We start from the raw sequence: 57,671 nt of genomic DNA on the forward strand, positions 1-57,671 counted from the left end.
ATGCTTGTATTTTTTAGTTGTGTTGTTATATATTTAAAAGTATAGCACAACACCCCAAAACTAATGACACGGACTACTAGGAGGCGCCAGTCTATAAGTAAATTAAGCCAGCAGTACTACTGGTTAACCTAACCAGTAGTACCAAATTTGGTGATTTGAGGATTGGGTAATAATTCAGAAACCACTATTTTTCATTATTTTGCAGGCGCCTCTCCTCGCATCTAAAATTGGTCAAATAATATTTTTAAATTCCTATTGACATCTTGTAATACACATACTACATTAAGATTACAGAGCGAGATACAGATTTCGCTGTTTGTAATCTGTAAATTAAATTACTCATGTGGCGGGTAGCTCAGTTAGGTAGAGTTCTACATCCTTGGAAGCACCTTGTCTGAAAAGACCGAATTACGAGGGTTATCGGTGAAAATCGAGGGTCGCAGGTTCAAATCCTGCTCCGCTACACTTATTTAATTACAGTAAAAAATTATGCGGGATTAGCCAAGTGGTAAGGCAGGAGACAAACTTATGTTTGTAGTCCTTAGTTAACAACCTTGTCTGCAAAGACCGAACAACAGAGGGTTATCGTCAATCTTCCATTCGCAGGTTCAAATCCTGCATCCCGCGATAAATATATTTTCATTTAGCCTTGAATTAAACACTCAGGGCTGTATTTTGCCTGCAAAGGCTGGAGTGTAGTATATGAATTACAATTTTTTTACAAAATCCCATAATAAAGCCACACCTCAAAATCAACCTATCCCTGGACGCGAATCAGAAATGATTCAGGGGCGTAGTGGTGGATACATGTTTGATGCAGGTATTTGGCAAATGTTGCGTCGCTGCTTACTAATAGGTACAGCGCAAAGCACTTACTACGCTGGCAAACAAGAATTAACAAATGACTTTGCGACAGTATTAAATCAAGCAATAGCCGAAAATCCTCGTCGAGTTGCCGATGAAATTCTTTATGCCAGCGATGGACGCGCGATTAATAACAGCGCTTCTATCTTGGCTTTAGTATTGTTATCAATGGGTGAAACACCCGAAGCAAAAACAGCATTCATGGAAATTTTCCCACAGGTTGTTCGCACGGGAAGTCACTTTTACGAATGGTTGAACTACACAAAATCAATGCGTGGTTTTGGTAAAGTGATTCGCGAAGCTGGTAGAAACTGGTTAGGAAAAGAAGACGTTAAAGGTTTAGCGTACCAACTTTTAAAATATCAACAACGTTCAGGTTTTTCACACCGCGACGCACTGCGCTTATTCCACGTCAAACCTAAAACCGATGACCATCAATTGCTTTACAACTGGGTAGTTAAAGGTTGGCAAGAATTACCATCGCAAATTCCTAGTAGCGCATTAGCACAAATTTGGTGGTACGAATGGCTCAAACGCAACCCTAGTCAAACCCACGAAGCAATTCAAAAAGGGCGCCTAACTCATGAAATGGCGGCGCCTGTTGGCAAAATGGATAAACAAGCATGGCAACTGTTATTTTTGGAAATGCCTATTGGCGCCATGCTACGTAACTTAGGTTCATTAACAGAAATAGGTGTACTACGAAGCGATGAACTAACAAACTTAGACCGAGTAGAAGCAGTTCTTAATAACCGAGAACACCTACGCAAAGGTCGTATCCACCCAATTGACGCACTCAAAGCACTCAAAACCTATCAGTCAGGAGGTGCATTAGGACGCAGTAAAAAAACTTGGCAACCAGTCGCGCGAATTATAGACATATTAGAAAAAACAGTCGAACTATCATTCGATGTCGTCGAACCTACAAAAAAAGTCTTCATGCACGCAGTTGACATATCGGGTTCCATGTCCAGTCAAGTTGCCGACATAGGTTTAACTTGCTGCGAAGTTGCTACAACAATGGCACTAGTAACGGCAAAAGCAGAAAAAAACTATGCCATTCGAGGCTTTTCAACTCAATTCATCGATTTAAGAATTACAGCCAAAGACAGCTTTAGTTCCGCAGTTCAAAAAGCCAGCAATCTCAACTTTGGTGGAACCAACGCTTCTGTTGCTTATGATTGGATGATTAAAAACAAATTCAAAGCTGATGTAATTTGCTTTTGGACAGACAGTGAAAGCTGGGCAGGAACAAAACACCCCTCCCAAGCAGTCGCTGAATATCGCCAAAAAGTAAACCCCAACATCAAAGCAGTGTACGTTACCCTAACACCATACAGAATTACCTTAGTAGACCCAAAAGACCCAATGTCTTGGGACTTAGGTGGTTTTGACCCAAGTATGCCACGCATTATTCAAATGCTGGCTAATGGGAATTTGTAATGTAATTGTTTAAAGGCGCCATATAAACCGGGTTTTAAAAAATCCGGTTTATTTTACATTGTTGATATTGCGACAATAAATACTAAAATATTTAAGAAATGTCATTCTGAGCGCAGCGAAGAATCTAAAAGCAACTTCAAATCGTACACAAATGTTAGTAGTCAAACCTGTTTCTACCATACAACTTGAACCTGGTAGCTTTATAACTATTCCTGACGTTACCTGGAAACAATTTGAAGCTATTTTAGAAGAATTGCCAAGCAAACGCTCCTTACGAGTTTCTTACTACAAAGGTACATTTTAAATCATTGCTCCATCATGCGAACAAGAACTACGCAAAGAAATTATTTCAGATATCGTTAAAATTTTACTTAAATCTACAGGCAGAAGATACAAACCATTTGGCTCAACAACCTTTAAAAAAGAAGCTGCCGCAGGTGTAGAGCCAGACGCTTGCTTTTACATCGAAAACTATCAGTTAATGATAGGTCGGCGCCGTATTGAACCGAATGACCCGGCGCCAGATTTAGCAATTGAAGCCGATGTTACTTCTAAAACAACAATCGATGCCTATAAAGCTATAGGCGTTCCAGAAGTATGGATTTATAACGGTAAAACTCTAACTATCCATCTACTTCAAAATAATAACTATATTAAATCAGACACTAGCCCAACTTTTCCAAATATAGCGATAACCCAAATTATCCCCACAATTGTAGAACGTAGCTGGCAAGTAGGTCATTTTCAAGCCTTAGAAGAATTTGAAACAATGATAGGAATTTAAGTTTGTAATATAATTAGATAGTGTTTATATTTTATATAAAGATGGAAAGATTGCTTAATATCCGCATTGAAAAATTGCCGGAGGGTGTATACTTGGCAACATCAGATGAACTACAAGGTTTAATTGCACAAGGAAGAACAGTTACTGAGACTCTAGAAATAGCTCGTGATGTTGCGCGAAAATTATTAGAGGCACAATCTCAGGATAAAGAAGTTGATTATTTACAGCCAATTGCTGATGAGTTTAATTATTCTTTAGTGATAGGTCAGTAAATTGCTTTATGGGTAGATTAGCAGGGTTCAGCTACAGAGAAATAACTAGGATTTTAAAATCCTTCGGTTTTACTTTTTATCGTCAAGCAGCAGGAAGTCACGAAATTTGGTTTAATTCTCAAACCAATCGTTACACAACTATTCCTAACCATACTGGTGATATGCCTGAAGGGACATTACGTGCCATACTAAAGCAAGCTGGCATTGAACCAGATGAGTTTTTAGAGCGTTCTTAACTGCGTAGGTTGAGTCTAATGATGGTGCCAATATTTATTTTTAGAGTTACTATTTTTAAAATTTATCTACATCGCTAATGTTAATAGTGACATAATTTTGTATAAGTAATTCGGCGCCACATAACATCAATAGCAGCAATGATAAAAGCATTATTCACCTTGGGGATACCTTACCAAAGGGTCATCTTGTAAACAGCCAGCGGTTTGCTCAAAAAAACCGGGAGTCCAGCCTAATTCTTCTGGTGTTTTTTGTTGTATAGGGGATTCAAGTGGTTGATAAATGACTATTATTTCCACATCTCTATCTATTAATCCCACTGGAATTTCTAAATGTAGAATTCCATCTTGTCCTATATGCGACCGCAATTTGATACAGTGCATTATTTTCGTCTCCAATTTCTTATTTTGCATTTCGGCTTAAATTCTAACTAATAATTGCAATTATTACGGTTCTTTCGTACATAGCGTGCTAAATTTTAATTAAAATCTATAAATATGCTTTATTTACAAGGCTTACAGGCACTTATCGTTTCAATTTAAGCAAGGAATCATTTTTCCAAGTATGGGCCCATAAATTTATCTCCATTAAAGTGAATGATATGGTCAGGTGCATCAGCAATCCAAACTTCTGTTTCCCAAGCTATATCTGGTGAAAATTGCCGAAAAGTAGTACGGTCAAGAAAAGCAGTCACGAAAATAATATTTGCTTCGCATTGTTCTGTTAATTTTTTAAGTTCTAAAAGGCGTACTGGAGAAATTGCACCAGAAGTGTGGACTGCTTCTATGAGGTATAACCAATTTCTTTCCAGCGAATAGGCAATTATATCAGGTAATTCACCATGAGATATTTCAAAAAATTTAAGCCTTTTAAGAATTTCTGCTTCTAAATGTAAAAATTTGTTAGCTGTATCACCTACATAGAGTATCTCAGCCCCATACCCATATCGAGGTAGGAATTCTTCTATGATTAATTTTTGTAGCTCATTATGCTTGCCAGGAGAAAAATCAAATGTTTTTCCAGAAGAGAAAATAACTGGTATTAAGTTTAAATCTCTTTTATCAGACAACTGTTCTTCTAATGTCTCTCTGCTAGACAAAAATTCTTCTACTTCTTGTTCCCACTTGTCGCTTTCAAACTTTTTTATTAAAGCAGTATACTCTGGATTTAAGGCAAATTTTCTTGTGCCATCATTACGAGCAGCATTTGGGTTAGCTGAACTAGCATTAATTATTTTTGCTAAAACAATAAGTTTCAAGTCTTTTCTACGGATATCATCATAAGAGCTTTCAGAAATATTTTCATGAAAATGATTATTACAGTATCTTATAATATCTCTTGTTCTTAAAGCGTGAGAATAATCAGCTTTTGCCCAATCAGTATTTTGCTTAACATTGGCTACAGCTAAAAAAGCCATTGCCATTCTTTCCATACGTCTTTGACTAAGCCCACTCAAGGGTATGCCAAATTTATCCAGTATATACAAAGCTTCATTGATTAAGCTTTTTAGCTGAATTGGCTTATCTGATTTATAAATATATTCTGGTACTTCAGACATTAAAAACCTGATAGTGGTAGCGATAATTGTATAGGAGGTTTTTGCTTTTCGATTTCACTGTTAGACAACCTATTACTAGATTGTAAATAATCTCGAACACTTTGAGCAAGTTGAAGAGCAAAGAGTGGGGGTACTGCATTGCCGACTTGGTTAAAACAACTTGTTTCACTTCCTACAAACTCAAACCAATCAGGAAAACTTTGTAATCTTGCTGCTTCTGTTATAAACAAACGTCTTCTTCTACCGTCTGGAAGTTTAATGCGGTGCATATCACCTGTGGCGCCTGCTAAGTTTCGACAGGTTAAAGTTCTTGCGGGTTTATTTAAATGTAAATCACGAGGATTTTTACAAAAAGAGGCTTTTTCATACTTTGCCACATATTCATCCATACTGGGAGTCAAAAACTTTGATGAAGGAGGCGCCGAAACTGCCATGTTTCCTAATGCTTCACCTGCTGTTACTTTGCATTGCGTTTGTTTTGGAAATTTAAAGTTACCTCGATGTCCAACTACAATTAAACGTTCGCGGTTTTGCGGTATACCGTAATTAACAGCATTTAATAATTCCCAATTTACAATATACCCTAAGTCTTGGAGGGTTTCGACGATTTCGTCAAAGTAGGATTTATTTTTGTAAAGTAATCCACGAACGTTTTCAAATAACCAAATTTCAGGATTTAGAGTTTTAACGGCATTTATAAATATAGGAAAACCATCGCGCGAATCTTGTAAACCCTTTTGATGACCTCCGACACTGAAAGGTTGGCAGGGTGGCCCACCTATAATTACTGTAGCGGCTGGCAGTTTGGTGTCCTGTGTGAGTAAAATTTCTGTACATTTTCCCTTTAGATTTTTTCTATAGGTTGCACAGGAATCAGCATCTATTTCAAAACCATGCGTCTCGAAACCTTGGGCTTCAAAACCAAGTGATAAACCACCACATCCAGCAAATAAGTCTATGACAAGCGGATTGCCATGTGTAGAGGGTTTTAATATATCGTTTATTTTATCGACGTAATTCATTACTGAGTATTATTTTTTGCTTATCCTGAGAGGATGTTTGAATACCCATTTTGTTGTACATAGCTATGAATAAAACTCTTGTGGGATGGGCATCCTTGCCCGTCTCTTTATGCAATTTTAAATTACATTTAAGATTTTAGAATAACACTGTACTTTTCCAAAATAAAAAAACAGCAACTTCTATGTCAAGAAGTAGCTGTTTTTTATACAGAGGCGGGCAGGGATGCCCGCTCCACAAGAAGTAATATTTATCTCCCTTTTTACAGGAAAAAATAACCATTCTTTGCCCCCCCGCGATTTCGGGGGGGTTGGGGGGATCAATTAATAATCGAAATCTCCGCCACCCATGCCAGCACCAGCACCAGCAGGCGCCCCATCTTTAGGTTCTGGCTTGTCAACTACGATACATTCGGTTGTAAGTACCATGCCTGCGATAGAAGCAGCGTTTTGCAGTGCAGAACGAGTTACTTTAGCAGGGTCAACGATACCAGCTTCAAACATGTCAACGAATTCGTTGGTTGCTGCGTTGAAACCAACGTTGAATTCGCGTTCTTTAACACGTTCAGCTATAACGGCGCCGTTTTGACCTGCGTTTTCAGCAATGCGTTTTAGAGGAGCAGCTAATGCGCGCGATACAATTAAGGCGCCAATTAACTCTTCGTCTTTGAGGTTGCTGTTTGCCCAAGCTTCCAACTCAGGCGCCAAGTGTGCCAGAGTTGTACCACCACCAGGTACGATACCTTCTTCAACTGCTGCTTTGGTAGCGTTGATGGCATCTTCTAAACGTAGCTTTTTGTCTTTCATTTCGGTTTCGGTAGCAGCACCAACTTTAACAACTGCTACACCACCAGACAATTTAGCTAAACGCTCTTGGAGTTTTTCTTTGTCGTAAGAAGATTCTGTTTCTTCCATTTGACGACGAATTTGTTCGCAGCGTGTTTTTACTGCTTGGTCGTTACCTTCCGCAACAATTGTGGTGCTGTCTTTGGTAATGGTAATACGACGTGCTTTACCTAGCATATCAAGCTTGGCTGTGTCAAGCTTTAAGCCCGCATCTTCGGTAATTAATTGACCACCAGTCAATACTGCGATATCTTCGAGCATCGCTTTACGACGGTCGCCAAAACCAGGCGCCTTCACAGCAGCTACGTTTAATACACCGCGTAAACGGTTAACTACTAAGGTAGCAAGTGCTTCTTTTTCAATATCTTCTGCCAAAATTACCAAAGGACGACCAGCACGCGCTACTTGTTCAAGTACGGGTACTAAATCTTGTACTAAAGCAATCTTTTTGTCGGTTAGAAGCAAGAAAGGCTCGTCAAATACAGCTTCCATGCGCTCTGCGTCGGTTGCGAAGTAGGGCGAAATATAACCCTTGTCGAAGCGCATACCTTCGGTAATTTCTAACTCGGTGGTCATTGATTTCCCTTCTTCCAAGGAAATAACGCCTTCTTTACCCACCTTGTCCATTGCTTGAGCAATCATGGCGCCGACTTCTTCGTCGTTACCAGCAGAAATTGAACCTACTTGAGCAATTGATTTGGAATCTTCAACTGGACGTGCGTGTTCTTTGATTTTTTCAACCAAGAAATTGGTTCCTTTATCAATACCGCGCTTCAGCATTATCGCATTGGCGCCAGCAGCAACGTTACGCAAACCTTCTTTTACAACTGCGTGCGCTAAAACAGTAGCTGTGGTAGTACCGTCACCCGCTGCATCGTTAGTCTTAGAAGCTGCTTGACGAATTAAGGCAACACCAGTGTTTTCAACGTGGTCTTCCAACTCAATTTCTTTCGCAATGGTTACACCGTCGTTGATAATTTGAGGTGCGCCGAACTTCTTCTCTAATACTACGTTGCGACCTTTGGGACCAAGGGTAACAGCTACCGCTTCAGCCAAAATGTCCATACCGCGCTCTAATGCACGACGTGCGTTTTCGTTGTAAATAATTCGCTTTGCCATAATGTTTTTAGTTACTTAAAGTCGCGATTTATGAATGTAGGAGCATGAATGATAAATTGCTAATTGCTAACTTTTATTCCTTGTTAGCCAATTAGCCAAACAAAGTTTTAGCTAACAACAGCCAAAATGTCTTTCTCTGAGAGTAATATGTACTCGTCAGTGCCTAGCTTGATGTCAGTACCTGCGTACTTAGAGTAGAGAACTTTGTCCCCTACTTTCACGTCCATAGCCACGCGATTTCCGTCATCTTTATACTTACCGTCGCCAACTGCAACAACTTCGCCAACTTGGGGCTTTTCTTGTGCATTATCGGGCAAATACAGACCACCTGCGGTCTTCTCTTCTGCTGCGTTTACTTTGATGAAAACGCGGTCTCCTAAAGGTTTAACAGTGGATACACTTACTAAAGATACAGCTGCCATAGGAATTTACTTTTTAGCACTCTCGACTCATGAGTGCTAATGTAACTAAATATGGCTGCTGTTGGCAAGAAATAATCATGTACGGGTTCCCGAACTTGAATAATATAGATTTAGAATAATTGAGTATAAATACTTAGAAAAAGCCGAATTATGAGTAAATTCTCTTGGTTCACGAAAATTTTTGTGTCTTCAAATTTATTTGCAAACGGTGGAAATTGATATAGAACAGTAATCAGGATGTGTAGTTTAATCAGGAGATGATGCTAATCAAGGGCAATAAAATACCAAAATCTACCAAGCTATCCGGTCAAAAAAGCCTAAGTAATTCTGTAGATTTAACGAGAGTAAGGACACGCTGTTGTTCAGGCTGTTTTTAGAGGTTGCTCTTTCTTCCATTTAATAGTCGGTTGCCCAAACCAAGATTATTTGGAATTATGGAATTACTTGAAAAACGTCTCAAAAAACTAAACTCGATTATTTGCTTCCGGTTTACTCAGCTAATTTTCAGAACAATTAACGAACTGCTTGCTAGTTTGTTGCTCTCGAACGATAATGGTAGTTTATGTGGATGGTGCGGTCTTTTTCGCCCGCGAAGAGTAAAATGATTGAACGTCTTATTCAAGAACTAATTTAACCAGGACGCCTGCTTTATTACTCTAACAAGGTTTCTTCACCAACGCGTGAGGGATATGAACAAGCAGTAAGCTATGCGCGACGCGGGTTGTTTACCTGGGGGCATCTAGTACCAATACCGATCCGGTAAACTTGAATAATTATTATTTAATCAGTGTTTTTTCACCCGCACTCTTCAAAGCGATATATAATAGCGCATTATAAATACTACTGCTCTACGTATCCTTACTGGACTTTTGCCCCAAGTCTTGCGGTTAAAAGAAGTGTTGGTCACTTTGGAAACTAAAAAGAGTATTGGCAAGTTTTGTGGGAAAACCAACATCTCAACCACTCAATACAGAGGATAACGAATCAAGACCTCATGGACCGAAGTGCGACAAGTGCCACTGCTATGAAAGAACCCAGCATGAAAGAACATAAACGACTTTTACTTATCGATGATGACCCCAACCTCATTTTGCTGGTAAAGGATTACTTGGAATTCCGAGGATACGAAGTCATCACTGCCGAAAATGGTCGCGAAGCTCTGGAAATTTTAGAGCAGGATATTCCAGACATGATTATTTGCGACGTGATGATGCCAGAAATGGATGGATACACCTTTGTTGAACAAGTCCGGCAAACTGAGCGCACTAGTTGGATTCCCGTACTGTTTTTGTCCGCTAAAGGACAAAGTGCCGACCGTGTTAAAGGACTTAACAAAGGCGCCGATGTTTATATGGTCAAGCCTTTTGAACCAGAGGAACTCGTCGCGCAAGTTGAATCTTCCCTCAAACAAACGATTCGTTGGAAAGAACACCAAGCCAAAGGAGGAGAAAACGGTTCTCGGATCCAAGTTCCCTTCGATGTACAGTTAACTCCTACCGAACTCAAGGTTGTTCAGTTTGTTGCACGAGGTTTAGCTAACCGCGAAATTGCTGAAGAACTCAACGTTAGTCAGCGAACTGTAGAAAGCCATGTTTCCAATATGTTAGGCAAAACCAATCTCCATAACCGTACCGAGTTGGCACGGTGGGCGATTGAAAACCAAATGGCTTAAAAGTTGGCGCCATAAATTTCAGTTTCATCAGTTAATTGTTGTGATGCTTTAATGTCCGAACTTTCGGTCGCAATACAAGCTTCATACATGTCGCAAGCTCACGCTCTTAAGGTTAGAGCAGCTTAAAGGCGAGAGCGCAACATGCCGAAAACTTTCAACTGGTAAGAATGAACTAATAATATGGTGCTAGCAGAGAATAGAAGCATTTTGCTGCTTTTCATACTCAACTGTTAACTTATCAACACCCTGAGTACTTCATCATCTGGACAATGATGAGTACTAATATTCAACTCGATTGCTGTCAATAAAGTTGATTTCACAAGCGCTGGCTTCATCTACTGGTAAAGGTTGAAGTCAGCTTTTATTTTTTTGTCGTTGTCAAAATTCATTAGTTGTATTGTATCGATTGACTGCAAAAATGTAAATCCGTGCTACAGCAATAGTGTTACAGATAATACTGTTTTTCCTACGTATATAAAAATTAAACTCGCTATGAAACTAGAATTATTGCTCAAATTGAATCGAACAATCCGCGTCATTGGTTTCGATGATGCGCCATTTATTCGCGGTTCAAAAGAAAATGTAAATCTAGCGGGAATTATTTGCGCGCAAACCCGGTTTGAAGGAATGGTGTGGGGACAAATTCAACAAGATGGTTTTGATTCTACCGATACAATATGCAATTTACTTATCGGTGGTAAGTTTCTGCCACAATTACATATTGTGTTACTCGATGGAATTGGATTTGGGGGATTAAATTTTGTTAACTTACCTGAATTGTGCGCGCGTTTACAAATTCCTTGTGTTGCTGTAATGCGAAGAAAACCCGATTTAACGGCAATGTTAGAGCCAATAAATCGTTTACCTTATCCTGAAAAACGATTAGAGCTACTAAGGAGCGCAGGAACAATTTATGAATTCCCACCTTTTGTTTTTCAAGTTTGTGGTGAACATCCTTCGGTTACAGCATCTGTACTACAGCGGTTAACTGACTGCGGTAAAGTTCCTGAAGCTTTGAGATTAGCTCATTTAATTGGAGCAGCAGTAATCAAAGGTGAAAGCGGCAGTTCTGCTTAAAATATAATTACTTGTGGTTTAATTTAACGGGGATAAAAACGTGATTCAATTTCAACCACCTGGTTTTGGGCAAAAAGTTATTCCAACGTCGCAAGGGAACATAGTTTACTACACTCAAAGTGTCGCTCCCTGGTTAATAGACGAACATCAAAGACCCACGCTTTTATTTTTGCATAACTTTGGTGGTGGCGCCTCTGCTTATGAATGGTCTAAAGTCTATCCAGCTTTTGCTGCAACACATCGAATTTTGGCGCCTGATTTAATTGGTTGGGGAGATTCCGCGCATCCAGTTCGTAACTATACTATTAATGATTATCTAACCACGATTACAGAATTTATTAATCAAACTTGTGATTCTCCCGTTACAGTTATTGCATCTTCATTGACTGCTGCTTTAGCAATTCGACTTGCTATTACTCAACCAAGTTTATTTAAAAAATTATTTCTAATTTGTCCTTCCGGATTTAATGACTTTGGCGAAGGCGCCGGTAGACGACTTCCACTTGGACTTATCAGTTTACCCCTGTTAGAAGACTTGATATATACACTTGGCGCCGAAAATGAATTAGCGGTTCGTAATTTTTTACAAAGTTTTCTCTTCGCATCACCTCAACTTGTTACCCAAGAAATGGTACAAGCATATTTATATAGCGCACAACAGCCAAATGCAAAATTTTCAGCTTTAGCATTTCTACGCGGTGACTTATATTTCGATTTAAGTCTATATATTCAACAACTGATAATACCAACAACGATATTTTGGGGAGAACAAGCACAGTTTACGCGCCTCCGTCTTGGGCAAAGATTGTCATTGTTAAATACAACTGCTATTCAAAACTTTTATACAATACCTAAGACCGGAATTTTACCTCATCTTGAGGCGCCAGCCGTTCTAATTGGAATTTTACAAAGACATTTATAGAGTCACGCTTCAGCACTAAATTTTAGAAAATTCACGTATAAAAAAATACTATTTATGGCGTAGTATGTAATATAATTAATGAATATGAGAATAATACTTATTAACATAGTACTTATAAGTAATAAAAAAATAGCTGTGCTGGGAGCAATAAAAAGTTTCAACTCAAACCAATATTAGAGTAATCTACATAACTGGCAGGGAGAATTGACTTGTTACTACAAATATTGAATAGTATATCTGACCCAATATTTGTCAAAGATTCACAGCATATTTGGGTTTTTTTAAATGATGCTTTCTGTGATTTTATAGGATATAAGCGAGATGCATTAATTGGAAAAACAGACTATGATTTTTTTCCCAAGGAAGAAGCGGATGTTTTTTGGGAAAAAGACGAACAAGTTTTTTTAACAAATGAATCTTGTGAAAACGAGGAGTTTTTTACTGATTCATTTGGCTTAACTCATATTATCTCTACAAAGAAAACATTATTGATAGATGAGAATGGTAATAAATTTTTAGTTGGTACGATTCGAGATATAACAATTAATATTGATAAGTACCGTCATAGTGAAGAAGCGCTTAAGAATGCATATGCTCAAATGGAAACGCTTGTTATAGAAAGAACCAAACAATTAGCAGAAATTAATCAAGTGCTACAAGCAGAAATAGCAAAACACCAAAAAACTGAGTTAGGACAGCGTGCGTCACAACAAAGACTGTCATTACTTATTGAACAAATACCTTTAGCAATAATCGAATGGACTCCCAATCTTGAAGTGCAGTCATGGAACCCAGCAGCAGAGAAAATATTTGGATATACCGAAAACCAAATAATTGGTTGTAATATTGAAATGTTAATTCCTGAGCATGTAAAAGAGCATGTTGAAAAAATTATAGGCAATTTGTTGACATCACGAGTAGGTAACTATAGCGTGAATGAAAACTTAACGGCAGACGGTAGAATAATTATCTGCGAATGGTACAATAACCCTTTAGTGACTCGAACTGGGGAAGTTATAGGAGTTGCGTCGATTGCAATTGATATTACTGAACGTAAACAGTTAGAAGCAGAACGTCAAATTGCACTCTTAGAACTTGAAGAAGCTTTAGATAAATTGCAAAGAACCCAAATACAACTAGTTCAAAATGAAAAAATGTCGAGTTTAGGACAAATGGTTGCAGGTATTGCTCACGAAATTAATAATCCTGTAAATTTTATTTATGGCAATCTTGTCTATGCTAAAGAATATTGCCAAGACTTATTTAAAATATTAAAGCTTTACCAACATAACTATCCTCAACCAATAAAACAGATTCAAGATTGTATACAAGATATTGACTTTGAGTTTATTGAAAAAGATATACCGTTAATACTTAACTCGATGAAAATGGGAGCAGACCGAATTCAAAAAATAGTTGTTTCTCTGCGAAATTTTTCACGGTTGGATGAGGCTGAAATGAAAATTGTAAATATCCATGAAGGCATTGATAGCACCTTGATGATTTTACAAAGTCGTCTTCACCAACAAAATAGGCGCCCAGAAATTGCTGTAATTAAGAATTATTCTGATTTGCCTTTAGTGGAGTGTTTTGCAGGACAACTCAATCAAGTATTCATGAATATTTTGATAAATGCAATAGATGCATTAGAAGATTCATTTTTCAATAATCAGATTCAAGATAAAGAAGTTTTAAAAATCACTATTAACACTCAACAAATTTCACAAAATAGTATATTAATCAGCATTCGCGATAATGGTTGTGGAATTCCAGAGCAAATACAGCAAAAAATATTCGACCCATTTTTTACAACCAAACCAGTTGGTCGAGGAACTGGGTTAGGTTTATCTATTGCTTACCAAATCATTATCGAAAAGCATCAAGGTAAACTTCGCTGTATTTCTAACCCAGGAGAAGGTACAGAATTTCAAATTGAGCTTCCTGTGGGTAAGGCGCCTGTTTATCTGGAACGGGCAAGGATGCCCATTCCACAAGAGATCATTCCACAAGAGATCATTCCACAAGAGATCATTCCACAAGAGATCATTCCACAAGAGATCATTCAACAAGAGATAATTTCACAAGATATGGAAAATTAAAGTTCTTGATTCATTACGGCAGCTGTTCTATTTTTATCAAGCTTTAGAAGCAGCACACCTAGTGGAGGTAAGCATAAATCTAATGAGAACTCGCGATTGTGCATCGACCAGTTATCAGTCCACTTACCTCCTAAGTTGCCCATATTACTACCGCCGTACTTACGCGCGTCACTGTTAAATAACTCAGTGTAAAAACCTGGTTCAGGAACGCCAATGCGGTAGTGCGAATGAGGTTGTGGTGTGAAGTTACAAACCACGACAATAAAATCGTTTGTGTCTTTGTCACGACGAATAAACGCAGCAACACTATGACGGTTATCGCTACAATCAATCCACTCAAACCCCTCTTGGGCAAAATCTTGGGAATATAATGCAGGTTCACTGCGGTAAAGATGATTTAAGTCTTGGAAAAACAGCTTTAACAAATGGTGTGGTTCGTGCTGTAACAAACCCCACTCCAAATCACCCCAAACATTCCACTCACTCCATTGCCCAAATTCCATGCTCATAAACATGGTTTTCTTTCCAGGATGAGCAAACATGTATGAGAATAAACACCGGACGTTAGCAAACTTTTGCCATCTATCACCGGGCATTTTCCCAATAATATTACTCTTACCATGCACCACTTCGTCATGCGATAGCGCCAGCATGAAGTTCTCGCTGTGGTTATACCAAATACTAAAAGTAATATTGTTCTGGTGGAACTGACGGAACCAAGGATCCATGCTGAAATAATCTAGCATGTCGTGCATCCAGCCCATATTCCATTTCAAGTTAAAACCTAGTCCACCTACATATGTAGGCCAAGATACCATTGGCCAAGATGTGGACTCTTCAGCTATCGAAAGTACACCTGGAAAATAGCTAAACAATAAATGATTGACTTGGCGTAAAAAATCGGCAGCTTCAATATTTTCTCTACCACCATATTGATTTGTTACCCATTCTCCTTCTTTACGGCAGTAGTCAAGATAAAGCATTGACGCTACAGCATCGACACGAATTCCATCAATATGATATTTATCAAACCAGAACAAAGCATTCGCTACTAAAAAGTTACGAACTTCATTCCGCGAATAATTAAATACAAGCGTACCCCATTCTTTATGTTCACCTTTACGGGGATCGGCATGTTCATAAAGATGTGTACCGTCAAAGAATGCTAAACCGTGTCCATCTTTAGGAAAATGTCCTGGCACCCAGTCTACAATCACGCCAATCTCATTTTTATGACATTGGTCGATAAAGTACATAAAGTCTTCAGGAGTACCATATCTTGAAGTAGGTGCGTAATATCCAGTTACTTGATATCCCCAAGACCCATCAAATGGATGTTCAGCAATTGGCAACATTTCAATATGGGTGTATCCCAATTCTTTCACGTAAGGGATAAGACGTTCAGCAAGTTCACGGTATGTTAAAAAGCGGGCGCCTGGGTTTAGTTCAGAAACAGGAACGACAGGTGCATTTGTTCCATCTGGATTTTTGGGTATGTTTGCACTAGCACCGTGCATCCACGAACCTAAATGAAGTTCATAAACCGATATCGGTTGGTTAAGTGGTTCTGCATGGCGCCGTTTTTCCATCCAGTCTTCATCTTGCCATTGATACGAATTTAGGTCAGTGACAATCGAAGCTGTTTTAGGACGAGGTTCTTGTTGAAATCCGTAAGGGTCACTTTTTTCGTAAATGTGCCCATCATTGTTCTTTATTTCATACTTATAATGTGTGCCTACTTCAAGTTCAGGTATAAATAATTCCCAAACCCCAGTAGCACCCCTACGCATCTGGTGTTTACGTCCATCCCAGCTATTGAAATCACCGAGTACCGAAACGTTACGTGCATTAGGCGCCCATACAGCGAAATAAACACCTGTTACACCATCAACGGAAATAAAGTGCGCTCCTAATTTCTCGTAAATGCGATGATGATTTCCTTCCGAGAAAATATGTAAATCAAACTCGGTCAGACGAGGAGAGCGAAAAGCATAAGGGTCATAGGTAACACGCTCGTGTTCACCTTCTTTAATACGTAACTGATAATTATTTAATTCTTTAGCTTCAATTCGACACTCAAAAAAGTGCGGGTCATGCACACTCTCCATTTCAATTTCTTTTCTTTCTTCAGGAAGAACTACCCACACTGCACTGGCATTTGGTAAGTAGGCTCGCACAGCCCAGACGTTTGTACCATTTTGGTCAATAAGGTGAGAACCAAGAATTTCAAAAGGGTCATGATGCTGGTTCCAGATGATGCGGTTAACCTGTTCAGGAGCGATGGTGGTCATAGACATGGAGCTACCTACGTGAGCGATTTATTGGTTAAGTAAATTTGCTTTTTTATTTATTTCTATATATATTCTTTACATTTATTTTCAATTTTGTCGCTACTTAGGCGGGAAATATGGATATTTTAACCCCTGTACGGGCGGGTTCACCTAAATACTCGTTATTTAGCAGGATATAGGTAAACCCGCCCCTAAAAATTCAAAAATGGAAAAACTGACTTTAAGGCACTACGTATACGCAGCAGAAAAATGTTTTCGCGAATCTTTGGGTCTAGTTTTGGGGGTGGAACTGCACTTAGTCGTGACTGTTGTTCTAAATATTCAGCAGCAGTCAGTGGTTTGCCGTCAACCGACGAACGCGCTGCTGTAATAATCTCTGTTCGTAAAATTTCTTCGGGAATATCATCTGCTGGTGGTAACGATAAAGCTGGTAAACGTAAACCACTGGCTACGATAGTTAAAACACTGGTGATAGCAACAATCATAATAAATGAAAATAGTTTTTTAATTTTTATATCCATTTTTCAAATCTCGTTCTAGGCAACAGTAGTAACCAATTGACAAAAAACCCAAATAGAAATAAAGACCTGCCAAAGACAAAAAGCTTCGTCAGGTCAGTATTTTATTTAAAACGGACAAAGAAAATAGTTCAGGAAAATATTAGTCGGATAGCGTTTGCATCCGAACATTTTCAAGGAAATATTATTTACTCCACACTAGACTCGAAACTCTGACTAAACAGTATAGTGAGGAGCATTTAGCGACTACTGAAAACAAGCCCGACTAATCTCAACTAAGGCCTAGGGAGACTTTGTAGCTTTAGGAGTTGCGGCGCCGGTAGCTTTAGGAGTTGCAGCACCAGTAGCAGGGGTTGTAATAGTTGTAGCAGGGGTTGTAGCTGCATCAGTTGGTTCTGCTGCACCAGGTGAAGCAGTACTTGCACCACCACCAGCATCACCACCGCCACCTTCGCAGGCGCCGAGAGTTGTAGCCAAACCTAAAACGAGAGCAATACCAAGGATTCTAATTTTCATAACTCCTCTTTCACCAAATGCGGCAATAAAATTTTAGCCTGTTGAATACCATACCGTATTTGTTGCTTTTTTTTAACCTTTTTTACATGACACATTCAAATGTGCTTTTGAGCATTAAATCAGTATTTAAGGTATTAAACAGGTTTTATTCTAGCTTGCGAGTCACAATATTGTTGGATATGGTACAGATTGCGGCTTTGTTCGTTTGCAAATTAATTATCATTTTGATTATTATACCAAAAATTGTAATTTCTTGCTAATGTCAAGCAATTAGGTGCCCATACGGTGCAGAAACCCGGTTTCTCACAAGCGTCTACAATAACTTACTCGTAATTCCAAATCAAAGTTATGGCTGTTCGCAAAAAAAACGTTGATAGTTCTGCAACGGGCGGTTGGTTCCGACGCAGACGTTCTCAACGCCGTAATTCAAATTCATCTGTATTACATGATAGTACTAACGTTCAAGAAGGTAAACAAAACAACTTACCTGCATCGCAAATCACAGGTGTATCTCAAAAGGGGAATAAGCAGCAGACGTATAAAAATGGGAGTATTTCTCAGACTTCGACTCAGGGGTTAAATAAAAAACAGCGTCCACGTCCAACATCTAGTAAACCATTAGGTAACTTAACTCAATCACGTCCTTTGGCAGAACAAGAAATTCCTGTAATGTATAATGCAGCTGCGACCATGCCCTCTTGGTTGTTGCGTTTATGTTCGTTGCAGCGTTATACTTCAGTGCTATCGTTTTTACTCGTAGTCTCAACGTTGATTGCGTATGGTTATACTGTTTATTCCCAGCAACTGTGGAGTAAGTCGTACCGAAAGTTGCAAGATTTGCAGCGTAACGAGCGACAGTTGACGATAACAAATAATGCTCTCAAAACTAAAATAGCTGCCGAAGCAGAAAACAAGAGCGCTGGTTTAACTTCTCCAAGTCCCGCAAGTCAAATTTTCCTACCTGCGGCGCCAAATTCAAAGCCAGATACTCCATCTACCGTTGTAAATACACCCCAAACGCCAAATTCTATCCCTATTGGTTACTAATTAGTGCGCTCGTAGAAAGTGCTGAGTGCTGAGTAGTAACTCCTAACTCCTAACTCCTAACTCCTAACTCCTAACTCCTAACTATACTCAGCACTCAGCACTCAGCACTTTTAACTCATAATTATGCAAAAGTTACCACCAGGCAAAATTAAATTCCGAAACCTCCCCAAGGCAGAATTCAAAGGTCGGCAGCGACAAAATTCCAAAAATATATCGAAAGATATAAAAGATGATGATAATAGTACTGTTGTGGCGCCACCCATAACAGCAAATTTTAAACTGCGTTTATTTACAGTTTGGGGAGTGCTAATCGCAGCAGGTATTGGTTTAGGTATAAATCTATATAATTTACAAATTGTTCGCGGTCCGAAGTTGACGCAAAAGGCTCGAAATCAGCAAATGGTTAACTTAAGACCCTATATGCCTCGCCGACAAGTAATAGACCGTAATAAAAATTTATTGGCAGTTGACCGTCAAGTTTATACTTTACACGCTCACCCAAAGCAATTTAATAAGCCGCGTCATCAGGTGGCATCCGAACTGGCGAAAATTTTAGACCAAGATGCCAGTAAGCTAGAAAGTCGGTTTGCCGCTCAAAATAGTAATATTTTGTTAAATTCTGCTTTATCAGAGGCAGTTGCAGACCGGATAACCGGATTACGTTTTGATGGTCTTGAACTGCGGCAAAGATACGCACGCTACTACCCGACCCAAGAATTAACCTCCGAAGTCGTAGGGTATGTCAATCTTGACCGTCGAGGACAGGCTGGAGTTGAATATAGTCAAGAAAAGCTTTTAGAACGTGCCACACAAGCAGTTCGTTTGAGTCGTGCTGGTAATGGCGCCTTAATGCCAGATTATGCACCAGAAGGGTTCCCAAATTTTGATGATATGGGAATGCAACTGACAATTGATACCCGTTTACAGCGCGCGGCTCGTTCTGCATTAAAAAATCAGATGAAACGTTACAGTGCAAAGCGTGGCGCCGTAATAGTAATGGATGCTTATGACGGTTCGCTGCTCGCAATGGTAACACAACCGACTTACAACCCAAACGAATATTCCAAAGCGGATATTTCACTATTCAGAAATTGGGCAGTTGCCGACTTATATGAACCAGGTTCTACCTTCAAACCATTGAATGTAGCTATTGGTCTTGAGGCAGGAATTATTAACCCCGATGATGTATTTAGGGACTCAGGAACAATTCAAGTTGGCGACCGTACAATCAAAAACTCAGAAGACAAACGTTACGGAAGCATTAATATTGCCCAGATTCTCAAATTTTCTAGCAACATCGGGATGGTGCAGATGATGCAACGTATGCGCCCCAGCGTTTATTATGGTTGGTTAGAGAAACTAGGCTTAGGGCAAGGTATGGAGACAGACTTACCATTCTCCGTTGCCAGTCAACTTAAGAGTCAGGAAGAATTTATCACTACCCCAATTGAGCCAGCAACAACATCCTTTGGTCAAGGATTTTCGCTCACGCCATTACAACTAGTACAAATGACAGGAGCATTAGCGAATGGTGGAAAATTAGTAACTCCTCACGTCGTTAAAGGATTATTTGACAGTAAAGGTCAAATGCACTATACACCAACACGACCGGAAGCCCGACAAATTTTTTCACCAATCACAGCACAAAAAGTAGTAGAAATGATGGAAACGGTTGTTTCTACTAAAGGTACAGGTAAAGAAGCACAAATAAATGGTTATCGCATAGCAGGTAAAACAGGTACTGCTCAAAAAGCCAATGCTGGTGGTGGTGGTTATATGGCAAACGCCAGAATTACAAGTTTTATAGGAATACTACCAGTAGAATCACCTCGTTATGTTGTACTAGCAATAGTCGATGAGCCAAAAGGCAAAGATGCATACGGTGGTACTGTCGCGGCGCCTATAGCTAAAGAAGTAATGGAAGCACTAATTACAACAGAACAACTTCCACCAAGTCAACCAAGATAAAAAACATTACGCCTCCGTAGAGACGCGATTAATCGCGTCTCTACAACAAATCATTCTGGTAATTTATATTGTCCAACGATTCGCTTTGCAAACTCCGGTACATGTGCTTCTAACTTCTCTGGATGTTGTCGTTTTACGTACAAATAATTGCGGGTAAAGTGCGAGTCAATCGAAAAGCGCGCATATTCTAAACCTTTAGGCCCAATTTTTTCAATCACCACTCCCATTAATTTAGCTGCCCACATTGGCAAAGTCACGCCCTTATCGTAAGCGGGTATACTTTGTTGAACTGCGGCTTTTCTATCTCCCTGTGACATTACAGGTTGCGTGTCAATTTGGTCTTTAACCAAATCGAGCATTTCTTTCCCTGTATCATTTCGCACCAATATCCACTGCCAACCAAACGGTGCCCCCATATACCCAACAACTAAATCAGCCAAAGAATTTACATAGTCAAAGCAACTCATACACGATGGTGCAAATACATCTTTGAGTTCTTTTGTATTTAAGCCAAAAAATGGCACTAACTCCGTTGAACCATCTTCGTGCTTAAAGTGAACACGAAAATCTTGCATGAACTCGTAATAAACAACCGTATCCGGTGATTTACTTGTAGTATCCAGAAATTTTTGTAACCCAGCGCGCGTCACGTTATCAACGCAAGGTGTACCCAAAACATATAGCTTTTCTAACCCTAGTTGTTTCTCAACTGCTCGCAACGCTTGAATTTGGCAACCAACACCAATAACTAACAACCGCTTCATTCCCGACTGTTCAATTTGTTCTAGTACAGAAAGATTCGGTGATAAAGTCGGCTTATTAACGCGCGCTGCCAATACTTCTTCGGGAGTGCGGGCAATAACAGGCATTGGGCCAAATCTATCTTCCTTAGTGTTTTGTACACAAACAACACCTTCGACCATACCGCGATTCAGCATCTCGATAGCAATCGAACTTACTATACCCGTCCACTGGGCGCCTTCAATAGGCTGCTGTTTACGTGCCGCCATCATTTCTTGATGTACCCCAAAATATACCTCATCGGGATTATCAAGATTACGAGTGGCGCCGTGACTTTGTAGTTCTAAAGTCTCGAACTGCTGATTAATAAAAGCGCAAGCTTCCTTGACATAATGAACATAATATGTATCACAAAGACCACACTCACTGCATAGCTCTTTGGCAGGGCGCCGGCTACCAGGCTTTAAAGCTTTAGCCTTCTTATGCTTGGGAAAATCTACTGATGTCATCGAAAAATTCTTATATTAAACATTAAACGATATTTTTAAACATACCTTAAAACAACATAGTTATACAGCAAACGCATAAAATATTACCTCATGTCATGAGTCGCGCACGAAGGGCGCAGTTTTCCCGCAGGGTAGCATTCTACAATAATTTCAGTTTTTAAAAGACGTAAAATGTCATGCTGAGGTACGAAGCATCTTGAAAATTTGAAATCTTTTAAAAAACGTAAAATGTCATGCTGAGGTACGAAGCATCTTGAAAACTTGAAATCTTTTAAATGATGTAAAATGTCATGCTGAGGTACGAAGCATCTTGAAAACTGGAAATCTTTTAAATGATGTAAAATGTCATACTGAGGTACGAAGCATCTTGAAAATTTGAAATCTTTTAAATGACGTAAAATGTCATGCTGAGGTACGAAGCATCTTGAAAATTTGAAATCTTTTAAATGACGTAAAATGTCATGCTGAGGTACGAAGCATCTTGAAAATTTGAAATCTTTTAAATGACGTAAAATGTCATACTGAGGTACGAAGCATCTTAAAAATTTGAAATCTTTTAAATGATGTAAAATGTCATGCTGAGGTACGAAGCATCTTGAAAACTTGAAATCTTTTAAATGATGTAAAATGTCATACTGAGGTACGAAGCATCTTGAAAATTTGAAATCTTTTAAATGACGTAAAACTAAAATATAAATAATATACAAAATTATTAATCAACATACATTATAATAGCTTTTTTCCCAGACGCTGCGTGCTGATAAAACTTGACTAAACCATCATAAAACATCAGCAACCAATTTAAAGCATCCTCACCATCTCTAACCCAAATACCTATTGGATATATCAAGGCTTCATCCATAGCTTGAGACAAAAAGTTAGCCCTTAACTTTTCCACTGTAATAGAAGACAAAACCTCCGACACCCTAGCAACTTCATCAGGAAGTAAATACCTTAATCCAATCCAACTATAGCCATAAAGCAGTTGATTTTCATCCCCTCCAACAGAATGGTTGCCAAATATTACCCATGATAAAGGTTCAGAACCAATTAAATCACCAGTTAGTAAAAAATGCAAACCATGCCATGTCTTATCAAGATATAAATAATTTATATCATCGTCTTGGTTATGTTTTGAGGTGAGCAGAGACCCTATTTATTCCTCATCCGTACAGCTTAAAAACTCAGTTAATTCATCAGTAGTCACAGCTTTTAAGTGACCAATCATTCCCATAATATTTATAATTTATCAACTTCTGTACAAAAAAATAAATGACAGGCGCCGCAGCTTATGGTGCTTTTACAGCAGTAATAAACGGAGATGTTACAGCTTGGGGTGCGATGGGTGTTGGTGCCATTGGTGGAGCAACAGTTTCGAGTTTTGTAGGTGGAATAGGAATTGTTGCACCTAAAATTGGTTTGGCATTTGGTATTGGTGCGGCGCCAATGGCTTACGTTGGTGCAGTTGTTGGACTTGCTGCGTATGGTATCGCAAAAATGTTAGACGTTGAATACTTTGAAACTCCCACACAACTTTTTGACCGTAGGTCAGAAAAAGTGCTGGAGGTGGAAACGTATTCAGCCGCAGTTAATGAATTAGAAGCTTTTTTATCTGGAGAAGATTTAAACCAAAAATTTGCCACTTTAGAAGTAGAGGACGAGTTAGAAACGCCAAGTGGGAAACAAATGGCATCGCGAACAACGGCGCCATCAGATATTTGGAAATGCTTACATACTTTAAAAGGACATACCGCAGCAGTGAATGCGATAGCAGTAAGTCCTGATGGTAAAACGATTTGAACTGCTAGCGATGATGGAAGTGTTATTGAATGGGATATAAAAACGGGCAAAAAACTCTATTCTTTTACTGGACAAGCAGGCGCCGTTTTATGTGTTGCTGTTAGTCCTGATAATGAGATGTTTGCCAGTGGTTGTGTAGACCGTAAAATAAGTAGTTGGCACTTACAGACAAAAAAATATCTTGGTATATTTAATTATTCTAGTTCTGCGTATTATTCAGATTCTCCTGTCAGCCATAATGGTTTTATTACTTCAATTGCCTTTAGTCCAGATAATAGAATTATTGCCAGTGCCAGTACTGATAAAACTATTCGGCTTTGGGGACGTTATACAAAAGAGTTAAAACGTACTTTAAACGGACACTCAGAAGCTGTTTTATCTGTTACTTTCAGCCCTAACGGTAGAATTATTGCTAGTGGTGGCACTGATAAAACTATCCGAATATGGAATTTAGAAGCTTTCGGACAACCATTAGTATTAGCTGGACATTCAGCAGCAGTGCAGGCAGTTGTTATTAGTCCTGATGGTAAAATTTTGATTAGTGGTGGCGCCGACTCTACAATTAAGATATGGAGTTTAGCAACAGCTAAAGTATTACGAACTTTAACAGCACATCAAGCTAGTATCATGTCGCTTGCTTTTAGTCCTAATGGGAATATGTTAGTAAGTGGTGGTAAAAACGGTACTGTTATAATCTGGAATAATATAGATAAGAATAAGTTAGTAACTGAGCCTTTGTTATGCGGTGAATGGTGGGAAATTTTAGATGTGGAAAAAGATGCTTGCGCTACTGAGGTGAAACGGGCATATTATAAATTGGCTCGATTATATCATCCAGATGTTAATGCGACTGCGAAAGCAAGAAGTGTAATGCAGGCAATTAATAAAGCTTATGAGGAGTTCCAAAACAAATGTAATGCTTGTTATTAATAAGCCTTTTGCTTTGTGTTCTTTGTGCCTTTGTGGTTTGTTATATGAAAGATATATTTTGAGATGCTTCACTACGTTCAGCATGACATGAAAGCACAGGCAGATGCCCGTGCTATAAAGCCCCCCTTATTAAGGGGGGTTGGGGGGGATCAAACAGGAATAGCTTCGGCAAATTCAGTTAAGAACTTAAACGCTTTAACTATATGACCAGCACATTCTCTGGGCGAAGTACTGTAATAAGAACGCCAAGCAGAAGCTTTATCTTCGTCATACCTATCTCCACGTTCGGGTCGCATTTCTAACCAAGCTAACCTAACAGCGTGACCAATTAATACATCTAAAACTATGTAATCTTCAATCTGTAAGTTAGGGTTTTCTGATGCAATGGCGCCTAATTCAATGAGTGCTTCAATACACACCTGTCGATATTCAGGAGATTCGATTTTATTAAGTAAATGCTCTACTCGTAGTGCAAAGTTTTTCTCTCCTGCGGTCATTTCTGCTAACATTACTTCACTATCTAAACGGTTGCGACGTTCGAGCTTATCGCCAATTACTACACCTTTACAGTGTTGCATTAACAGCCAAACTTGTTTATAAAAGTATGAAGGTACACGTCCAGTTGAACCTTCTGCTTTACGAAAACGGCGCCAACCTCCTTCAGGGGGTTCAATTTCTTCAGTTATTGGTGATACTGCTAACCAATTAATTTCGCTTGCTTTTTGTTTAACGTGTAACGATTCTTGCTTACGCAAAACATTACTCATGCCTGAATATTCGAGCATCACCTTTCTAAGTCTACTTTTAACTTCAAATGGCGATAACCGCATTAATTGCTCGTATGCTTCGTCTTGAGTAATTACTAATTCACCCGCAATTTCACTTGTTAGTAGTAAAATCAAATACCCAACACGTACTGTTAATAAACCTTTGAATAATTCAGGTTCAGATTTAATTAAATTACTCAGGTAAATTAATATTTCCTGGGTGAGCATCCTATCACGAATATCCTCACGACAGAAGTTATTAATTTTTTCTACAATTTCGCTGTGAGATAAAGGAACTGTGATAAGTGAGTCTTCGGTGTATGCTTTTCCTACTGCTATTTGCTTACCACGCACAATTAGACTTGTTACCACATCTGATAAGCTAATATCCGCCATTTGCCGCAAACCCGCAGCACCTCGAACTACTGCCCATAATCCCAATTCAGCAGCTTTCGTATAAACTTCGTCGAGCAAATCGCTAACCGTAACGCGCGTGTTTTCACCTCCAAACCCAGTATCAAATTCAAGTCCTTTCAAACTGGCAAGTGTTTGTAATAACTCAACTTGCTCGTAAATATTTTGTGAGGACTGTAAAGACGACAGCAGTTTTTCTAAATTTGCTTCGTACTCCATTTGAAATTCTTGCGTGTTTCTCAACTGCCAATTTTTGTCAACACTAAATGTTAGGTAAGTGCAACGCGGTAGAGCATTTTGAACGGAGGAATGCAAAAAGTCAAAGTATTGTAAATAATCTATACGCTCGATGGCGCCTGTTAATGTCAATTGATTGAGTTTTCCTAGCTTAACTCTAACTCCATTACAAACACCTTCTTTAAGCTCCTGCATTAATTCGAGTAATGCCTCGCTACCCACTTCTAACATTGTGTGTGTCAGCATTAAAGTTAAAGTTGGGCGCCCTAAATCGTTCCAGTATTTTTGGATATAAGCTAGTTCGCTACGAAATTGGTCTACCAAAAAATGATAGTCCAAGGTTAAATAAAATTGCTGTGAGTCTAAGAAAGATGGTAAAAATACTACCATCTCACCATTTAAACGGAAAAAGCGTGAAGTCGTCAAACTACGAGGACGACGCGGTGGGCGCCCAGTTAATGCCAGCTTATCGTTACGCCCTATTTGTGTATAAATGGCTATCAAATCTTCGGATTCGCGAACTTGTGTTGGCGCCACTTGCTTTGGCGTTTGCGTCTCGATACCGTAAACTTTGAGTTTATCTTGCAAATCTTCATCAGAAGCTAATAAAGCAATTTGCACAAGCGCTTCCCTAGTTTTACCCATTGTTAAGTGTCTGCCCAATGGGTCAATGTCACCAACCGCTATAAACCCTTCGCTAAGAAGTTTACCCAAATAGTACAAACTTTGCGCCCAAACCAAGGGCACATTTTCATTCGGTAAACGTTGCTGTGACTGCGGTTGTGCTTTTTCAGCTTCTATATGTTCTTGAGGTACATAGTAAAGTTCAGGCAGTAACTTTATACCATCGCGCTCAACCAGCAAAGTATCTAAACTATTTAGGTAAAATTCAACTTGTTCGTTGTCACCTCTAAATAACCCATCTAATACAAGATAAGTAAAAAATAAAGGCCATTCGCACTCAATATTTTCAAATTGCTTCAACTCCCAAGGTTCGTAGTGTAAACGGTGGGTGTCTTCTAAAACCGTTTGATGTCCATCACGCAAGAAACGCTTACAGCCATACTTACCCCCTAGCTTGTTGATAATATCGTTACGAGTCCGGTCACGTAAATCTAAATTTTCTACTGCAAAAGCTGGGAAACTAATCACGCTTAGTAATGCTGCATCAATTTCTTTAGAAGCTGACTCGCGTGGTAATAAAGATTCTAATGTAATACGAGCACGTGCAATTTCATCAGGTAGGGCGTGAATTACCGATGCTTGAGAACCTTTAACACCAAATAAATCAAGTCCATTTATTGCTTCTAAGGCAGCTTTCGCCATTCCTACAGAGCTAGCATTCAATTCAGCGTTGCCGTGATTGATTTTATTACCTCGTTCCCAAATTCCATAGTCGGGTGTACGATAAGCGCGTCCGATATAATAAACCAAATTCTGGACAAAATTAACTTCATCGAGCGTATAAATTATCTGTAACCCCGATGCGGTCATTTGCGCTAACATCAACAAAAATATTGATGTTGCATCAAGCTGTAGGTGTCCCCACTCGTCGTCACCAACTACGATATCTCCGGTGGTGGTATTGTATTTTGCGTGCAGTGCATCTAATGGTGACTGCGTGTGTTTAAATTGTTCCACCTTATTCGCTTGTCGCATCATCGCAAACAACAAGCCACGCATCAATTTAACCGTGCTAAATTCGAGTTCGTAAGTACGTCCGTTATCGTCATCGAGTTTCCGATACGCTAACCCTAAACCCCAAACCGCTAAAATACTATAAACATTATCGCGCACCCATGCATCGGTATAATCACCATGAGCAGTAATTGCTGTGCTTGCTGGCAGCAAACCTGTAATTGGATTTTGACGACTGAGAATAATCGTCTTTATTTGCTGGTAATAATATTCAAGACGAGTTTGCAGTTGCGAAGCAGTCTTCATAAAGTTAATGCGGGGATAACCAGAAAGGTGTTTAATCCTGTAGCTATTACGTTCTTTATAATGTAACGTTTTGTCACAAGTTCCGCACAAAGAAGGCGCCTTCTGTGCTACAGAAATTAAGTGTTAACTTTATTATCTACCGTTGGCGCCTCTTAAGTCGATATCTTAGAAACCGGGTTTCTATGTTGAGAAACCCGGTTTCTTGAAATCTTTACAAAATAGTATAAAAGTTATCTGTATTTTTATGTGCAATCTGATATTAATCAGAATATAGCTATAACTTTTATCGGGCTGATTAATACCATTTCAAAGGCTAAACTTAAAATGCTTCTACATCTACCAATCTTAATTAATTTAGTCATTGCCAACCAATACACTACATAATATTCAGTTGGTAATCATCAAGTTTGCATGGTTATTTAATAGCCCTCTTATTTTTGATAAGTGGGTTTACTTGTATAAATTATTACCTGTTGACGAGTTTGTAAAAATAGTTTAACTTCAGGACTAAAGCTGCTATCGTGTCATTTAACAGGTCGATGCATAAAATTGCGTTAATTTCGAGCGGCGCCACAACACATTAGCTGATATAAAGGAGTTTACAGTTTTCGGTGTCAATACCTTTAGGGAATAGTAGTAAATCTACCGAATTTGAGAAGACTAAACCTACCATAATTCGATTAAATTGTCTTAAAGGCTAAAAATAGTGGTTCAGATTCGGTAGAAGTTCATACTTAATCAAACCGATTGGTGAAATGGTGCTGTAATTAAATAAATTGCAGTAGTATCACTTACATTAGTTTTGGGTTTTTGTACTGAGAACTACTTCCTAAAGTCTTATAGCTTCTGATTTACACATTTTGAACATCAATTTATCAGTTTGCTTGACACAGATAAGGATAGTAGTAAAATTTACTCAACTCCAATACATGTCAGGGTAGTATCGTTCGCACAGCACTTTGGGTTGTGGGCAAATGTTACTCTTCATAAAAAAAGGCATCTACCGGATTTTAGTATTCCGGGCTAGTATTATGACTTAGCGATGCCCAATTTTGGATATCGATGTTGATTTCTTAAGGATTTATGGACAAAAGTCCGCAAGATGGCAGTACAACCCTCCTCTAAGCTTCGGAGAACTATCTCCCAGCGCGGGGGAGATATTAGGAGGTTAATATGCTTTTAGAAGATGCTCGCAATTCAGTAGTTGACGTTGCTGACTTGAACCAGCTCAAGCATGAATTAAATCGTTTGCAACCTGTAGACGTGGGTGACTATATCACGCAATTACCCGAAAAACAGCGTGCTATAGCTTTCCGTTTGCTCAATAAAAGTCAAGCAATTGATGTCTTTGAATATTTACCTCCAGAGGTGCAAGAAGAACTTATTGATTCTTTGCATGATGCTCAGGTGGTACAACTTGTTGAAGAAATGAGTCCAGACGACCGTGCGGAATTATTTGATGAACTCCCAGCAAAGGTTGTGAAGCGGTTACTACAACAACTTAGTACCGAGCAAAGACAAGCAACTGCCACTCTTCTTGGATACCCAGAAGGAACTGCTGGACGGGTGATGACAACCGAGTATGTTTGGTTGCGTGAAGGGTTAACAATTGGTGAAGCGTTGAGCAAAATTCGGCGCCAAGACGAAGACAAAGAAACGATTTACTATGCTTACGTCACCGACGACAACCGTAAACTCGTGCGAGTTGTGTCATTGCGGCAGTTATTGTTCACTTTTCCCGATGTTCTGATACGAGAAATTGCTAGCGACAGAGTTATTAAAGTTCAAACCGAAACTCCTCAAGAAGAAGTCGCGCGAATCATGAAGCGCTATGACTTAATCGCTATACCAGTAGTTGACCGCGAAGAACGACTCGTAGGTATCATCACGATTGACGACGTGATTGATATTTTGGAAGAAGAAGCAACTGAGGATATCCAAAAGTTAGCGGGTGTTAGTGGTGGTGATGATGGAGCACTGGCGCCTCCCTTAATGACAATTCGCAAGCGCTTACCCTGGCTTTTAGCAATTATGGCTTTGTATATCGGCGCCTCAAGCGCAATTGCACCGTTTCAACCAGTAATTGCATCAGTACCTCTGTTAGCGGTAATTATGCCTTTATTCTCTAATACAGGTGGAACGGTTGGTGTTCAAGCTTTGACAGTCACAATTCGAGGACTCGGTATTGGAGAAGTTACTCCTAAAGATACTCTGAAGATTCTTAAAAAAGAATTGACGGCAGGTCTAGGAACCGCACTCGCATTGGGCACAACAATGGTATTGCTATCAATGATTTGGGCATCTCCCAGCGAAAGATGGGTTGGAGTCATCGCGGGAATGGTTATGGCTACTAATACTCTAGTCGCTGTAACGTTAGGCACCTTTTTACCAATGGGTTTAAAGCGACTAAAACTTGACCCAGCACTAATTAGTGGACCTCTCGTAACTACAATGCTTGACGCAATTGGATTTATGATTTTCTTATCGCTAATTTCGTTCGCTTTGAATGTTCTTCATTTACAGCACTAAAAGGATTTTGGATTTTGGATTTTGGATTTTGGATTAAATTAATAATCTAATAACCCAATAATCTAAAATCTAAAATCTGAAATCTAAAATGGAAAGCTTTATAGCTATTTATGCCTACTAGCACCTGGAATCGTCATCACATTCTCTCTTTAGCAGATTTTACTCCTGTAGAATATGATGCAGTTTTACAAACTGCCGCCAGCTTTCGAGAAGTTTTATCACGCAGAACTAAGAAAGTACCAACTTTGCAAGGACAAGTTGTTGCGAATTTGTTTTTTGAGCCATCTACTCGCACTCGCAGCAGTTTTGAGTTAGCAGCAAAGCGTTTATCTGCTGATACGCTAAATTTTACCAGTGCTACTTCTTCGATGACGAAAGGAGAAACTATTCTCGACACTGCAAAAACTTATTTGGCGATGGGATGCGACATTATGGTTATTCGTCATACCAGCGCAGGTGTCCCAAATGCTGTAGCTCTAGAAATGGATCGTCTTGGTGAACGTGTCAGTGTTTTAAATGCTGGTGATGGTCAACACGAACATCCATCTCAAGGATTACTCGATTTATTTACTATTTGTAGCCTTATTGACCCGCTTCAACCTCGACTCGAACTTTTAAAAGATAAAAAAATTGCCATCGTTGGTGATATTTTACACTCACGTGTTGCACGCTCGAATATTTGGAGTCTAACTGCAAGCGGCGCCGAGGTTCATCTTGCAGCACCCCCAACACTTTTACCCAAATTATTTGCTGAATATATTAACGACGGTGAAGCAAGTGGACTGGATGGGCGCCGCAAATTATTTATACATTGGCACTTAGAGCCAGCACTACGCGATGCTGACTTTGTAATGACATTGCGTCTACAAAAAGAACGCATGACCGCTCATTTATTACCGAGTTTGCGTGAATACCACCAAATGTTTGGAATCACACGCTCAAAACTCAAATGGTGTAAGCCAAATGTAAAAGTATTACATCCAGGGCCAGTCAACCGAGGTGTCGAAATTAGCTCGGATTTAATGGACGACCCAGAATTTAGCTTAATTCAAACCCAAGTAACTAGCGGTGTTGCTGTTCGCATGGCACTACTTTATTTAATCGGTAGTGGTAAAGCTGTTTGACGGAAACATCTACAATCATCAAGCGTCAATACAGCTATGAGTTTAATCAATCCAATTAAAGCAAAACTTTAATTGGAAGCGCATCAGAGAAACCTGGTTTCTGAGTTTCTGAGTAACAGGCGACAAAACTAGCTGAGATTTCGGTAAGATAGAGAAGCTATATTTTTCTGCATCGCAGGTAAAACCAGCAACTGCCGCATATCCCAAGGAATCTCTCATGGTAACTTTAAAAATCGCCGTTTATATTGTTGTTACTTTCTTTGTACTGCTTTTCGTGTTTGGATTCTTATCGAATGACCCTTCTCGCAACCCCGGACGTCGGGATTTCGAGTAATGTCCCGATAATTAATCAAAGCACCCGCATTTTATGGAACGCGCTATGTTTCGTTTAACCATAAAATGCGGGCCTACGGCACTGCCTTGTAAAACAGATGGCTTGCCAATGAGCGGCAGCACATGTAAAAGTCTTTGATGTCGGAAGATTATACGCGCTCAGTTTGAGTCGTACTTCCGGCTTATAGTTGACTCTCTATAAGCTTACGTATGCTATATGCTTCATCCCGTTCTGCCGCCTTCGCAACCTCCTGTCCAAAATTTATTAGATAATAGTAATTCTCAAAATATCAGTACTAGTAAGGCGCCAGTTAAAATCGCCCTCAATGATAATAATCATAGTACAAAAAAACAGGCTAACTCATCTTCGCTCTCTGAAAACGCTTCTAAGAGTCTAGTTGCCCAAACCCCTGCTAAACCAACTCAACCAGAAAAATTACCACCTGAACTGACACCACCATCTACATCACAAGGTGCCGAAGTGCTGGGGTCTGGATTAACAGTTGGGTATTCGATGCAGCCAGATATTAATCAAGATGTTAATCAAACTGTTGCTAAAAGTCGTAATTTATCACAGCCTCAAGCATCCGCATTAGTAAAGCAATTAACAAAACCCTCACAATCAAACAATCAGCCCAGTACAAACGTTTCAAGTAGCACATTTCCATCAAGTCAACCACCTTTAAACTTTGAGTTTTACGCCCAAAATCAGCAAAATTCGCCTTCAACAATCGAATTTAAGTCCCGTCAAAATAACCAATCTACACCAACAAGTCCTCCACAGGCGCCACAACCATCCCCAACACCAAATCAAACACCCCAAACTACACGAAGAGTTATAGAAGTAGTTGCCGACCGTCAGGAGTATGACGAACAACGTCGAGTTGTGACGGCAGAGGGTAATGTAGTTGTAAGGTTTGATGGGGCAGTAATTGATGCTGACCGCTTGCAGGTAAATTTAGATAATTTAATCGCGGTTGGGGATGGTAATGTAGCACTAACGCGCGGAGACCAAGTACTGCGGGGACAGCGATTTACGTATAATTTTGTTCAAGATGATGGCGAACTAGAACGTGGTAGTGGTGAAATTTTCATTCCAACTGCTGGAACTGACTTTGCATTTGCAGCACCAGGTACAGCAACGAGTGCATCACTGGGAGTGCAAAGCAGACCTTTGAGTGACCGCATTCGTCAAAATCAACCCTTAACAGGTGTAGGAAGTCCTGGGGGTATTGATATTGGTGTTGGTACTTCCGCTAATGCTGCTAATATTCAGGCGCCAGGTACAGGTGGACAAGTACGACGAGTTCGCTTTGAAGCAGCGCAAATTAGTTTTTATCCACGTGGTTTGCAAGCACGCGATGTCACATTGACAAATGACCCGTTTTCACCACCTGAACTAGAACTGCGTGCCGATAAACTGACTTTAACGCGAGAGGCGCCACAGCGAGACAGAATAAGAACACAAGGACAACGGTTAGTCTTTGACCAACGCACAACTATACCAATTCCTAGAAATGAGCAGGTAATTGACCGTAGAGAACGCGATGTTCCACTAATTGCATCAATTGGATATGACGGTGAACAACGTGGTGGTATATTTGTCGAGCGAAGCTTTGAAGCATTTAGTTCTGATACGTCTAGTTTCACAATAACACCACAGTTTTATGCTCAAAAGGCAATAACTGGAAGCGATAATTTTGCTTCGCTGTTTGGTCTAAAATCTCGGCTTAATGCTGTTTTGAGTCCTACAAGTCGCTTTGAAGGAAATGCCAGATTTGAGACTTTAGACTTCAGTAAAATTGAGGATACTTTTCGGGCTAATTTGCGATACCAGCAAGCACTCGGCGCCCAAAACCCGCATATTCTTAACTTAGAATACAGCTACCGCGATAGATTCTATAACGGAACGCTGGGTTTTCAACGAGTGCAAAGCAGTTTAGGAGGTGTACTTCTATCGCCTGTTATACCTTTAGGCAAAAGTGGTATAAATTTGACCTATCAAGCCAGCGCTCAATTAATTGATGCAAATACAGATAGATTAGACCTTTTGGTAGCCAGACGCGATAATGACCGCATTTCTTTAGGACGATTTCAAACTAATGCCAGACTCTTTGGTGGGTTGCCTTTATGGAGAGGACAAGCGTTACCTCCTACACCAACTGAAGGTTTGCGCTATACACCTAACCCACTTGTACCTTACATAACCGCTTACGGTGAACTTAATGGTACGACTAGCTTTTATACCAGCGGTAATAATCAAAGCACTTTACTTGCTACCGCTGGTATACAAGGACAATTTGGCAATTTTTCCAAACCCTTTTTAGATTACACAGCCTTTAATGTTAGCTATACTCAAGGTTTAAATAACGGTTTGTCGCCGTTTCTATTTGACCGTGCAGTTGATAACAAAGTACTAAACCTAGGTGTGGTTCAACAAATTTACGGACCATTCCGACTTGGGCTTCAAACCTCAATCAACCTTGACAATGGGCAAAGTCTTAGCACCGAATATTCGTTAGAATACAGTCGTCGTACTTACGGTATTACGCTACGCTACAATCCTGTTCAAGAATTAGGAGGCATTAGTTTCCGCATTAGTGACTTTAACTGGACTGGTGGTACTGACCCATTTTCTGATCCGACTGAGGTTAAACCAGTAGTTGGTGGTGTGGAGCAGCGATAAAGTGTTTTTTATATCATTCGTTTAACTCTTTTTTAAGTAAATCTGCTCGACAACATCCCCATCGCCAAGGATGTCTTTGTTCTTTGTTGGTATGGGAATAACTAGCCCAAACGCTACCATCGGCAGCTTCGTATATAAACTTAATTGCTACAACGTATTCGCCATAATTGGCAGTTGTAACTTTGACTTGTTCTCCAACAATAAATGTTTCTCCACTGCTTATGGTCACTTCCTCTAAATTCTTGTATGGAGGTGGTTGTGGCTTTTTAAGCTGCGGTTTTTGAAATGCTGGTTTTGGCGGTCTATCTTCTTGGTTTTCTGTAACTTCTTTCTGCACCGAAGCCGACTCAGAAGGCGCCTGGGATAGGGGTGTAAGCTCTTTTTCTAGAGCCGACTCAGGGCGCTTTAAGTTCGTTTGTGTAGCTTCGCGAACAGAAGTAGACTCCGACTGAGTTTCAGATGGCGGTGCAACTTCTTCAGTCTTTTTAGGTTTGATGCCTAGTAATTTTTGCGAGTCTGGTGGCGGACTTGTTTTTTCTGCGTCAGCCAACACATCCTGCTGAGGTCTTTTAGGTTTAATACTCAACAGTTGCTGCTCCGGTGCGGAAGGAGTTTCTGGTTGAGAGGAGTCTTTATTGGATTTTGATTTTGATTTAGGCATACCGAAGGATAATGCTACTTACAATTACTGCTGCTAACCGTTCTTTTTTTATTTTAAGGCTGTGGTTTTTTAAGGACAGGTGGTTGTGTTGGACCACTTGGACCATTAGAACCTGGGCCTTTTTTGGGAAAAGGTTTTTTGGAGGCGCCATCTGGTGGACGACGATAACCTCCTCCTCTATTTTTATCAAAGGGTTTGCGTCCAAAACCTCCTGGTCTTCCTGGAGGCGCCAGTGATGCAATATTTTCGGCTGACTGAATCACTAAATCGGTACCCACACGTTTGACCTTGAACTCCCAAAAGTTTTTTGCAGCTTTGGGTGGCAAATATCCCAGTAGTTTAAGCTTGAAGTATTTTGGCACATCATCAGGTTGAAGCGCAGCCCGTTGTATCTTAACTACTATTAAGCCTTTTTGGTTTTCTTGAAAAACTACTTCCCCTTGTATCGAAAATTCATCTGCTTTATATAGCAAGTCTGTTTTTTCCAATTCTGGATGAAGAGTTTCTGGTTCCCAAATACCGGCTATCTGTACGTGTAGAGGTATAGGAGATTCTTCTTTAGGGGTTTTTGGGTAAACTACCCACAAATGTTCTTTCTCCAAATCGACGATTGACGATTTTACCAAACCAAGGACTTTACCCTTAACAACCGCGTCGATAATTGTACCGTCAGGTGCAAGCAATATTCCCTTGTTGATTTCTTCAGCGCTAGGAGTGTATTTTCCCCACAATAAGCCAATAGCTCGATACTGCTGTGGCTGAGTTGGCTTTGGAATTGGTTGAGATAATGGTGGGTTGGAAGCTGGTGGCGAGGTCTCGGTAGTAGTATCACTCATGTTACAATCTCATCAAAGTATACGAAATAAGCATTGTTATTGTTACATTGAACAATGCTTTTCTCTTCAAATTGTCAAAGTTATTTATAATACTGCATTCACAATATATTACGCAAGTAGATTTACAATTATTGTAGAAAAGCATTTGAAATACATTCTACGCCTTGCATAGATAAACGTTACTTGTTAACTCATCGCTCTGTATCTCACTTGTGTTGGCATGTTTATAAAAATATAAAAACAATATTAGGTCATTTGTTGGCTACATATTTAGTTAACTTCTAATTTTACGTGAAGATTTGCTGAATTAACTTAAGTATTCTTACGAATTTATCCTCTAACCACAGCATCAAATTATCCAGCCACTCCAAAATCGTTTCCAAGATATGTTTCTCGTACCTGACGCTCGTTGCTCTAATTTCCACAAATTCAGGTTTATCATCCGAAGTAGGTATTTGATCAGCTTGTTTTATGTTAACCCTGTCTATAAGATTCAAAATTAGAGTATCTGATTCGACTTGTTGAGTTATAGCAGGTTTTTTAGGGTTATGAGTTAAATTACCCTTTATGTAACTGCTCTTAACCATTTGACTAACTTTTCGCGTCGCTGGTTGTTCATCATGACAAGATTGATTTAATAATCTTTGGCTTGCGCTAAAAGTTAGACGCTTACTAGTTGAGACTGCTTGATTTTCACTCCGTAGCTCTTCTCCAAACAAATCGTCAAATGTCAACCATAAGTCTTCAGTTTCGTCTGCTACCTGCTTTAACTTTGGTAATGTTGCGTTATATGACGGATATAATTGATTATTTGTAACTTCGCCATATTGACTATTAACTGTAGATTTGACAAAAAAATGATTAATGGCATTCATGACGAGCGTGCCAATGGATGCTACTAAGCTTTGATTTTGATTATGGCGCCTCACTGTCAACATACTCGATTCGAGGTGAGCAACAAAAGTATCTAGACCAGATATATATGATTGTGTAGATAATTGTGTAACAATTTCTTGATTTTGTTCCGAGTTGTGTTCAGTTGGAATTATATTGCCGCCTGTTAACTTATGTAGTAATTGGTCTATTTCAGGTAAGAAATTTTTGTTAGACTGTACTTGCGTGCCAGATAAATGCCATAATCGCCAATACTCCACTACCTCTGCCACTATTTTATCTTGTATCATTTGCTGCTGCTTTAAAGTGAGTATATCAAGCACTTTATTATCTTCTGTTACCAATACTATATGTTTATTTCCTAAATGAGTTGCAATTCCTTGCACTTTTGATAAATACCCTTTTACTGTATCATTTGTTTCTAATTGCTGATGATATTTTACGTAATCTAATTTTTCTGGTACAGAATTTGTACTTTTTTGAGGGCGTGATGGTATTTTTTTTACCATTTCTAGCATATGGACAATTGCTATATCAGAATCAAGAGTATTTTTGTTCTCAATAGTATTATTGTCTGAGTTTAACTGCCTCTGTTGCGGCGCCTCTGCGTGTCGAAGTTGTTTATCAGCAGAATTTACAGCTTTCTGAATTAGTGCAAATACAGGATAAAGTAATGCTTCTAACGACCAATTAGCACCAACTCGTATTGTGCGCCAAGTGCGGAGCGCCGAGTCACCGAAACGCTGCGACTGGCGGGAGAAAAAGTTAAAAAGCCTGCTTTGATAGCGACTGGAAGTCATGATAAAAATGGAAACTGTAAACGACTGGCAGAAAATAAGCGTGATTGGTCAAACTGAAACCATACTACCTGTATTAAATAGCTTTTATAACCAAAATTTAAAATACGTAAATACTTAATAGGTGTTAAAAAAGCATACATATTAGATCCAGGATGAAATCTTTATTCAAGTTAAAGACTGAAATATAGTAGCTCAAATATGACTCCTCAAAACCCTGCAATTGATACCAAATCAATTATCACCGCAATTGATAACCTCCGCGCCCTATGCCAAACCGAGGTTCAAGCTGCTTGGCGATATTCACTTTTAGATTTGACGGCAAATCAGGTATTTCAAGAAGATATATCAAAATGGGATGGCGCTAGTACTAACGATAAAGGACATATTGCTTGGGAATCTGGACGCAGGATTTTATGGTTAGCGCAGAAAATTACTGTTCCCGAATGTTTGGTGCCAAGCTATTCACTACAAGGAAAGTCGTTACGTTTAGCTTTGGTATGGTGGGCAGAAGATGTGCAAGTTTATGTTAATGGTAAACTTGTTGCCGCCGGAGATTTATTTGACTTTTCACCACGTATACTGTTATCGGAAGCAGTTACAGGTGGCGATGATTTTATTGTAGCGCTGCGCTTAGTTAGTCCGTTGCATGACTCCGGCGCCTTGATGCGTTCTCATCTCGTTTTTGAGTCTGGTACTGCTGATGACCCCGGTTTCGTCGCTTCGGAGATTGCTGTTGTTAAACAATATTTAGAAACTTTTGCACCTGATAGGTTATCTGTTTTGGCTGAAGCTGTTAATGAGTTTTACCACGGAGACACTCTTGACACAGAGAGAGGGTATCTTAAAGTATCGGGGGATTTTAAATCTAAAACAATATATCTCCTCGGTCACGCGCATTTGGACATGGCCTGGTTATGGCAAGTTGAAGAAACTTGGCGCGCTGCACAAAATACTTTTGAGTCAGTATTAAAGTTACAGCAAGATTTTGCTGATTTGGTTTTTTGTCACTCAACTCCCGCTTTGTATGCTTGGGTAGAAGAAAATCGTCCTGATTTATTTGCTCAGATTCAATCTCAAGTTAAAGCTGGTAAATGGGAAGTTTTAGGTGGCTTTTGGGTCGAACCTGATTTAAATTTGATTTCTGGAGAGTCAATAGTTCGACAGCTTCTTTATGGGCAGCGTTACACCCAAGAAAAGTTTGGCAAAATTTCTCCTATTGTCTGGGTACCCGATACTTTTGGTTTTTGCTGGACATTACCACAGTTTATGGTTTCTGCTGGTATTGAATATTTTGTGACTCAGAAATTACGGTGGAATGACACTACCAAATTTCAGAAAGGCGCCTTTTTATGGCGTTCTCCTGATGGTAGTGAGATATTTAGTTATATGTCAGGACTTATTGGGGAAGGTATTGACCCAGAAAAAATGGCTGCGTATAGCTGTGAGTGGGAAACTCAAACGGGTATAAAAGACGCACTTTGGCTTCCTGGTGTTGGCGACCACGGTGGTGGACCTACTCGTGATATGTTGGAAATCGCTCAACGCTGGCAAAAATCTCAGGTTTTCCCAAATTTAGAATTTACTACTGCCGAAAATTATTTACGTCACATTAACTCAGCACTCAGTACTCAGCACTCAGCACTTTCAACTTGGAACGATGAATTATATTTGGAATTTCATCGTGGTTGTTATACTACACATGCCGACCAAAAACGCTTCAACCGAAAGTGTGAGATTTTATTATATGAGGCAGAAATTTTTGCTGCATGGGCAAATATTCACTGTGGAGTGAAATATCCAAAAGCTGAACTGGAAACTGCTTGGAAAAAGTTATTATTCAACCAGTTCCACGATATATTACCTGGTTCATCAATTACCGAAGTTTATACTGACGCACTACCCGAATGGCAAGAAGTTGAAAGAGTCGGAACTGAGATTTTACATAAATCTTTACACGAAATTGCACTTCAGGCGCCTTTACCTACACCACCACACAAAGACGCTAAACCGATTTTTGTTTTTAATTCCCTAAACTGGTCACGTACTGAAGTTGTTTGTGTAGACTTACCCGAATCTTTTTCTTTTGCTTGTGTTTATTCTTCAGACGGTATAATACCTTCGCAAAGCAACTCATCTAAACTATTATTCCTTGCTGAAAATATACCCTCTCTTGGTTACAGTATTTTTTGGCTTTGCCCAAGTACATCTAAAAATACTATTACATCAGAGCCTCAAACATTTTCTCTAGAAAATGAATATCTGCGGGTAGTTGTCAATGAAAACAGTGGAGATTTAGATAGTATATACGACCTAGTTAATCAAAAAGAAATTCTTAATGGTGCCGGAAATCAACTCCAAAGCTGGAAAGATAGTGGTCAATATTGGGATGGTTGGAATATAGACCCAAATTATGCACAGCATCCTTTACCAGCTACCCAGTTAAAATTTGTAGAATGGCTTGATAAAGGTATAATTCAATCTCGTCTACGTGTAGTTCGCACCCTTGGAAATTCTGAATTTTGCCAAGATTATATTTTAGATAAAGGTTCTAGGTATCTCAAAATAGCAACGCAGGTCAATTGGCAAGAACGTCACGTTTTAGTTAAAGCTGCTTTTTCTATAAGCATTGAATCAGATTTTGCCACTTACGAAATACCTTGTGGCGCCATTCAGCGTACAACAAAACCCCAAACACCTGAAGAAAAAGCGAAATGGGAAGTACCAGCATTAAAATGGGCTGATTTAACTACCTCGAATTCATACGGAGTTAGTTTATTGAACGATTGTAAATATGGCTACGATGCAACACCAAATCAACTTCGATTAACTTTACTGCGAGGTTCCGAATGGCCAGACTCTGAAGCTGATAAAGGAATGCATGAATTTACGTATGCTGTGTATCCTCATGCAGGTAGTTGGGAAGAAGCGCAAACAGTACAAAAAGGGTATGAATTAAATGCTCCCTTACAAGTTATTATCCGTGACGATGTTACATCTGACTTAACGTCAACTCAAGACAGCCTTAGCTTTTTAAACCTAGAAAGCGAAAACCTAATTTTAATGGCATTTAAACAAGCTGAAGACTCAGATGCGTGGATACTTCGATGCTACGAATGTAACGGGAAAGAAACACAAATACAGTTACACAGTGATTTGGGTGTAATCTTGGAAGAGGCGCCTGTCGATTTATTAGAACGTCCTTTACACAATACTGAGTCATCAATCAAACCCTGGAAAATCAACACTTACAAAGTCAGATTTTCAAAGTAAAATCTTTCTTGTGGAATAGATTTTATTGTGGAATGGGCATCCTTGCCCGTTCAACATGTTGATGCGACCCAACCACCTACCCAAATTCCTGTATAAAACCTTATTACATTTGTAAAACCAGCTTGCTGCAATAATTCATAAACACGCGCTTCTTCTACTGGATAAATACCTTTTTCAAAGGTGGCAAGCATTTCTTTTATATTTGCTTCAGTTCTTCCCATTTCTTCCCAATATGATTGTATGTAGGTAATTATCCGTTCAAATTCGGGTGTGCCTTTTTTACCAAATATATCAACTAAAATGAAAGGCGCCCCTTGTTTTAAGCGTTGAGCAATACTCTGTAAAAAGGCTAATTTGGCATCATCGGGAATGAAATGCATTACCAAAATCGATGTTGCTGCGTCGTATAACGGTGTTGATGGTAATTCGTGCGTGTAGGTTTGTTGTAATGTTATACATTCCGATAAATTATGTTGCTCGATTTTGGTGCGTGCTATTTCAAGCATGTTGGCACTAGGGTCAATGCCTAGAAATGACCATTCTGAGTTACTTTGACTGTATCGTATCAACTCCATTCCTGTGCCGGCGCCTACTATTAGTAGGTTTGCGGTTTTGGGTAGGTGCGATTTTAAGATTGATAGTGCCATTGTATGCATTGCTTCGTAACCTGGTAAAGCAATGCGCGCCATTTCATCGTATTCGCTGGTTGGCACTGTTGGGTTTGTATCAAAATCAATGGTTGGTTTTTGCATGGGTTCTTGTGGGGTGGGCATCCTTGCCCGCCCTGTATATTTTGTTTGTTGGGGGCGGGTTTTGGGGGCGGGTTTACAAGGTTTTTCGTTTGTTTTGGAGGATATGGGTTAACCCGCCCCTACGGTAATGGCGTGGCGGGCTTTGCTGATTAATTCGTCCATGTTACCTACGTTTAAACGGTAACTTAATGGGTGGGCTATTAAACGGGCGGTACTTTCGTACAGTCTCTCGATTTCTATTAAACCGTTTTCGTGTAGGGTTCTTCCTGTGGATACTATATCTACGATGGCTTCGGAGATTCCTGTTATGGGTCCTAGTTCTACTGAACCTGATAAGGGGATGATTTCTACTGGTAAGTCAAGACTTTGGAAGTATTCACGCGCGCAGTTGACGTATTTTGATGCAACTCTACCGTTTGCTGGCAAGTCTAATGCTGAACGATAAGAACTTGATTCTTTTACTGCTACCGATAATCGACAGTAACCAAATTTTAAATCAACAAGGTGAGCTACACTTGGTTTTTTCTCACGTAATACATCGTATCCAACTATACCTAAATGTGCTTGCCCATATTCTACATATACTGGAACGTCTTGTGCCCTAACTAATAGCCCTTTAGCTTTTCCACTTGCGTCGGGCAGTTGTAATTGACGAGTTCCTGAGTCTAAAAAAGCACTAAAATCTAGTCCAATATCTTGTAATAAGCGAATGCTATCTTTTAAAAGTCCACCTTTGGGCAATGCAACAGTAATCATACGAAGTAGGGGCAGGTTCACAGAAATATAATATTATGAAAATCCTTTTGGTTGATGACGAAGTAGAGCTTACAGACCCTTTAAGTCGATTACTGACGCGCGAAGGGTATAACGTTGATGCTGCCTATGATGGATTACATGGCAGTGAGTTAGCACTGAGTGGCGATTATAACTTGTTGATTTTAGATTGGATGTTACCTGGAAAAAGCGGGCTAGAAATTTGTCAAGAACTCCGGCGCCAAGGTAAAACAACACCTGTACTATTTCTCACAGCAAAAGATACGCTTGATGACCGAGTTAAAGGTTTAGATGCAGGTGCCGATGATTACTTAGTTAAACCGTTTGAACTGCGGGAGTTACTTGCACGAGTACGGGCACTACTGCGACGTTCATCAACTACACAAGTGCAAGAGGCGCCGACTCCGCGTTTAATTAAAGCTGATTTAGAATTAGATATCGAAAATCAAGTTGCTTACCGTACTGGTAGAGTAATTGAACTATCAGAAAAAGAAAGTCAGTTATTACAATTTTTTATGGAAAATTCAGGGCAGTTACTTACACATGCCCAAATTATGGAAAATTTATGGAACGATACCGAGCAACCAAGTAGTAATGTAATTGCAGCATTAATTCGCTTACTGCGTCGCAAAATTGAATCAATAGGAGAAACACAATTAATTCATACCGTTTATGGTAAAGGTTATCGTTTTGGTAATTAGTAGTAATTAGTAGAGTGGACTGAAGTCCACATTACAAATGCTCTTGTGGAACGGCTGGGGACAGCCGTTTCATATCTATAGATTTCTGCATTTTTTCCTTTAATGCTTGCGCTCTTTGATAAGCCTCTGTACGGTTATTATCAACTTCTTCTAGACCAATGTCTTCAAGAGTTTGAATGTAATAACGTAACCGCGCGCGCATCGCCCAAACACCCATCGAAGGAAAAATAGCTAGTAATAGTATTAATGGAGAAATGGGCAAAAATGGTAGTTTGAATAGTCTTTGAATTTTTTTGATATTGATAGCAAAAGGATGCAAATTCTCGCTACCAACACAAATTACTGGCAGAACTGGAACCTGATAGCGCTGACTTAATTGCTCAAAACTAATATCAAAGTTTTGTAGCTGATAGCGTTTTTGCCAACCTTTTTGCGGTCCACGCAATCCTTCAGGAGCATAAAGAATTACCTGACGTTCTTTAACAGCGCTTTCAAACGCTTTAAATTCGGCACGTATACCACCCAAAACGTTTGACCATCCCACAGGCAACCACCAAACTATCCAAGGATGTTCAAACAATGCTACTCCTGCAAGTGGTTTTATTGTCCAATTTCGTTTTTCGCTTAGTAAATATCCAAGAGTTATAAAATCCCAAGGAAAGCACATTCCAGCATGGTTCATAACTACCATTAGAGGTTCTGTTGCTGGTAAATTTTCAATTTGCTGTAACTCTGCGCGGAAATATTTTTTAATAATCGGTGTCAATATTTCCTGACGAAATGCCTGTTGATAATAATGATTAAACTCAGTTTGTTCGTTACGGGGTGAGCGACAACCTAAACGTAACCAACGTATTAATAAAGCTAAGTAAAATCCACCAGGAATAAGGAATAATCCATACTCATACCATTTCCAACCATCAGGGTCAGAATGGTAATGTTGCCAGTGACGATTGAATAAAACTAGCCATCCTGGGGGATACCATAAGCAAAACCAGTCAAACCAGCTATATTTATAGCCACTATTTCTATCACCCTCATTTGAAAATGCTTGTAACTGAGGGTTTATGACACTAATATAACTTTGCAACTTTTGATTTATCACGATTTTATAACAGATTCTACTAAATGCCGTTGATTTTAACTTTCTAGACTTGATTTAAGCCTCTTTCTATAGAGCTAATTTATATTTTCTCTATTCTAAAGTAAATAAATATACTTCGCCACGTATCAATCAAAATAATCAGATTATCGACATCTACAAATTAAAGAATCAGAGCATTTGATAATTGATTGTTAAAATCTTGTTTTTCGTTTCTCAATATGTTATTTATGTAGGCATTTAAATATACAGGTTGTAAACTGTAACATGCTGATAAGCAAAATCAAGAAGTTGTCACTGGATGAAACTTCTGGCTGGCGCCTTGTATGTGTACTCGCTAGCATTTTTTTTGTACTAGTATCATTTTTTGCACTACATCGGTTTTACAGCTTTTATGCTTCTTATGACCAAGCACTTTTTGACCAGTTGTTTTGGAACACTATCCACGGACGTTTTTTCCAGGGTTCGTTATCGTCGGGTCAATCGAGTGCTGTTATTGCTGATGGTCAGATACATAAGGTTTTCTATAATCATTTAGGACAGCACTTCGTCATCGATTTTATATTATGGTTGCCAATATACGCTTTGTTCCCAACAGGCGCCACCTTAGTTCTTTTGCAGGTAGCTTTAATGACAGCGGGTGGTTTGGTACTTTATGCTACTTCGCGTCATTATTTGCCTACTAACATCGCTGTCTTAATTGTAGCTGCTTACTTTGGCGCCAATACAGTCATTGGACCAACATTGGCAAATTTTTATGAATATTGTCAAATTCCTTTGTTTGTATTTAGTATGCTCTGGGCATTTGCAAAACGTAAATGGTCATTGTTTTGGTTATTTGTAGCTTTAACGTTAGGAATCCGCGAAGATACCGGAATCACTCTATTTGGTTTTGGGCTTTACTTAATATATACTCGTCGTCATGCTAGGGTCGGAATTGCTTTGTGTTTAGTTAGCTTTGCTTATGTGTCGCTGATAACTAATCAAGTTATGGAATTATTTTCTAATGATAATTCACGACTATATTTAAAAGGAATTTTTGGTAAATTTGCTCCTGGTAATGATAGTCCCAGTACGCTACAAATTTTGTGGGGAATGATAACTCACCCTGTAGAGGTTTTCAAAAGTGTGTTCATTCCTTTTGATAGAAGGGTACGATATATGCTCAACCACTGGTTGCCTTTATTATTTGTACCAGTAATATCACCTACTGCTTGGATAACAATAAGTCCTCCTTTATTAGTCCTTTTAATTCAAGAGCGAAAACTTGCCCTCGGAGTGAATATTCGATATGCTTTAACTGTAATGCCAGGTATTTATTATGGCGCCATTATATGGTGGTCACAAAATCAAAATAAGTTTAATGCTTCTGTACAGCGATGGTGGATTAGGTGTATAGTTTTATCATTAATTATTACTGTGATATCGAGTCCGAATCGTGCATTTTACTTTTTAATACCTGAATCATTTAATCCTTGGGTATACACTCCATTAACTCGTCAGTGGGAACATGTAGGACACGTCCGCACGTTGATGAATAATATAAATCCTTCTTCAAGCGTTTCAACAACAACTTATCTACTTCCGCATCTTGCCACTCGTCGTAAAATTGTGCGTTTACCTCATATCCAAATACAAAACGATTTGAAGCAAATTGAATATGTAGAATTTATATTAGCAGATGTATGGCGTGATTTACGCTACCAAAAAAGCTTTCAAGATGAACGAACGGATTTAGTTAATTTTGCTTCGTTAGTAGACAGATTCATTAATGAATATAAATATGGGATTGTAGATATTCAAGATGATGTGATACTGCTGCAAAAACAATTGATATCGCAACCAAATGTTTTAAATAAATGGGCTAAATTACGTGCAGAATTACAAGAATAAAGTTGATATTTTTATTATTAGCCCCCCTGACGCACGGGGGGATTAAAATCAATGATGTTGAGTTTTTCGGTTTGAAGTAAATTTATAACAGTGGCTAACAGCAATTTTACGACTTTCAAATAACTCTTGGAGTGCGTAAATAATTTTCTCTGCTAAAGCATTTTCAAAGCTGGCAATAAATTCTTCACTGGAAATATTGCCTAGAAAGAATTGTTTTGCCAAGTCACACTGATTTTGAATACCATTGAATCCAATTAGTTTAACAATAAATGTAGCGATAGGAGAATGTTGTAAGTCGCTATAGTTACTCTTAGCGCGTCCAAATTTCAGTAAATTCCACACTTCTTGTTCAATATTATTTTTTATCTCATAGGGATTCGCAACTTCTGGCAAGAAATGTTCAAGTCGCATAAAAGTAAAACCGCGCAAAGGCACTTCTCCCATCATGATGACTAAGGGAATGTCTAATCCGATGGTAAACGAAATCGCTTCAATCAACGCAATAGTGACAAGTTTAGCTTTTAGGTATAGTTGAGCAATCTCAATATTTCGTTTCGCATAATATTCAAAAATATTATAAGTATGGCGCCGAGGTTCATCTTGAAAACAGCGAAAAATAACTTCTGGTTTGAGTGAAGCCATAAACCCTTCCATTTTTTGAATAGCGAGTCTATAGTCGGCAACCGTATAAGCACCGGTAGCGCTAAGATTATGATTCGTTTCGGGAAGTAAGTTCCAGGTGTTTGCTAGAAATCTTGCTGCACTTGGATGCGCGAAACTAGATACATCGCGGTTAGCGACACGCACACCTCTTTTTATGGTTTCACACAGTTCAGCATCCGTGACGAGTAAGTAGAACTTTTGGGTTGTGAATTTTAAGCGTTCTAAAAGTTGTTCGCTTGCTGTTAAACCTTTTTCACATGCTGAACGAAATGGAATAGTCGCTTCGATACACGCTACTATTTGCATTAACAATGGCGCTCCTGCAAAGGGTTCTAAGACTTTTGCAGCAACCAAAGCGCTTAAAAACTCGTTTTGTCCTGCATAAGGGTTGAGAACTTGCCCAGGAACAAATCCAAAAACTGAAGTAACAATTTCAAAGATTGTATCAGCTGGTAAATCTGACTGACTGCGAATTGTTAGGTGCCCATTAATTTCTTTGGTAAACGGAGAAATATAATAACCGACATTAAAATGAATGCTCCAGTCAACTTGTACATAAACAAGGTCATGGAATAATGCCGCCAAAACTTCAATTGGGTCTTTACTGCCACCGACTTCAAAAATATGTTGCGGAGTATGAAAGAACCGCCAAGGGCCCGTCATCGGCTGCACAATCAAGTCAGTAATATGCTCAAGTTTAGACTGCGAAATCTCCAATTTGAGGCTTTCGGTTGCCCAGGTCAGCCGCTTTAAGCATTTTTGATACGCTTTTGCGCTATCCATTTAACATCCTCTTATGAAACCAATTTAGAATAAAAAACTAGCCTGGGTAAGTGTTAACGTACACTTGCTTAGTTCTTCTCTATATATAAGCGAGGATTTATGTATCGGGTATCCGGTAAATTATGGAAAAATTACATCCGTATTTTCACGTATATGTAGAGACGCGATATATCGCGTCTCTACAACACATTATGCAAAGGCTTCAGCTTTATAGCGAATACCAGCTTGTTTAAGCCGTCGCAAAACTTCGCCTAAACGGTCACATTCCGAAATCAAGCTGACGCGCACGTATCCTTCACCACCACTACCAAAAGCATTACCTGGTGTTACCACTACACCTGTCTTTTGTAATACATCAAGTGCAAAATCAGTTGAACTCATTCCTGGTGGGCAAGGAATCCACAAATACATAGTGGCTTTGGTTTTCGGAACATCCCATCCTAATTGTGATAATCCTTCAATGAGGAAATCACGACGGGTTTGGTAGCGTTTTTGCACCTCGTACAAGTAAGTATCTGGAAGTTGTAAGGCAGTTTCTGCCGCAGATTGTAATGCCGCAAAAATACCGTAATCCAAATTTGTTTTGAGTGTTCGCAGTCCCTGAATAACATGACGGTTGCCAACTACAAAGCCAACGCGCCAACCTGCCATATTATAGGTTTTGGACATTGTGTGAAACTCTACACCAATTTCTTTGGCGCCGGGAATTTCTAGTAAACTCGTAGGTTGATAGCCATCAAAAGCCAACTCGGCGTAACATAAATCATGCACTAGCAGAATTTCATACTTACGAGCAAAAGCAACTATTTCTTCAAAAAATTCACGCGGAGCAGTTGCCGCCGTTGGATTACTAGGATAATTGAAATAAAGAATTTTAGCTTTATGTGCGACCTCATCAGGAATTGCCGCTAAATCAATTAACCAATTATTTTCTGGCTTCAAAACTAAGCTATAAACCTCTCCCCCAGCAATTAAGGGCCCGCGAAAATGTACTGGATACGATGGTGAAGGCACTAGGACAACATCACCTGGATTAATATAAGCTAGCGCTAAATGTGCCAAACCTTCTTTAGAACCAAGTAAAGGTAAAGCTTCACTGTCGGAGTCTAACTTTACACCATAGCGACGATAGTACCAATTTGTTATACAACCTCGAAAACTAGCAGTTCCTTCAAATGGTGGATAACCGTGATTTGCAGGGTTCTGTAACGCTTTCACCGCAGCATCAATGACTGGTTGAGGTGTACTACCATCAGGATTGCCCATTCCCAAGTCAATCAAATCTAAACCTTGTTGCCGCGCGTTTGCCTTGAGTTCATCTAACCGGGCAAATGGATAAGCCGGTAAATTTTGTATACGTTCTGCGGACTTAATCCAACTTAAACTCATTGCTCAACCTCATCACTCACTCCCAACACCGAAACGCGACTCATCGTATTATTATCTATTGGCGCCGTCGTAGATACCATTGCTGCCATCAACTGTTCGGAGGAAACTTTAAACGGTAATCTATGAATATCTGATTTAGGGTCGAGGGCAATTTCTACGGCACAAAGTAGTTGTCGCAGAGTCACATCTCCCAAACCCAAATCATTCAAATTACGCGGCAAACCAATTTCTGCATAGAACTTTAACAACTGTTGTCTTGCAGAGGAAGCGAGTTGGTTACCTTGAACCATCTCTTCTAAACGCAACTGCACCAAAATTCCAAAAGCTACTTTCTCACCGTGGATACTATGGCGCCCGCAAATATGAGTTAATCCATTGTGAACTGCATGTGCTGCAACCGTTCGACATTGGGCACCACCCAAACCACCAATAACTCCTGCCATTAAAACAGAAGCATCAACCACTTCGCGCCAAGCATCACCACCAGGTTCTTTGAGTGCTTGTAAGGATTTTTGGAAGAGAATATCGCGTAATACACGTGCTTGCTGAACGGCAGCAATAATCATAGTTTGCTCAGAATGCCCACTACTAACCGAAGCTTCATACCACTTAGCTAAAGCATCGCCAATACCTGCTACTAGAGTCCGAGTTGGCGCCGTTTGCACCAAATCGTAATCTAAAATAAGCAAATCAGGGCAGCGCGCTAACCCAACATCGTAAAGAAATGCTCCCTCATCCGAATAAACGTTAGATAGAGCAGTCCACCCAGCACAAGTTGCCGCCGAAGTTGGAACTGTTACTACTGGCACATCTAACTGATAAGCAATAAGCTTCGCTGTATCTAGTGCTTTACCACCACCTACGCCAATAATTACATCACAAGAATGCTTTTTGGCTTCAGTACGTAAAGAAACTAAACTAGCTTCACTACAATCAGGAGTGTAACAAGCACATGAACATTGCAATGAAGAAGCATTCAAGATAGGCTTCAAAAAACCTTCAATTGCAGTCAGCGTTTTACCACCAATAATCAAAGGACGCTTACCCAAACGGGCAATATCATCAACAGCAGCAGCCAACACTTGGGTACCGCGAATTACCTTCGCAGGGGCAACTGCAAGGAAAGATAACGAACTAGAAGTTTGAGTAGACAACTTTTCGGCTAAAAATTTATTAGGCATATAACTAATTAACTAACAGTAACATTTCTGCATACTTTTTGATAAAGTTCTTAACTAGTAAGTATCCGCTTTCCATTTCTTTAATACATATGCATTAAGTTATACAGTAACTACCTTCAAGTAATATTTTATTTCAAAATAATAAAAATTGTATCAGTAAACACAAAATTGGCAACGGATAGAACGGATGCAACGGATGCATAACTTATCCGTTACATCCGTTTATAATCCGTTGCCTATGCTGTTGGTTTTGCTAATAAAGCAAATTTATCTTCAAAAATTTCAATTGCCATGCTTGAGTCATCGCGACTAGCTAAAGAGCGTTTGGCTTGTCCAATGTACAAAGGTATTGAAACACCTGGTTCTGGGTGAATTACGGTACGTGCGCGGATTAACATGAGATTATTAGTACCAGCACCGAGGCGCCCAGCGGAGTACAAATCACTTGCAGCTTGGCGAAGAGTGGCATCGAGTTGGGTTTGGGTGATATCGTTCTTAAGTGAAATTACGGTTTGCGTCGCTCCATTGTCGTAAACTAAGTTGTAGCGAACGGCGCCAGGAATTACTGTTCGTGTTAGTGGCGCCAGTGATAAGGCAAACAAACCTCCTGTAATAACTAACATGAACCCGGTTGTACCCACAAGTCGAAACCGAATACCCCATTTAAAAACAAAAGCTAAAATTGCTATAGCGGCTAAAGCTAAAGTGGCAATTCCCGACCACTGAGTATATTGGAGAAATTCTGGTTGGATATTCATATAAGAAGTCGCACGTTGCCTTTTAAGTTTTATTAACAAATCTATATTTTACTGCGTAGGTGCAAATTTATTTTTATAAATATCCCCAAGCAGATAGATAAAATAATTTATACCAAAGGCTGATTCATCAGGTTTGGGCAGCAAAGATAATAAGCGGGTATATGAGCAAGTAGAAAGCAAAAGGACAAAACCCGTGTCTGAAGAATTAAAAGCAGGTGACAAAGTTAAATGGAAGACTTCACGTGGTGAAACCGTAGGAGAAGTCGAAGAAAAACTTACCTCACCCACAGATATAAAAGGACATCACGTAGCAGCTTCTAAGGATAATCCTCAGTATTTAGTTAAAAGTGACAAAACTGGTAAAGAAGCAGCACACAAACCAGATTCACTCGAAAAAGTAGATTAATTACCAATAACAAACTATGAGTAAGGAAGTAAAATCTGTAATTGAAGAATTTCGCACGTCAGTAAACATGAAACCAAAAGAGTTGGAGTCATGGTTAGATACGGAAGAATCAAAATCCGTAGGGATGACGAAAGATGGAGAAGACGAATCAGTTGGGCATAAATCTGGAAAGCATATTATAGAGTTACTGCAAAAAGACGAAGATGAATATACAGAAGAAGATTTTGCTCACATGAAAAAAGTCGTTAGTTATATTCATCGTCACTCAGCACAAAAACCAGAGGGTGATATTGAAAACACCCGCTGGTATTATTCCCTCAAAAACTGGGGATATGACGCAATTAAAAAGTGAGGAGTTAGGAATGAGGAGTTAGGAGTTAAAATTCCTAACTCCTCACTCCTAACTCCTAACTTAAATAGATTATCCAAACCAGTGTGAAGGTTCGCAATTTGGTTGAACTGTATCATTAAACAATCTGCTAATCCATTCAGATTTTTGTTCCATAATCGAACAAATTCCTTGGTGAATTATACTTTGGACGTGCAACTTTGCTTGCAAAGGGTTACGTGGTAACTTATAATTGATTCCACAAGCTGTATCAAAATCGCTATCTAAGCAAGGAATCTGCGCCGCTACATAATCTATTAAGTCTTGACGAATGTCAGGAATTGCAAATACTTGTTGATAAGGAGTGTAAGGATATGTATCTAATACCTTTTGTATTTCTCCAACAACTGATTGCAATGTTAATTTAACAGCAGTTTCCATATCTATACTCCCTTAATTATTTGAAACATGACTAAGTTTATAGTTGTTGTAAGCAAACAAATTTTGCTCAAGTGAGTTTTTTAATTGATCAAACTACTTGAGTTATATTTTGCTTCTTAAACAAAAGTTCATCTTTAGTAAACAAATTTTTACTAATCAACATAAGTCTGCTGACATCCAAATTTCGTAAGCAGCCTTATCTTAATTATTTAGATTTTCTGACTTTTCGCGCAAAAAATACACAAAACTCATTGTGAACATTTTGGGCGCCATCCCTTAATAATAAATATATTATTAAGAATTAGCTTCTTTACTTACCAATTACAGTTACTAACTCTAATTGCTGTATCTTTACTACTATGTATTAATCAATACAAATTATCTTGCAAAAAGATTATTGTACAGTAAATATACAAACAAGTGTAATTAAGTAGTTGGTATCAAAACTTACGACTCATCTATTCTATGAAACTATTTTCTGGATAGGTAGTGTAATTATTTTTTTTAATTATTTCTTAAGATTTAGATTATTCTACGTATATATACTTAATAAGCACGTAGGTATAACCCAACATTGATAATATTAATAGCAAGGTGGGCATTGCCCACCCTACAACCTACAATTTCCAATCTTCAAGGGTGGTATTGGGTCGAAGTTGAGAGTTTACAGCACTTGCTGCGCTGAGTCCAGAATCAACGGCGCCTGAAATTAAATTACCTCCACACCAATCACCGCAGCACACTAAGGGCTGTAAAGTTTCGGCAGTTAAAAAAGTTTCTTGTAAGGGGTGCTTGGGAAAAGCGTAACGCCAACGATGAACTTGTAACCAATCAGGAGATGCAAGCCAGTCAAACCCGACCGAGTTGGCGACAGTACGTAACATCTGTTGTCCTACAGGCTGTAAATCTTGAGTCTCTAAATTTTGTGCGGCAAAATCAGCGCTACTTTGAACTACGAAAACAGGTTGTGAGGGGTTAAGACGTTTAGTGCTATCGAAACCAATCCATCCTAGGATATTATCGTTCTCAAATGTTATGGCTTTCCATTGAGGAAGTGGTGTTGACGTAGCTGGATAGCCAGCCATGACGGTGATACTTGGAAAAAATTCAACCGAACGCAGTTTGTTAATAAATGTGGAATTAAGAATACTACCTTCGAGTGGTTCAAGTAGGGTTAAAGCTTGGGGGGCAGGAATTGCCGTAATAAGTACTTTAGTACTTATAGATTGATGTGATTCAAGAGTCAGGCGCCATTGATTATCATCAAAATTAACTTCAACAACACGCCGTTCAAGAATTACATCTAAACCTTGTGCCAGAAACTTAGCTATAGAACTCATTCCATTCGGACTTACATACCTCGGTTGCATAGAAGACACAATATTTTGTGTCTTTTCCATAAAAGTACCGTTCCAAACTTGAAGAATGTTACGTTGTATTAATAACTCAACAAACTGAGTCATTAATTTACCTTTGGGCTTGAGGTAACATGCACCGTGGTCAGCACAAGTATTATGTAAGCGACGAGTTGCGACTCTGCCACCAAAACCACGCGATTTTTCAACTACTAACACCGAATAACCAGCTTGGGTTAACTGCTGCGCGCAAACTAAACCAGCCATTCCGGCGCCTATTATTACAACATCTGTCATTGGTTAGTGGTAAATGGTTAATGTATTAGTGGTCAATAATCAATTAGCTATCAGCTACTACTATTACCATTGAGTAATAAAACCTGATAGTAGAATAGGGAACAGAGAACAAGCTGTGCGATTTGGAGGAAGGGAAATTGGATGAACTGAGGGAAGCCTTGGAACTGGCAACAGAGGATGAATTAAAGGATTTAACAGCAATCTTGTTTAGTCGTAAATTCAACCCCCTCGATTACGTACAGACACCCGAACCAATCGAAGTGCAAAGCCAAAGCCGTGAAGCTTGGCTATCGGCGCTAGAAGAACGCTTTCGGTATTTAGCCGCCGATGGTATTACGGTTTTACGGGGACGCACCAATCAAGTTACCTACCGACAAGCCCTAATTCAGGTTTGTAAGTATTTAAAAGTAACTTATTCAGATGATTTGGCGACAGTTGATTTAGAAGCTGAACTTTTTCTACATTTATTAGGGCGCGTTTGGCGAAAATTACCCCCTGCGGAAAAACAAAAGTTGACCGAACGAGTACAAGCGCAGCTAGCAAAATCGATATCCACAAACGAACCACTACCTTTATTATTGCAACCCGACCCACTCGGACTGCTATTTAAAGGAGGTAGCGCGCTGGCTTTAACTTCGGTAGTGCAACCGCTGTTGCTCAGACAAATCGCGCGTCAATTTGCTACGCATTTCGCAGCGTATCAAATGGCACGCCAAGCTGCAATTCAAGGAGGAAAAATAGCAGCCGACCAATTCCAAAATTACGTGGGTTTACAGATGGCACGTCAAGGAATGGCAGTAAATGCAGCACGATACGGCGCCGCGCGTACAGTGTTTGCCTTTATTGGTCCAATGATGTGGACATGGTTTCTTGCTGATTTAGGGTGGCGAGCGATAGCAACAAATTACGGTCGGATAATCCCCACAATTTTTACAATCGCACAAATTCGTCTAACTCGTGGCGAAGAATGTTGGGAACCTGCTTGACTTTAATGTCATTAGTCATTAGTCATAAGTTTAAAGTTTAAAAGTTATTAGTCATTTGTCGTTAGTCCTTCGTCATCAGACCCAGGACGAGCGGGCAAAAGACCAACAACAATTAGCAATAGTACTTTTGACAAATGACTAAACACGGTTCACAGCATCCAGATTCAAAATTACAACTACCTTGGAATTTCGCTCAAGTAGGAGTGTTGATTTTTCCTCTAATGCCTGTATTGGGGGTGATTAACTTAAGCTTGGCACTACTTATTACTTGGTGGCTTAAGTACAAAAGTATTGTAAAGCGCCCTATCAATCAGGGATTTGGCATTTTTAGCTTAGTGCTTATTATCACAACGTTTTTTGCACAGGAAAAAATACCCGCACTACTGGGATTACCAAATTTTGTACCCTTCATTTTATTATTTTGCGCCTTTGATACTTTAATTCAAACAACAGCCCAACTACGGCGCCTTGCTTGGATAATGGTAATCACTTCTATACCAGTTGCATTACTCGGTTTAGGACAAATGTTCTTAGGCTTAAAAACTCCGGAATTAATCTTTAATATATTTGGTTGGACAATTACACCTGGAGGAAACCCTTTAGGTCGCATGTCTTCTGTATTTATGTACGCGAATATCCTAGCTGGGTATTTAGTAATAGTTTTTATTCTCGCATCTGGATTGTGGTTAGAAAAGATAGGGGAAAAAAAACGTCTTTCATACTCAGCACTCAGAACTCAGCACTCATTACTCTTCCTGACATTTGCTGTACTTCTCAATTTTGCAGCACTAATATTAACTAATTCACGTAATGCTTGGTTAATAGCAATTTTAGCTTGTGTTGCTTATGCAGTTTTTAAAGGATGGCGCCTTATAGTTGGTTTTTTTGGCGCCGTTACAGCTAGTGTACTTTTAGCAGCATTCGCACCGACATCTATCGCTGGGATATTTCGTACCTTCGTTCCAGCATTTTTTTGGGCACGTTTAAACGACCAAATGTTTCCAGACCGACCAGTTCAACTAATGCGAACAACACAATGGCAGTTTGCCTGGTCAATGGCACAACAGCGTCCTTTAACAGGTTGGGGACTAAGAAACTTTACCCCCGTATACCAAGAAAAAATGCATATTTGGTTAGGACATCCCCACAACTTCTTTTTAATGCTATCCGCAGAAATAGGAATACCCAACACACTATTATTTATAAGCTTAATTATCTGGATTTTAATTTCCAGTATACGAGTACTAAAACAATCAATATGTTCTGAACAAGACAAACTAATATTCTTCAGCTATTTTCTAATTGTCATATCATGGGTAATTTTTAACACAGTAGACGTAAGTTTATTTGACTTGCGACTCAATGCACTTTCATGGCTGTTACTAGGCGCCGTTTCAGGAGTATCTTACCGCTACAATCACGTTAAACAAGAACTAGACACGTAATAGTAACTTCTCCCTTGCCTCAACAAAAATCAGTGTATATACCACTGTCATATAAGTTTACACGTTAATAAAATTACTAGTATTCACATCTATGACTGTGATGTGGCTAACGTGGAATTAGTCACTGTTGCTGATTGTTGGGAAGGTGTAGGTAATACCCTGTCATGGGTTTCCCTGCATAACAGGGCATCTTAATAAGATGCCCTTTATTTTAAGAAACCTGGTTTCTCCAACACTGAACAAAACAATCTTCAATTTTAACCAAAAGAAACCAGGTTTCTCAGTATCACGCAATAAAACAACTTTTTATGAACACATATTCAAAACTTGTAATATACCTACTTGGTGTACTTACCTGGAATCTCCTATCCACACCAGCAGAAGCCTCAGTCGTATGTAAAAGCGGCACAATTGTTAATTACCCAAACGGACAACTAAACAACTGTATTTTAGCAAAAGACCTAACCGTACAAATCGTAGTAAACAACGTTTCCGCAACAGTCCCTTGCAAAGCAAACGATTACGTAACCTTCACCGAAAAAAGCATGTTTCAAAACTGTAGACTATCGCAAAAAATACAAATTATACAAGGTAACTCAGCCGGAACATGTGACAAAGATATGATGCTTCACATATCAACGCTAGCAGACGAAAAACAATATCTTAGTTGCCGCTTTTAATTTTATTTTTTCCTAACCCCTCTTTGGCGCCAAGAGGGCTTATTTACTATAAAAATACAGATGTATCCTTGGCAACTCATAAAGTTGAGCGTTAAATTTAACAGTGAAATAAGGTACATTGTTAAAAAGCGTGCAAAATGCATTTAATGCGCGTACCAAATAAATATTATTTAATTAATATGCCTGCTGAAAGAGGATACTGGCTAAAAAGCGCACTACAAATAAAAGGTTCTGTTATCAGAGCAATACATAGACGAGTTATAGGTTGTGGAATTTTTGCCGTTTTCATTTCGGTACTTCATTATTACAAGTTGCCTGTATCACAACCAATATTAGGCAGTCTCATACCGAGTATCGTTTTAGGTTTATTGCTAGTATTTCGTACCAATACCGCATACGAACGCTTTTGGGAAGGTCGAAAGTGTTGGGGGTCGATGGTTAATAATGTCAGAAACCTGGCACGGCAAATATGGGTTTCGGTTAATGAAGCTGAATACGAAGATAGAAAAAGCAAAATTGCAACATTATATTTATTAGTAGCATTTGCGGTAGCGACAAAAATTCATTTGCGAGGAGAACAAGTCAATGCGG

50 protein-coding genes and 2 tRNA genes (1 of these 52 running past the window's edge) are annotated in these 57,671 nt (G+C 39.2%); 29 read left to right on the forward strand and 23 right to left on the reverse strand.

The genetic code is table 11. The features are described from left to right. The first annotated feature begins 343 nt into the window (after positions 1-343). The 7 genes from DSM106972_RS51870 to DSM106972_RS45865 all read left to right on the forward strand — a co-directional run bounded on the left by DSM106972_RS51870 (position 344) and on the right by DSM106972_RS45865 (position 3,599). A tRNA-Phe gene (locus DSM106972_RS51870) sits at positions 344-465 on the forward strand. Between the two features lie 26 nt (positions 466-491). Continuing rightward, a tRNA-OTHER gene (locus DSM106972_RS51875) sits at positions 492-627 on the forward strand. A gap of 75 nt (positions 628-702) precedes the next feature. Continuing rightward, positions 703-2,307, forward strand: coding sequence for a TROVE domain-containing protein (locus DSM106972_RS45850; RefSeq protein WP_127086959.1), 1,605 nt, complete (start codon positions 703-705; stop codon positions 2,305-2,307). 151 nt (positions 2,308-2,458) lie between these two features. Next, positions 2,459-2,611 (forward strand): hypothetical protein, encoded by a 153-nt coding sequence (locus DSM106972_RS55585; RefSeq protein WP_325052279.1) that lies wholly within the window; start codon positions 2,459-2,461, stop codon positions 2,609-2,611. Positions 2,612-2,662: 51 nt separating this feature from the next. Next, the gene (locus DSM106972_RS45855) at positions 2,663-3,091 is read left to right on the forward strand and encodes a Uma2 family endonuclease (RefSeq protein ID WP_325052281.1); all 429 of its coding nucleotides are present in this window, start codon (positions 2,663-2,665) and stop codon (positions 3,089-3,091) included. A gap of 41 nt (positions 3,092-3,132) precedes the next feature. Further along, the gene (locus tag DSM106972_RS45860) at positions 3,133-3,363 is read left to right on the forward strand and encodes a type II toxin-antitoxin system HicB family antitoxin (protein WP_127086960.1); all 231 of its coding nucleotides are present in this window, start codon (positions 3,133-3,135) and stop codon (positions 3,361-3,363) included. Between the two features lie 8 nt (positions 3,364-3,371). Further along, a complete protein-coding gene (locus DSM106972_RS45865) occupies positions 3,372-3,599 on the forward strand; it encodes a type II toxin-antitoxin system HicA family toxin (protein WP_127086961.1) in 228 nt (75 codons plus the stop codon). 150 nt (positions 3,600-3,749) lie between these two features. On the opposite strand, the gene DSM106972_RS45870 is transcribed toward DSM106972_RS45865, so the two are convergent. The 5 genes from DSM106972_RS45870 to groES all read right to left on the reverse strand — a co-directional run bounded on the left by DSM106972_RS45870 (position 3,750) and on the right by groES (position 8,561). Then, entirely contained in the window at positions 3,750-3,980 is a 231-nt protein-coding gene (locus DSM106972_RS45870) for a hypothetical protein (RefSeq protein WP_127086962.1), read from the reverse strand. A gap of 167 nt (positions 3,981-4,147) precedes the next feature. Further along, positions 4,148-5,155: a BsuBI/PstI family type II restriction endonuclease gene (locus tag DSM106972_RS45875; RefSeq protein ID WP_127086963.1), complete on the reverse strand. Its 1,008-nt coding sequence runs from the start codon at positions 5,153-5,155 to the stop codon at positions 4,148-4,150. Beyond that, positions 5,155-6,177, reverse strand: coding sequence for a DNA cytosine methyltransferase (gene dcm, locus DSM106972_RS45880; protein WP_127086964.1), 1,023 nt, complete (start codon positions 6,175-6,177; stop codon positions 5,155-5,157). Before dcm ends, DSM106972_RS45875 begins: the two co-directional genes overlap by 1 nt. 321 nt (positions 6,178-6,498) lie before the next feature. Continuing rightward, complete coding sequence (gene groL, locus DSM106972_RS45885; protein ID WP_127086965.1) at positions 6,499-8,139, reverse strand: chaperonin GroEL; 1,641 nt, start codon at positions 8,137-8,139, stop codon at positions 6,499-6,501. Positions 8,140-8,246: 107 nt separating this feature from the next. Beyond that, positions 8,247-8,561, reverse strand: a complete 315-nt coding sequence (gene groES, locus DSM106972_RS45890) for a co-chaperone GroES (RefSeq protein WP_019491741.1) — start codon at positions 8,559-8,561, stop codon at positions 8,247-8,249. A 434-nt stretch (positions 8,562-8,995) separates the two neighbouring features. Here groES and DSM106972_RS54465 point away from each other — a divergent pair, with 434 nt between their 5' ends. From DSM106972_RS54465 to DSM106972_RS45910, 5 genes are all read left to right on the forward strand, one after another. Further along, positions 8,996-9,166, forward strand: a complete 171-nt coding sequence (locus DSM106972_RS54465) for a hypothetical protein (RefSeq protein ID WP_233787972.1) — start codon at positions 8,996-8,998, stop codon at positions 9,164-9,166. Positions 9,167-9,555: 389 nt separating this feature from the next. Further along, positions 9,556-10,233, forward strand: coding sequence for a response regulator transcription factor (locus DSM106972_RS45895; RefSeq protein ID WP_019491739.1), 678 nt, complete (start codon positions 9,556-9,558; stop codon positions 10,231-10,233). Between the two features lie 492 nt (positions 10,234-10,725). After that, positions 10,726-11,310, forward strand: coding sequence for an endonuclease dU (locus tag DSM106972_RS45900; protein ID WP_127086966.1), 585 nt, complete (start codon positions 10,726-10,728; stop codon positions 11,308-11,310). Between the two features lie 40 nt (positions 11,311-11,350). Further along, on the forward strand, positions 11,351-12,232 hold the full coding sequence (locus DSM106972_RS45905) for an alpha/beta fold hydrolase (RefSeq protein WP_127086967.1): 882 nt from the start codon (positions 11,351-11,353) through the stop codon (positions 12,230-12,232). 209 nt (positions 12,233-12,441) lie between these two features. Next, positions 12,442-14,331, forward strand: coding sequence for a PAS domain-containing sensor histidine kinase (locus DSM106972_RS45910; RefSeq protein WP_127086968.1), 1,890 nt, complete (start codon positions 12,442-12,444; stop codon positions 14,329-14,331). Here DSM106972_RS45910 and glgB read toward each other — a convergent pair. The 3 genes from glgB to DSM106972_RS45925 all read right to left on the reverse strand — a co-directional run bounded on the left by glgB (position 14,328) and on the right by DSM106972_RS45925 (position 17,656). Further along, positions 14,328-16,622 carry a 1,4-alpha-glucan branching enzyme gene (gene glgB / locus DSM106972_RS45915; RefSeq protein WP_127087005.1) on the reverse strand — a complete coding sequence of 765 codons (2,295 nt, stop codon included), beginning with the start codon at positions 16,620-16,622 and terminating at the stop codon, positions 14,328-14,330. The genes DSM106972_RS45910 and glgB overlap by 4 nt on opposite strands. Positions 16,623-16,813: 191 nt before the next feature. Further along, positions 16,814-17,143 carry a hypothetical protein gene (locus DSM106972_RS45920; protein WP_127086969.1) on the reverse strand — a complete coding sequence of 110 codons (330 nt, stop codon included), beginning with the start codon at positions 17,141-17,143 and terminating at the stop codon, positions 16,814-16,816. Positions 17,144-17,422: 279 nt separating this feature from the next. Continuing rightward, entirely contained in the window at positions 17,423-17,656 is a 234-nt protein-coding gene (locus DSM106972_RS45925) for a hypothetical protein (RefSeq protein WP_127086970.1), read from the reverse strand. A gap of 348 nt (positions 17,657-18,004) precedes the next feature. Between DSM106972_RS45925 and DSM106972_RS45930 the strand changes: the two genes are divergently transcribed. Together DSM106972_RS45930 and DSM106972_RS45935 are read left to right on the forward strand one after the other, a co-directional pair. Further along, entirely contained in the window at positions 18,005-18,703 is a 699-nt protein-coding gene (locus DSM106972_RS45930) for a hypothetical protein (protein WP_127086971.1), read from the forward strand. Between the two features lie 123 nt (positions 18,704-18,826). Beyond that, positions 18,827-20,671 carry a peptidoglycan D,D-transpeptidase FtsI family protein gene (locus DSM106972_RS45935; RefSeq protein ID WP_127086972.1) on the forward strand — a complete coding sequence of 615 codons (1,845 nt, stop codon included), beginning with the start codon at positions 18,827-18,829 and terminating at the stop codon, positions 20,669-20,671. 50 nt (positions 20,672-20,721) lie between these two features. Here the strand turns inward: DSM106972_RS45935 and DSM106972_RS45940 are convergent, their stop codons facing one another. Together DSM106972_RS45940 and DSM106972_RS45945 are read right to left on the reverse strand one after the other, a co-directional pair. After that, positions 20,722-21,921, reverse strand: coding sequence for a Coenzyme F420 hydrogenase/dehydrogenase, beta subunit C-terminal domain (locus DSM106972_RS45940; protein ID WP_127086973.1), 1,200 nt, complete (start codon positions 21,919-21,921; stop codon positions 20,722-20,724). Between the two features lie 712 nt (positions 21,922-22,633). Then, positions 22,634-23,077 carry a YfbM family protein gene (locus tag DSM106972_RS45945; RefSeq protein ID WP_127086974.1) on the reverse strand — a complete coding sequence of 148 codons (444 nt, stop codon included), beginning with the start codon at positions 23,075-23,077 and terminating at the stop codon, positions 22,634-22,636. A 116-nt stretch (positions 23,078-23,193) separates the two neighbouring features. On the opposite strand from DSM106972_RS45945, the gene DSM106972_RS45950 reads away from it, so the two are divergent. Together DSM106972_RS45950 and DSM106972_RS45955 are read left to right on the forward strand one after the other, a co-directional pair. After that, the gene (locus DSM106972_RS45950) at positions 23,194-23,721 is read left to right on the forward strand and encodes a PspA/IM30 family protein (protein WP_127086975.1); all 528 of its coding nucleotides are present in this window, start codon (positions 23,194-23,196) and stop codon (positions 23,719-23,721) included. 36 nt (positions 23,722-23,757) lie between these two features. Next, positions 23,758-24,651: a WD40 domain-containing protein gene (locus DSM106972_RS45955; protein ID WP_267901229.1), complete on the forward strand. Its 894-nt coding sequence runs from the start codon at positions 23,758-23,760 to the stop codon at positions 24,649-24,651. Between the two features lie 149 nt (positions 24,652-24,800). On the opposite strand, the gene DSM106972_RS45960 is transcribed toward DSM106972_RS45955, so the two are convergent. Then, complete coding sequence (locus DSM106972_RS45960; protein ID WP_127086976.1) at positions 24,801-28,013, reverse strand: glycoside hydrolase family 15 protein; 3,213 nt, start codon at positions 28,011-28,013, stop codon at positions 24,801-24,803. Positions 28,014-29,186: 1,173 nt separating this feature from the next. On the opposite strand from DSM106972_RS45960, the gene mgtE reads away from it, so the two are divergent. The 4 genes from mgtE to DSM106972_RS45980 all read left to right on the forward strand — a co-directional run bounded on the left by mgtE (position 29,187) and on the right by DSM106972_RS45980 (position 34,685). Next, complete coding sequence (mgtE, locus tag DSM106972_RS45965; RefSeq protein WP_127086977.1) at positions 29,187-30,542, forward strand: magnesium transporter; 1,356 nt, start codon at positions 29,187-29,189, stop codon at positions 30,540-30,542. Positions 30,543-30,652: 110 nt separating this feature from the next. Continuing rightward, positions 30,653-31,666: an aspartate carbamoyltransferase catalytic subunit gene (locus DSM106972_RS45970; RefSeq protein ID WP_127086978.1), complete on the forward strand. Its 1,014-nt coding sequence runs from the start codon at positions 30,653-30,655 to the stop codon at positions 31,664-31,666. Positions 31,667-31,883: 217 nt separating this feature from the next. Further along, on the forward strand, positions 31,884-32,000 hold the full coding sequence (locus DSM106972_RS45975; RefSeq protein WP_083872187.1) for a photosystem II reaction center protein I: 117 nt from the start codon (positions 31,884-31,886) through the stop codon (positions 31,998-32,000). 216 nt (positions 32,001-32,216) lie between these two features. Next, positions 32,217-34,685 carry a DUF3769 domain-containing protein gene (locus DSM106972_RS45980; protein WP_127086979.1) on the forward strand — a complete coding sequence of 823 codons (2,469 nt, stop codon included), beginning with the start codon at positions 32,217-32,219 and terminating at the stop codon, positions 34,683-34,685. 13 nt (positions 34,686-34,698) lie between these two features. Here DSM106972_RS45980 and DSM106972_RS45985 read toward each other — a convergent pair whose 3' ends face one another. The 3 genes from DSM106972_RS45985 to DSM106972_RS45995 all read right to left on the reverse strand — a co-directional run bounded on the left by DSM106972_RS45985 (position 34,699) and on the right by DSM106972_RS45995 (position 37,876). Then, on the reverse strand, positions 34,699-35,346 hold the full coding sequence (locus DSM106972_RS45985; RefSeq protein ID WP_127086980.1) for a hypothetical protein: 648 nt from the start codon (positions 35,344-35,346) through the stop codon (positions 34,699-34,701). A 53-nt stretch (positions 35,347-35,399) separates the two neighbouring features. Continuing rightward, entirely contained in the window at positions 35,400-36,182 is a 783-nt protein-coding gene (gene patR, locus DSM106972_RS45990; RefSeq protein ID WP_073618227.1) for a heterocyst master regulator PatR, read from the reverse strand. Positions 36,183-36,469: 287 nt separating this feature from the next. Further along, positions 36,470-37,876: a hypothetical protein gene (locus DSM106972_RS45995; protein WP_127086981.1), complete on the reverse strand. Its 1,407-nt coding sequence runs from the start codon at positions 37,874-37,876 to the stop codon at positions 36,470-36,472. 198 nt (positions 37,877-38,074) lie between these two features. Between DSM106972_RS45995 and DSM106972_RS46000 the strand changes: the two genes are divergently transcribed. Continuing rightward, positions 38,075-41,146 carry an alpha-mannosidase gene (locus DSM106972_RS46000; RefSeq protein WP_127086982.1) on the forward strand — a complete coding sequence of 1,024 codons (3,072 nt, stop codon included), beginning with the start codon at positions 38,075-38,077 and terminating at the stop codon, positions 41,144-41,146. A 50-nt stretch (positions 41,147-41,196) separates the two neighbouring features. On the opposite strand, the gene DSM106972_RS46005 is transcribed toward DSM106972_RS46000, so the two are convergent. Together DSM106972_RS46005 and hisG are read right to left on the reverse strand one after the other, a co-directional pair. After that, entirely contained in the window at positions 41,197-41,898 is a 702-nt protein-coding gene (locus DSM106972_RS46005) for a class I SAM-dependent methyltransferase (RefSeq protein ID WP_127087007.1), read from the reverse strand. Positions 41,899-42,006: 108 nt separating this feature from the next. Further along, positions 42,007-42,654 (reverse strand): ATP phosphoribosyltransferase, encoded by a 648-nt coding sequence (gene hisG / locus DSM106972_RS46010; protein ID WP_127086983.1) that lies wholly within the window; start codon positions 42,652-42,654, stop codon positions 42,007-42,009. Between the two features lie 35 nt (positions 42,655-42,689). Between hisG and rppA the strand changes: the two genes are divergently transcribed. Beyond that, entirely contained in the window at positions 42,690-43,373 is a 684-nt protein-coding gene (gene rppA, locus DSM106972_RS46015; RefSeq protein WP_127086984.1) for a two-component system response regulator RppA, read from the forward strand. Between the two features lie 31 nt (positions 43,374-43,404). Here the strand turns inward: rppA and DSM106972_RS46020 are convergent, their stop codons facing one another. Beyond that, positions 43,405-44,478 carry a 1-acyl-sn-glycerol-3-phosphate acyltransferase gene (locus tag DSM106972_RS46020; protein WP_127086985.1) on the reverse strand — a complete coding sequence of 358 codons (1,074 nt, stop codon included), beginning with the start codon at positions 44,476-44,478 and terminating at the stop codon, positions 43,405-43,407. Between the two features lie 264 nt (positions 44,479-44,742). On the opposite strand from DSM106972_RS46020, the gene DSM106972_RS46025 reads away from it, so the two are divergent. Then, positions 44,743-46,368 carry a DUF2079 domain-containing protein gene (locus DSM106972_RS46025; RefSeq protein ID WP_127086986.1) on the forward strand — a complete coding sequence of 542 codons (1,626 nt, stop codon included), beginning with the start codon at positions 44,743-44,745 and terminating at the stop codon, positions 46,366-46,368. Between the two features lie 48 nt (positions 46,369-46,416). Here DSM106972_RS46025 and DSM106972_RS46030 read toward each other — a convergent pair whose 3' ends face one another. The 4 genes from DSM106972_RS46030 to DSM106972_RS46045 form a co-directional block, all read right to left on the reverse strand. After that, positions 46,417-47,814, reverse strand: coding sequence for a hypothetical protein (locus DSM106972_RS46030; protein ID WP_127086987.1), 1,398 nt, complete (start codon positions 47,812-47,814; stop codon positions 46,417-46,419). Positions 47,815-48,003: 189 nt separating this feature from the next. Next, on the reverse strand, positions 48,004-49,203 hold the full coding sequence (locus tag DSM106972_RS46035) for an aspartate aminotransferase (RefSeq protein WP_127086988.1): 1,200 nt from the start codon (positions 49,201-49,203) through the stop codon (positions 48,004-48,006). Continuing rightward, complete coding sequence (locus tag DSM106972_RS46040; RefSeq protein ID WP_127086989.1) at positions 49,200-50,384, reverse strand: iron-containing alcohol dehydrogenase family protein; 1,185 nt, start codon at positions 50,382-50,384, stop codon at positions 49,200-49,202. Before DSM106972_RS46040 ends, DSM106972_RS46035 begins: the two co-directional genes overlap by 4 nt. 236 nt (positions 50,385-50,620) lie before the next feature. Further along, positions 50,621-51,142 carry a Ycf51 family protein gene (locus DSM106972_RS46045; protein WP_127086990.1) on the reverse strand — a complete coding sequence of 174 codons (522 nt, stop codon included), beginning with the start codon at positions 51,140-51,142 and terminating at the stop codon, positions 50,621-50,623. A 193-nt stretch (positions 51,143-51,335) separates the two neighbouring features. Here DSM106972_RS46045 and DSM106972_RS46050 point away from each other — a divergent pair, with 193 nt between their 5' ends. Both DSM106972_RS46050 and DSM106972_RS46055 read left to right on the forward strand, forming a co-directional pair. Beyond that, positions 51,336-51,548, forward strand: a complete 213-nt coding sequence (locus tag DSM106972_RS46050) for a hypervirulence associated TUDOR domain-containing protein (protein ID WP_127086991.1) — start codon at positions 51,336-51,338, stop codon at positions 51,546-51,548. A 16-nt stretch (positions 51,549-51,564) separates the two neighbouring features. Further along, the gene (locus tag DSM106972_RS46055; RefSeq protein WP_127086992.1) at positions 51,565-51,900 is read left to right on the forward strand and encodes a DUF3140 domain-containing protein; all 336 of its coding nucleotides are present in this window, start codon (positions 51,565-51,567) and stop codon (positions 51,898-51,900) included. A gap of 69 nt (positions 51,901-51,969) precedes the next feature. Here DSM106972_RS46055 and DSM106972_RS46060 read toward each other — a convergent pair whose 3' ends face one another. Together DSM106972_RS46060 and DSM106972_RS46065 are read right to left on the reverse strand one after the other, a co-directional pair. Beyond that, positions 51,970-52,317 carry a hypothetical protein gene (locus DSM106972_RS46060; protein ID WP_127086993.1) on the reverse strand — a complete coding sequence of 116 codons (348 nt, stop codon included), beginning with the start codon at positions 52,315-52,317 and terminating at the stop codon, positions 51,970-51,972. Positions 52,318-52,934: 617 nt separating this feature from the next. After that, the gene (locus DSM106972_RS46065) at positions 52,935-53,969 is read right to left on the reverse strand and encodes an NAD(P)/FAD-dependent oxidoreductase (protein WP_127086994.1); all 1,035 of its coding nucleotides are present in this window, start codon (positions 53,967-53,969) and stop codon (positions 52,935-52,937) included. A 137-nt stretch (positions 53,970-54,106) separates the two neighbouring features. On the opposite strand from DSM106972_RS46065, the gene DSM106972_RS46070 reads away from it, so the two are divergent. The 4 genes from DSM106972_RS46070 to DSM106972_RS46085 all read left to right on the forward strand — a co-directional run. Then, a complete protein-coding gene (locus DSM106972_RS46070; RefSeq protein WP_127086995.1) occupies positions 54,107-54,955 on the forward strand; it encodes a YaaW family protein in 849 nt (282 codons plus the stop codon). A 134-nt stretch (positions 54,956-55,089) separates the two neighbouring features. After that, positions 55,090-56,400 carry an O-antigen ligase family protein gene (locus DSM106972_RS46075; protein WP_127086996.1) on the forward strand — a complete coding sequence of 437 codons (1,311 nt, stop codon included), beginning with the start codon at positions 55,090-55,092 and terminating at the stop codon, positions 56,398-56,400. A gap of 308 nt (positions 56,401-56,708) precedes the next feature. Beyond that, positions 56,709-57,080: a hypothetical protein gene (locus DSM106972_RS46080; protein ID WP_127086997.1), complete on the forward strand. Its 372-nt coding sequence runs from the start codon at positions 56,709-56,711 to the stop codon at positions 57,078-57,080. A gap of 179 nt (positions 57,081-57,259) precedes the next feature. Further along, a protein-coding gene (locus DSM106972_RS46085) for a bestrophin family protein (RefSeq protein WP_127086998.1) crosses the window boundary here: on the forward strand, positions 57,260-57,671 show its beginning. 482 nt of this gene lie beyond the right edge of the window; only the first 412 of its 894 coding nucleotides appear in the window; it begins with the start codon at positions 57,260-57,262; its stop codon lies off the right edge, out of view.

Origin of the sequence: Dulcicalothrix desertica PCC 7102 (assembly GCF_003991905.1) — a bacterium.
GTDB classification, from domain to species: domain Bacteria; phylum Cyanobacteriota; class Cyanobacteriia; order Cyanobacteriales; family Nostocaceae; genus Dulcicalothrix; species Dulcicalothrix desertica.

Coding starts and splice junctions, on each gene's coding strand:
- DSM106972_RS45850 (WP_127086959.1), top strand. CDS start 703: ATGAATTACAATTTTTTTACAAAATCCCATAATAAAGCCACACCTCAA.
- DSM106972_RS55585 (WP_325052279.1), top strand. CDS start 2,459: ATGTTAGTAGTCAAACCTGTTTCTACCATACAACTTGAACCTGGTAGC.
- DSM106972_RS45860 (WP_127086960.1), top strand. CDS start 3,133: ATGGAAAGATTGCTTAATATCCGCATTGAAAAATTGCCGGAGGGTGTA.
- DSM106972_RS45865 (WP_127086961.1), top strand. CDS start 3,372: ATGGGTAGATTAGCAGGGTTCAGCTACAGAGAAATAACTAGGATTTTA.
- DSM106972_RS45870 (WP_127086962.1), bottom strand. CDS start 3,980: ATGCACTGTATCAAATTGCGGTCGCATATAGGACAAGATGGAATTCTA.
- DSM106972_RS45875 (WP_127086963.1), bottom strand. CDS start 5,155: ATGTCTGAAGTACCAGAATATATTTATAAATCAGATAAGCCAATTCAG.
- dcm (WP_127086964.1), bottom strand. CDS start 6,177: ATGAATTACGTCGATAAAATAAACGATATATTAAAACCCTCTACACAT.
- groL (WP_127086965.1), bottom strand. CDS start 8,139: ATGGCAAAGCGAATTATTTACAACGAAAACGCACGTCGTGCATTAGAG.
- groES (WP_019491741.1), bottom strand. CDS start 8,561: ATGGCAGCTGTATCTTTAGTAAGTGTATCCACTGTTAAACCTTTAGGA.
- DSM106972_RS54465 (WP_233787972.1), top strand. CDS start 8,996: ATGGAATTACTTGAAAAACGTCTCAAAAAACTAAACTCGATTATTTGC.
- DSM106972_RS45895 (WP_019491739.1), top strand. CDS start 9,556: ATGGACCGAAGTGCGACAAGTGCCACTGCTATGAAAGAACCCAGCATG.
- DSM106972_RS45900 (WP_127086966.1), top strand. CDS start 10,726: ATGAAACTAGAATTATTGCTCAAATTGAATCGAACAATCCGCGTCATT.
- glgB (WP_127087005.1), bottom strand. CDS start 16,622: ATGACCACCATCGCTCCTGAACAGGTTAACCGCATCATCTGGAACCAG.
- DSM106972_RS45920 (WP_127086969.1), bottom strand. CDS start 17,143: ATGGATATAAAAATTAAAAAACTATTTTCATTTATTATGATTGTTGCT.
- DSM106972_RS45925 (WP_127086970.1), bottom strand. CDS start 17,656: ATGAAAATTAGAATCCTTGGTATTGCTCTCGTTTTAGGTTTGGCTACA.
- DSM106972_RS45930 (WP_127086971.1), top strand. CDS start 18,005: ATGGCTGTTCGCAAAAAAAACGTTGATAGTTCTGCAACGGGCGGTTGG.
- DSM106972_RS45935 (WP_127086972.1), top strand. CDS start 18,827: ATGCAAAAGTTACCACCAGGCAAAATTAAATTCCGAAACCTCCCCAAG.
- DSM106972_RS45940 (WP_127086973.1), bottom strand. CDS start 21,921: ATGACATCAGTAGATTTTCCCAAGCATAAGAAGGCTAAAGCTTTAAAG.
- DSM106972_RS45950 (WP_127086975.1), top strand. CDS start 23,194: ATGACAGGCGCCGCAGCTTATGGTGCTTTTACAGCAGTAATAAACGGA.
- DSM106972_RS45960 (WP_127086976.1), bottom strand. CDS start 28,013: ATGAAGACTGCTTCGCAACTGCAAACTCGTCTTGAATATTATTACCAG.
- mgtE (WP_127086977.1), top strand. CDS start 29,187: ATGCTTTTAGAAGATGCTCGCAATTCAGTAGTTGACGTTGCTGACTTG.
- DSM106972_RS45970 (WP_127086978.1), top strand. CDS start 30,653: ATGCCTACTAGCACCTGGAATCGTCATCACATTCTCTCTTTAGCAGAT.
- DSM106972_RS45975 (WP_083872187.1), top strand. CDS start 31,884: ATGGTAACTTTAAAAATCGCCGTTTATATTGTTGTTACTTTCTTTGTA.
- DSM106972_RS45980 (WP_127086979.1), top strand. CDS start 32,217: ATGCTTCATCCCGTTCTGCCGCCTTCGCAACCTCCTGTCCAAAATTTA.
- DSM106972_RS45985 (WP_127086980.1), bottom strand. CDS start 35,346: ATGCCTAAATCAAAATCAAAATCCAATAAAGACTCCTCTCAACCAGAA.
- patR (WP_073618227.1), bottom strand. CDS start 36,182: ATGAGTGATACTACTACCGAGACCTCGCCACCAGCTTCCAACCCACCA.
- DSM106972_RS45995 (WP_127086981.1), bottom strand. CDS start 37,876: ATGACTTCCAGTCGCTATCAAAGCAGGCTTTTTAACTTTTTCTCCCGC.
- DSM106972_RS46000 (WP_127086982.1), top strand. CDS start 38,075: ATGACTCCTCAAAACCCTGCAATTGATACCAAATCAATTATCACCGCA.
- DSM106972_RS46005 (WP_127087007.1), bottom strand. CDS start 41,898: ATGCAAAAACCAACCATTGATTTTGATACAAACCCAACAGTGCCAACC.
- hisG (WP_127086983.1), bottom strand. CDS start 42,654: ATGATTACTGTTGCATTGCCCAAAGGTGGACTTTTAAAAGATAGCATT.
- rppA (WP_127086984.1), top strand. CDS start 42,690: ATGAAAATCCTTTTGGTTGATGACGAAGTAGAGCTTACAGACCCTTTA.
- DSM106972_RS46025 (WP_127086986.1), top strand. CDS start 44,743: ATGCTGATAAGCAAAATCAAGAAGTTGTCACTGGATGAAACTTCTGGC.
- DSM106972_RS46030 (WP_127086987.1), bottom strand. CDS start 47,814: ATGGATAGCGCAAAAGCGTATCAAAAATGCTTAAAGCGGCTGACCTGG.
- DSM106972_RS46035 (WP_127086988.1), bottom strand. CDS start 49,203: ATGAGTTTAAGTTGGATTAAGTCCGCAGAACGTATACAAAATTTACCG.
- DSM106972_RS46040 (WP_127086989.1), bottom strand. CDS start 50,384: ATGCCTAATAAATTTTTAGCCGAAAAGTTGTCTACTCAAACTTCTAGT.
- DSM106972_RS46045 (WP_127086990.1), bottom strand. CDS start 51,142: ATGAATATCCAACCAGAATTTCTCCAATATACTCAGTGGTCGGGAATT.
- DSM106972_RS46055 (WP_127086992.1), top strand. CDS start 51,565: ATGAGTAAGGAAGTAAAATCTGTAATTGAAGAATTTCGCACGTCAGTA.
- DSM106972_RS46060 (WP_127086993.1), bottom strand. CDS start 52,317: ATGGAAACTGCTGTTAAATTAACATTGCAATCAGTTGTTGGAGAAATA.
- DSM106972_RS46065 (WP_127086994.1), bottom strand. CDS start 53,969: ATGACAGATGTTGTAATAATAGGCGCCGGAATGGCTGGTTTAGTTTGC.
- DSM106972_RS46075 (WP_127086996.1), top strand. CDS start 55,090: ATGACTAAACACGGTTCACAGCATCCAGATTCAAAATTACAACTACCT.
- DSM106972_RS46080 (WP_127086997.1), top strand. CDS start 56,709: ATGAACACATATTCAAAACTTGTAATATACCTACTTGGTGTACTTACC.